Annotated in this window: 54 protein-coding genes and 1 pseudogene (1 of these 55 running past the window's edge); 33 read left to right on the top strand and 22 right to left on the bottom strand. The window is 69.1% G+C overall.

Translation table 11 applies throughout. The annotated features are described in order from the left end of the window. Positions 1-713, bottom strand: the 5' portion of a protein-coding gene (locus ON29_RS09920; RefSeq protein ID WP_040865901.1) for a methylenetetrahydrofolate reductase. Its footprint begins 289 nt before the window's first position; the window shows 713 of its 1,002 coding nt (coding positions 1-713); its start codon is at positions 711-713; its stop codon lies off the left edge, out of view. Positions 714-897: 184 nt separating this feature from the next. Between ON29_RS09920 and ON29_RS09915 the strand changes: the two genes are divergently transcribed. From ON29_RS09915 to ON29_RS09900, 4 genes are all read left to right on the top strand, one after another. Further along, positions 898-2,031 carry a polyprenyl synthetase family protein gene (locus ON29_RS09915; RefSeq protein WP_040865900.1) on the top strand — a complete coding sequence of 378 codons (1,134 nt, stop codon included), beginning with the start codon at positions 898-900 and terminating at the stop codon, positions 2,029-2,031. A 37-nt stretch (positions 2,032-2,068) separates the two neighbouring features. Then, positions 2,069-3,652 carry a phytoene desaturase family protein gene (crtI, locus tag ON29_RS09910; protein WP_040865899.1) on the top strand — a complete coding sequence of 528 codons (1,584 nt, stop codon included), beginning with the start codon at positions 2,069-2,071 and terminating at the stop codon, positions 3,650-3,652. Between the two features lie 63 nt (positions 3,653-3,715). Continuing rightward, on the top strand, positions 3,716-5,434 hold the full coding sequence (locus ON29_RS09905; RefSeq protein ID WP_040865898.1) for an alpha-(1->6)-mannopyranosyltransferase A: 1,719 nt from the start codon (positions 3,716-3,718) through the stop codon (positions 5,432-5,434). Next, entirely contained in the window at positions 5,431-6,441 is a 1,011-nt protein-coding gene (locus ON29_RS09900; protein WP_040865897.1) for a phytoene/squalene synthase family protein, read from the top strand. The genes ON29_RS09905 and ON29_RS09900 overlap by 4 nt, the downstream gene beginning before the upstream one ends. A 523-nt stretch (positions 6,442-6,964) precedes the next feature. Here ON29_RS09900 and ON29_RS09895 read toward each other — a convergent pair. Then, entirely contained in the window at positions 6,965-7,333 is a 369-nt protein-coding gene (locus tag ON29_RS09895; RefSeq protein ID WP_040865896.1) for an Rv2175c family DNA-binding protein, read from the bottom strand. Positions 7,334-7,463: 130 nt separating this feature from the next. Between ON29_RS09895 and pknB the strand changes: the two genes are divergently transcribed. Then, on the top strand, positions 7,464-9,422 hold the full coding sequence (gene pknB, locus ON29_RS09890) for a Stk1 family PASTA domain-containing Ser/Thr kinase (RefSeq protein WP_051175048.1): 1,959 nt from the start codon (positions 7,464-7,466) through the stop codon (positions 9,420-9,422). A 45-nt stretch (positions 9,423-9,467) separates the two neighbouring features. Here pknB and ON29_RS09885 read toward each other — a convergent pair whose 3' ends face one another. After that, on the bottom strand, positions 9,468-10,853 hold the full coding sequence (locus ON29_RS09885; RefSeq protein WP_040865895.1) for a class II 3-deoxy-7-phosphoheptulonate synthase: 1,386 nt from the start codon (positions 10,851-10,853) through the stop codon (positions 9,468-9,470). A 172-nt stretch (positions 10,854-11,025) separates the two neighbouring features. Continuing rightward, positions 11,026-11,217 (bottom strand): HNH endonuclease, encoded by a 192-nt coding sequence (locus tag ON29_RS37725; protein ID WP_083863337.1) that lies wholly within the window; start codon positions 11,215-11,217, stop codon positions 11,026-11,028. A gap of 378 nt (positions 11,218-11,595) precedes the next feature. On the opposite strand from ON29_RS37725, the gene ON29_RS09880 reads away from it, so the two are divergent. Then, complete coding sequence (locus ON29_RS09880; RefSeq protein ID WP_040865894.1) at positions 11,596-12,096, top strand: polyadenylate-specific 3'-exoribonuclease AS; 501 nt, start codon at positions 11,596-11,598, stop codon at positions 12,094-12,096. Positions 12,097-12,165: 69 nt separating this feature from the next. Here ON29_RS09880 and qcrB read toward each other — a convergent pair whose 3' ends face one another. The 4 genes from qcrB to ctaE all read right to left on the bottom strand — a co-directional run bounded on the left by qcrB (position 12,166) and on the right by ctaE (position 16,579). Then, positions 12,166-13,785 carry a cytochrome bc1 complex cytochrome b subunit gene (gene qcrB, locus ON29_RS09875; protein ID WP_040865893.1) on the bottom strand — a complete coding sequence of 540 codons (1,620 nt, stop codon included), beginning with the start codon at positions 13,783-13,785 and terminating at the stop codon, positions 12,166-12,168. Further along, positions 13,782-14,957 carry a cytochrome bc1 complex Rieske iron-sulfur subunit gene (qcrA, locus tag ON29_RS09870; protein ID WP_051175047.1) on the bottom strand — a complete coding sequence of 392 codons (1,176 nt, stop codon included), beginning with the start codon at positions 14,955-14,957 and terminating at the stop codon, positions 13,782-13,784. The genes qcrB and qcrA overlap by 4 nt, the downstream gene beginning before the upstream one ends. 61 nt (positions 14,958-15,018) lie before the next feature. Beyond that, the gene (gene qcrC, locus ON29_RS09865) at positions 15,019-15,882 is read right to left on the bottom strand and encodes a cytochrome bc1 complex diheme cytochrome c subunit (RefSeq protein WP_083863336.1); all 864 of its coding nucleotides are present in this window, start codon (positions 15,880-15,882) and stop codon (positions 15,019-15,021) included. Between the two features lie 85 nt (positions 15,883-15,967). Then, a complete protein-coding gene (ctaE, locus tag ON29_RS09860) occupies positions 15,968-16,579 on the bottom strand; it encodes an aa3-type cytochrome oxidase subunit III (protein ID WP_040865892.1) in 612 nt (203 codons plus the stop codon). Between the two features lie 201 nt (positions 16,580-16,780). Here ctaE and ON29_RS09855 point away from each other — a divergent pair, with 201 nt between their 5' ends. From ON29_RS09855 to ON29_RS09845, 3 genes are all read left to right on the top strand, one after another. Beyond that, positions 16,781-17,212, top strand: a complete 432-nt coding sequence (locus ON29_RS09855; RefSeq protein WP_040865891.1) for a hypothetical protein — start codon at positions 16,781-16,783, stop codon at positions 17,210-17,212. Between the two features lie 67 nt (positions 17,213-17,279). Beyond that, positions 17,280-18,341: an anthranilate phosphoribosyltransferase gene (trpD, locus tag ON29_RS09850; RefSeq protein WP_040865890.1), complete on the top strand. Its 1,062-nt coding sequence runs from the start codon at positions 17,280-17,282 to the stop codon at positions 18,339-18,341. 157 nt (positions 18,342-18,498) lie between these two features. Next, the gene (locus ON29_RS09845) at positions 18,499-18,789 is read left to right on the top strand and encodes a hypothetical protein (RefSeq protein ID WP_040865889.1); all 291 of its coding nucleotides are present in this window, start codon (positions 18,499-18,501) and stop codon (positions 18,787-18,789) included. A gap of 20 nt (positions 18,790-18,809) precedes the next feature. On the opposite strand, the gene ON29_RS09840 is transcribed toward ON29_RS09845, so the two are convergent. Next, the gene (locus tag ON29_RS09840) at positions 18,810-19,085 is read right to left on the bottom strand and encodes an Lrp/AsnC family transcriptional regulator (protein ID WP_040865888.1); all 276 of its coding nucleotides are present in this window, start codon (positions 19,083-19,085) and stop codon (positions 18,810-18,812) included. Between the two features lie 5 nt (positions 19,086-19,090). Continuing rightward, entirely contained in the window at positions 19,091-20,884 is a 1,794-nt protein-coding gene (locus tag ON29_RS09835; RefSeq protein WP_040865926.1) for a DEDD exonuclease domain-containing protein, read from the bottom strand. Between the two features lie 594 nt (positions 20,885-21,478). On the opposite strand from ON29_RS09835, the gene ON29_RS09830 reads away from it, so the two are divergent. The 10 genes and pseudogenes from ON29_RS09830 (at position 21,479) to ON29_RS09785 (ending at position 30,811) form a co-directional block, all read left to right on the top strand. Further along, positions 21,479-22,048: a C40 family peptidase gene (locus ON29_RS09830; RefSeq protein WP_040865887.1), complete on the top strand. Its 570-nt coding sequence runs from the start codon at positions 21,479-21,481 to the stop codon at positions 22,046-22,048. 217 nt (positions 22,049-22,265) lie between these two features. Next, a complete protein-coding gene (locus tag ON29_RS09825) occupies positions 22,266-23,330 on the top strand; it encodes an NlpC/P60 family protein (RefSeq protein WP_040865886.1) in 1,065 nt (354 codons plus the stop codon). Positions 23,331-23,474: 144 nt separating this feature from the next. Continuing rightward, positions 23,475-24,476, top strand: coding sequence for a hypothetical protein (locus tag ON29_RS09820; protein ID WP_040865885.1), 1,002 nt, complete (start codon positions 23,475-23,477; stop codon positions 24,474-24,476). Between the two features lie 690 nt (positions 24,477-25,166). Beyond that, positions 25,167-26,293 (top strand): annotated as a pseudogene (locus tag ON29_RS09815) (glycosyltransferase family 4 protein). Positions 26,294-26,322: 29 nt separating this feature from the next. Continuing rightward, entirely contained in the window at positions 26,323-26,706 is a 384-nt protein-coding gene (locus ON29_RS09810) for a hypothetical protein (RefSeq protein ID WP_040865884.1), read from the top strand. Between the two features lie 37 nt (positions 26,707-26,743). Then, positions 26,744-27,181 carry an SRPBCC family protein gene (locus ON29_RS09805; protein ID WP_040865883.1) on the top strand — a complete coding sequence of 146 codons (438 nt, stop codon included), beginning with the start codon at positions 26,744-26,746 and terminating at the stop codon, positions 27,179-27,181. Then, complete coding sequence (locus ON29_RS09800; RefSeq protein WP_306307213.1) at positions 27,178-28,488, top strand: ArsA family ATPase; 1,311 nt, start codon at positions 27,178-27,180, stop codon at positions 28,486-28,488. The genes ON29_RS09805 and ON29_RS09800 overlap by 4 nt, the downstream gene beginning before the upstream one ends. Beyond that, positions 28,478-28,894, top strand: coding sequence for a hypothetical protein (locus ON29_RS09795; RefSeq protein ID WP_051175043.1), 417 nt, complete (start codon positions 28,478-28,480; stop codon positions 28,892-28,894). Before ON29_RS09800 ends, ON29_RS09795 begins: the two co-directional genes overlap by 11 nt. Then, entirely contained in the window at positions 28,891-29,901 is a 1,011-nt protein-coding gene (locus ON29_RS09790) for an ROK family protein (protein ID WP_040865881.1), read from the top strand. Before ON29_RS09795 ends, ON29_RS09790 begins: the two co-directional genes overlap by 4 nt. A 178-nt stretch (positions 29,902-30,079) precedes the next feature. Continuing rightward, entirely contained in the window at positions 30,080-30,811 is a 732-nt protein-coding gene (locus tag ON29_RS09785; RefSeq protein ID WP_040865880.1) for a lysophospholipid acyltransferase family protein, read from the top strand. A gap of 70 nt (positions 30,812-30,881) precedes the next feature. Here ON29_RS09785 and ON29_RS09780 read toward each other — a convergent pair whose 3' ends face one another. Both ON29_RS09780 and ON29_RS09775 read right to left on the bottom strand, forming a co-directional pair. Further along, entirely contained in the window at positions 30,882-32,198 is a 1,317-nt protein-coding gene (locus ON29_RS09780) for a prenyltransferase/squalene oxidase repeat-containing protein (protein WP_157172726.1), read from the bottom strand. A gap of 50 nt (positions 32,199-32,248) precedes the next feature. Next, complete coding sequence (locus ON29_RS09775; protein ID WP_217999126.1) at positions 32,249-33,100, bottom strand: EamA family transporter; 852 nt, start codon at positions 33,098-33,100, stop codon at positions 32,249-32,251. 254 nt (positions 33,101-33,354) lie between these two features. On the opposite strand from ON29_RS09775, the gene ON29_RS09770 reads away from it, so the two are divergent. From ON29_RS09770 to ON29_RS09755, 5 genes are all read left to right on the top strand, one after another. Continuing rightward, the gene (locus ON29_RS09770; RefSeq protein WP_245548884.1) at positions 33,355-33,930 is read left to right on the top strand and encodes a sporulation protein; all 576 of its coding nucleotides are present in this window, start codon (positions 33,355-33,357) and stop codon (positions 33,928-33,930) included. Positions 33,931-33,941: 11 nt separating this feature from the next. Beyond that, positions 33,942-34,118 carry a sporulation protein gene (locus tag ON29_RS36950; RefSeq protein WP_245548883.1) on the top strand — a complete coding sequence of 59 codons (177 nt, stop codon included), beginning with the start codon at positions 33,942-33,944 and terminating at the stop codon, positions 34,116-34,118. Positions 34,119-34,192: 74 nt separating this feature from the next. Further along, positions 34,193-35,758: an alkaline phosphatase D family protein gene (locus ON29_RS09765; protein WP_040865924.1), complete on the top strand. Its 1,566-nt coding sequence runs from the start codon at positions 34,193-34,195 to the stop codon at positions 35,756-35,758. Positions 35,759-35,810: 52 nt separating this feature from the next. After that, positions 35,811-37,088 carry an FAD-binding oxidoreductase gene (locus tag ON29_RS09760; RefSeq protein WP_040865877.1) on the top strand — a complete coding sequence of 426 codons (1,278 nt, stop codon included), beginning with the start codon at positions 35,811-35,813 and terminating at the stop codon, positions 37,086-37,088. Positions 37,089-37,414: 326 nt separating this feature from the next. Further along, positions 37,415-38,512: a CSLREA domain-containing protein gene (locus ON29_RS09755; RefSeq protein WP_157172724.1), complete on the top strand. Its 1,098-nt coding sequence runs from the start codon at positions 37,415-37,417 to the stop codon at positions 38,510-38,512. On the opposite strand, the gene ON29_RS33755 is transcribed toward ON29_RS09755, so the two are convergent. The 3 genes from ON29_RS33755 to ctaC form a co-directional block, all read right to left on the bottom strand. Next, entirely contained in the window at positions 38,509-39,168 is a 660-nt protein-coding gene (locus ON29_RS33755; RefSeq protein ID WP_157172723.1) for a TetR/AcrR family transcriptional regulator, read from the bottom strand. The genes ON29_RS09755 and ON29_RS33755 overlap by 4 nt on opposite strands. Before the next feature lie 120 nt (positions 39,169-39,288). Then, complete coding sequence (locus tag ON29_RS09745) at positions 39,289-39,705, bottom strand: cytochrome c oxidase subunit 4 (protein WP_040865876.1); 417 nt, start codon at positions 39,703-39,705, stop codon at positions 39,289-39,291. 14 nt (positions 39,706-39,719) lie between these two features. After that, complete coding sequence (ctaC, locus tag ON29_RS09740; RefSeq protein WP_051175045.1) at positions 39,720-40,811, bottom strand: aa3-type cytochrome oxidase subunit II; 1,092 nt, start codon at positions 40,809-40,811, stop codon at positions 39,720-39,722. A gap of 364 nt (positions 40,812-41,175) precedes the next feature. On the opposite strand from ctaC, the gene asnB reads away from it, so the two are divergent. Next, positions 41,176-43,119, top strand: a complete 1,944-nt coding sequence (gene asnB / locus ON29_RS09735; RefSeq protein WP_040865875.1) for an asparagine synthase (glutamine-hydrolyzing) — start codon at positions 41,176-41,178, stop codon at positions 43,117-43,119. 57 nt (positions 43,120-43,176) lie between these two features. On the opposite strand, the gene ON29_RS09730 is transcribed toward asnB, so the two are convergent. Both ON29_RS09730 and ON29_RS09725 read right to left on the bottom strand, forming a co-directional pair. Continuing rightward, positions 43,177-44,145, bottom strand: coding sequence for a carbohydrate kinase family protein (locus ON29_RS09730; RefSeq protein WP_040865874.1), 969 nt, complete (start codon positions 44,143-44,145; stop codon positions 43,177-43,179). 191 nt (positions 44,146-44,336) lie between these two features. Further along, complete coding sequence (locus ON29_RS09725) at positions 44,337-44,687, bottom strand: HesB/IscA family protein (protein ID WP_040865873.1); 351 nt, start codon at positions 44,685-44,687, stop codon at positions 44,337-44,339. 196 nt (positions 44,688-44,883) lie between these two features. On the opposite strand from ON29_RS09725, the gene ON29_RS09720 reads away from it, so the two are divergent. Next, positions 44,884-45,555, top strand: coding sequence for a DUF3043 domain-containing protein (locus ON29_RS09720; RefSeq protein WP_040865872.1), 672 nt, complete (start codon positions 44,884-44,886; stop codon positions 45,553-45,555). A gap of 389 nt (positions 45,556-45,944) precedes the next feature. On the opposite strand, the gene ON29_RS35735 is transcribed toward ON29_RS09720, so the two are convergent. Further along, positions 45,945-46,106 carry a hypothetical protein gene (locus tag ON29_RS35735; RefSeq protein WP_157114239.1) on the bottom strand — a complete coding sequence of 54 codons (162 nt, stop codon included), beginning with the start codon at positions 46,104-46,106 and terminating at the stop codon, positions 45,945-45,947. Positions 46,107-46,191: 85 nt separating this feature from the next. On the opposite strand from ON29_RS35735, the gene ON29_RS09715 reads away from it, so the two are divergent. From ON29_RS09715 to ON29_RS09695, 5 genes are all read left to right on the top strand, one after another. Further along, positions 46,192-47,160 carry a helix-turn-helix domain-containing protein gene (locus ON29_RS09715; protein WP_040865871.1) on the top strand — a complete coding sequence of 323 codons (969 nt, stop codon included), beginning with the start codon at positions 46,192-46,194 and terminating at the stop codon, positions 47,158-47,160. Between the two features lie 208 nt (positions 47,161-47,368). Then, entirely contained in the window at positions 47,369-47,926 is a 558-nt protein-coding gene (cobU, locus tag ON29_RS09710; RefSeq protein ID WP_040865870.1) for a bifunctional adenosylcobinamide kinase/adenosylcobinamide-phosphate guanylyltransferase, read from the top strand. Positions 47,927-48,248: 322 nt separating this feature from the next. Then, on the top strand, positions 48,249-49,328 hold the full coding sequence (gene cobT, locus ON29_RS09705) for a nicotinate-nucleotide--dimethylbenzimidazole phosphoribosyltransferase (protein ID WP_040865869.1): 1,080 nt from the start codon (positions 48,249-48,251) through the stop codon (positions 49,326-49,328). A gap of 199 nt (positions 49,329-49,527) precedes the next feature. Next, positions 49,528-50,283 carry an adenosylcobinamide-GDP ribazoletransferase gene (locus ON29_RS09700; RefSeq protein ID WP_040865868.1) on the top strand — a complete coding sequence of 252 codons (756 nt, stop codon included), beginning with the start codon at positions 49,528-49,530 and terminating at the stop codon, positions 50,281-50,283. 134 nt (positions 50,284-50,417) lie between these two features. Next, positions 50,418-51,131, top strand: coding sequence for an MBL fold metallo-hydrolase (locus ON29_RS09695; protein ID WP_040865867.1), 714 nt, complete (start codon positions 50,418-50,420; stop codon positions 51,129-51,131). 1 nt (position 51,132) lies between these two features. Here the strand turns inward: ON29_RS09695 and ON29_RS09690 are convergent, their stop codons facing one another. The 3 genes from ON29_RS09690 to ON29_RS09680 all read right to left on the bottom strand — a co-directional run bounded on the left by ON29_RS09690 (position 51,133) and on the right by ON29_RS09680 (position 54,080). Beyond that, positions 51,133-52,230 (bottom strand): branched-chain amino acid aminotransferase, encoded by a 1,098-nt coding sequence (locus ON29_RS09690; protein WP_040865920.1) that lies wholly within the window; start codon positions 52,228-52,230, stop codon positions 51,133-51,135. Positions 52,231-52,332: 102 nt separating this feature from the next. Beyond that, complete coding sequence (gene gcvT, locus ON29_RS09685) at positions 52,333-53,433, bottom strand: glycine cleavage system aminomethyltransferase GcvT (protein WP_040865866.1); 1,101 nt, start codon at positions 53,431-53,433, stop codon at positions 52,333-52,335. 44 nt (positions 53,434-53,477) lie between these two features. Then, on the bottom strand, positions 53,478-54,080 hold the full coding sequence (locus ON29_RS09680) for a GNAT family N-acetyltransferase (RefSeq protein ID WP_040865865.1): 603 nt from the start codon (positions 54,078-54,080) through the stop codon (positions 53,478-53,480). A 227-nt stretch (positions 54,081-54,307) separates the two neighbouring features. Here ON29_RS09680 and ON29_RS09670 point away from each other — a divergent pair, with 227 nt between their 5' ends. Next, positions 54,308-55,819, top strand: coding sequence for a leucyl aminopeptidase (locus ON29_RS09670; RefSeq protein WP_040865863.1), 1,512 nt, complete (start codon positions 54,308-54,310; stop codon positions 55,817-55,819). A 112-nt stretch (positions 55,820-55,931) separates the two neighbouring features. On the opposite strand, the gene ON29_RS09665 is transcribed toward ON29_RS09670, so the two are convergent. After that, positions 55,932-56,294: a hypothetical protein gene (locus ON29_RS09665; RefSeq protein ID WP_040865862.1), complete on the bottom strand. Its 363-nt coding sequence runs from the start codon at positions 56,292-56,294 to the stop codon at positions 55,932-55,934. Between the two features lie 259 nt (positions 56,295-56,553). Between ON29_RS09665 and ON29_RS09660 the strand changes: the two genes are divergently transcribed. Further along, positions 56,554-56,963 (top strand): biotin/lipoyl-containing protein (locus tag ON29_RS09660; protein WP_040865861.1); only part of this gene is annotated, 410 nt, incomplete at its 3' end.

Genomic DNA, 56,963 nt, shown 5'->3' with positions numbered 1-56,963 from the left:
AGCTCCGGAATGATCGGCTTGGTGCCCTCGATCGGGTCCAGCGCCACCAGCCGATCGCGCAGGCGCAGGTAGTGCTCGACGTCGAAGAACATCTGGGTGATCGAATACTCCGCTCCCGCACGCAGTTTCGCGGCCAGGAACGCGGTGTCGGTCGCCAGGTCCGGCGAGCGGTGGTGGCCCTGCGGAAACGATGCCACGCCGACGTGGAAGTCACCGAGGTCGCGCACGATGCGCACCAACTCCTCGGCGTAGGAGACGCCCTGCGGATGCTTGTGCCACTCCCCCAGCGGGTCGCCCGGCGGGTCGCCGCGCAGCACCAGGATGTTGCGGATACCGGAGTCGGCGTACGCGCCGACCAGCGAGCGCAGCTCCGCGACGCTGTGCTCCACCGCGGTCAGGTGCGCGACCGGCAGCAGCGTCGTCTGCTGCGCCAGCTCCCCGGTCACCCGGACGGTGCGGTCGCGAGTGGAACCACCGGCGCCGTAGGTCATCGACACGAACGCGGGATGCATGCACTCGAACTGCCGCACGGCGCGCCACAGCCGCGCCTCGGCGGCGGCGTCGCGGGGCGGATTGAACTCCACGGAGAACGGCACAGCATGCCCGGCGTGAGCCCGCAGACTCTGTACGACCGAAGGTGTTCCAGAGACGTTCGGGTGCGTCCGGGACGGCCGGCCAGGGGTCGAGCTTCCCCGCACGTTGTCGAAAGTCACCGGTTCAGTGTAGAGGTGGCCGGTGGCGGCCCCGTCGGGTCGCTCGGGCGTCCCGCGTATTCTTCGCTTCGAGCGACATGTTCGCCACGCCGAGCGACACGCGCGACCGCCCCCGCTCGGCCCCGAATCACCCGTAGCGCCCGGGCACCCTCCGCGACCCCGTGCGTGAACCATCCGCACGACCTTGGAGGCTCCTCTGTCCGCCGCAACCGGTACTCAGACGCCGCGGCCCGCGGTGCCGCAGCCGGGCACCCCCGCCTTCGTCACCGCCGTGGAAGACGCCCTGACCAGTTTCTTCGCCACCCGCCGCCCGACGACCGAGCGCCTCGGCACGGTCTTCGTCGAGGCCACCGACGCGCTCGAACAGTTCGTGTTGCGCGGCGGGAAACGCACCAGGCCCGCGTTCGCGTGGACCGGGTGGCTCGGAGCGGGCGGCGATCCGCACGCCCCCGAGGCCACCGCGGTGCTCACCGCCTGCTCCGCGCTCGAACTCGTCCAGGCCTGCGCGCTGATCCACGACGACATCATCGATTCCTCCCGCACCCGCCGCCGCTTCCCCACCGTGCACGTCGACTTCGAGCAGCGCCACCGCGACCGCGGCTGGGCGGGCGACTCGGCGCACTTCGGTACCAGCGTGGCCATCCTGGTCGGCGACCTGGCGCTGTCCTGGGCCGACGACATGGTGCACGCGTCCGGACTGGCGCCCGCGGCCATCGCCCGGTTCGCCCCCGTGTGGGCCGATATGCGCACCGAGGTGCTCGGCGGTCAACTGCTCGACATCAACGGCGAGGCGGGCGGCGACGAATCGGTCGAGGCCGCGCTGCGGATCAACCGCTACAAGACCGCCGCCTACACCGTCGAACGCCCGCTGCACCTCGGCGCCGCCATCGCCGCCGCCGACCAGCAGCTGATCGAGGCCTACCGCGGGTTCGGCACCGCCATCGGGATCGCCTTCCAGCTGCGCGACGACCTGCTCGGCGTCTTCGGCGATCCGGCCGTCACCGGCAAGCCCTCCGGCGACGACCTGCGCGAAGGCAAGCGCACCGTGCTGCTGGCCGAGGCGCTGCGCCGCGCGGACGAGACCGATACCGCCGCGGCCGCGCTGCTGCGTTCGAGTATCGGCACCGACCTGAGCGCCGAGCAGGTGCAGCGGCTGCGCGCGCTGCTCGCCGAACTGGGCGCGGTCGACGAGGTGGAACGCCGGATCGCCGAACTCACCGACAGCGGTCTGGCCGCCATCGAAGCCAGTTCGGCGACGCCGGTGGCCAAGGAACGGCTGCGCGCGATGGCGCTGGCCGCGACCAAGCGCGCGGCGTGAGCCGGGTATCGGGCGCCACGGCAAGGAGACGAACCGGATGAGAACCGTTGCGGGACCGACCGATCGCGTCGTGGTGGTCGGCGCGGGCCTGGCCGGCCTGTCGGCCGCCCTCTACCTGACCGGCGCGGGCCACACGGTCACGCTGCTCGAGCGGGCCGACCACCCCGGCGGCCGGGTGGGCCGGTACCAGGGCGCCGATTACGAGATCGATTCCGGCGCCACCGTCCTCACCCTGCCCGAACTGATCACCGACGCGCTCGCCGCCGTCGGCCGCGCCCCGGAGACCTGCGAGCCCCCGCTGCGCATCCACCGGCTGGCGCCGGGCTATCACGCCCGGTTCGCCGACGGCGCGCAGATCAGGGTCTTCGCCGACCCGGACGCCATGGCCGCGGAGGTCGAGCGGACCTGCGGCCCGGCCGAGGCACGCGGATACCGGCGCCTGCGCGCATGGCTGGCGCGGGTCTACGCGGCGGAGTTCACCGAGTTCATGGACACCAACTTCGACTCGCCGCTGGATATGGTGCGCCTCCCCGAAAAGCGCCGCGCGCTGGTCGAATTGGCACGTCTCGGCGGGTTCGGCAGGCTCGGCCCGCAGGTGCGCCGGTTCCTGCGGGATCCACGCCTGGCGCGCCTGTTCACCTTCCAAGCCCTCTACGCGGGCATGCCGCCCGCGCAGGCGCTCGCCGTCTACGGCGCGATCCCGCATATGGACACCTCGCTGGGCGTCCACTTTCCCGAGGGCGGTATGCGCGCGATCGCCGCGGCGCTGGCGCAGGCGTTCGCCGAGGCAGGCGGCACGCTGGAACTGAACGCCGAGGTGGTCGGCATCGACTACGCGGGCAGGCGGGCCCGGCGCGCCCGCACCGCAGACGGGCGCTCGTTCGACTGCGACGCGCTCGTGCTCACCGCCGACCTCGGCTCGCTGGACCGTTTCGGTGTGCGACCGCGGCGCGGGCTGCGCGCCTCACCGTCGGCGCTCGTCGCGCACGGCACCGTCCCCGCCGCGGTCGCGGCGCGATGGCCGGTGCAGGCGCACCACACCATCGAGTTCGGGCAGGCCTGGGACCGCACGTTCACCGAGATCACCGCCCGCCGCGGCCGCGGCAAGCTGATGAGCGACCCCTCGCTGCTGCTGACCCGGCCCGCTCTGACCGATCCGCGCCTGTTCGTCGAACGCGGCGACGGGCGCCACGAGCCGTTCTCCTTGCTCGCGCCGTGCCCGAATCTCGCGGCGGCGCCGCTGGACTGGCCGCGCCTCGGCCCCGCCTACCTCCGCGAGTTGCTCACCGTGCTGGAAGCGCGCGGCTACCGGGGCATCGCCGAGCACTTCACCGTCGACCGGCTCGACACACCTCGGACGTGGCTCGACTACGGCATGCTCGCGGGCACGCCGTTCTCCGCCGCACACCTCTTCCGGCAGACCGGCCCCTTCAGGCCGCGCAATTTCCCGCGCTCCAGCGACAACGTGGTTATCGCCGGTTGCGGCACCACTCCGGGCGTGGGCGTGCCGACCGCCCTGTTATCCGGAAAACTGGCGGCAACCCGCATCGCGGGCGAGGTCGGGCACACTTCGCGTGCGACCCCGCGCACCAGCCGGATAGTGTTCGAGACGACGCCGTAAACTAAGCGCCGACCTATTCGCTCGCGGTTGCGACCGCCGACCACTCGGGGGGACCGACACCAGATGGCATCCCCCGAAACGCGCACCGCTGAAGCCGCCTCCGCCGGTGACACCCGTCCCTCGTCGCCCGCTTTCGCACCTCGCGAATCGGCCACCGACCGCGGTTTCCTGTGGTGGATGCGCACCTGCGCCGTCTTCGCCAGAAGCCCGGAGGGCCATGCCGCCCTGCTCGGTTTCTTCGGCGCGATCATGATCATGTTCGGCGGTTTCGGCGCGGGCAGCGTGCGCAAGCGCGACCCGCTGCTCGAGGCCATGCACCTGTCCTGGCTGCGGTTCGGGCACGGTTACGCGCTGTCGACCATCTGCATCTGGATCGGCGTGCTGCTCATGATCACCGCCTGGGTCCGCCTCGGGCGCGCCACGATCGGCACCGGCGACCGGACCGGCGCCGAGGTGACGCTCAACGAGCTGCGCGCCATCGTCGGCATCTGGATCGCGCCGCTGCTGTTCGCCGTGCCGATGTTCAGCCGCGACGCCTACTCCTACCTCGCCCAGGGCGCGCTGCTGCGCGACGGCTTCGACCCATACCAGGTCGGTCCGGTCGCGAATCCCGGAGTGCTGCTGGACAACGTCAGTCCGGTGTGGACCACCACCACCGCACCCTACGGCCCGGTCTTCCTGCTGCTCGGTCGCGCGATCACCGCCGTGACCGGCGACAACGTGGTGGCGGGCACCATCGCGATGCGGCTGGTCATGCTGCCCGGCCTGGTGCTGATGATGTGGGCGGTGCCGTATCTGACCAAGCACCTCGGCGGCAAACCGACCGTCGCGCTGTGGCTGGCCGTGCTCAACCCGCTGGTGCTGATCCACCTGATCGGCGGCGTGCACAACGAGATGCTGATGGTCGGACTGATGTGCGCGGGCATCGCGCTGGTGCTGGAGCGCCACCACGTGGCGGGCATCGTGGTCGTCGCGATCGGCGTGGCCATCAAGGCGACCGCGGGCGTCGCGCTGCCGTTCCTGGTCTGGATCTGGATGCTGCACGAACGCGAACGCCGCGCCGCCCAGCGGGTCGGCCGCGATCCGGCGCACCTGCCCGCCAGCGAGCAGCCCGGTGACGCCGCGGAGCCGACGGAGGACATGCCGCATCCCGCGCTGATGTTCGGCAAGATCGCCGGGCTCGGCCTGAGCGTGTTCGCGGTCGTGTTCGTCGCCGCCTCGGCCATCGCGGGCGTCGGCATCGGCTGGCTGACCGCGTTGTCCGGGTCGAAGAAGATCATCAACTGGCTCTCGCTGCCGACCGTGATGGCGCACGCGATCACCTGGATAACCCCGCTGCGGCTGGAATCGGTGCTCGAGGTGACCCGCGCGATGTGCGCGCTGGCCTTGGTCGCCGTGCTCGCCCTGACCTGGTGGCGCTTCCGGCACAGCGAGCGCGAGGCGGTGCTGGGCATCTTGATCGCGTTCGTCGCGATCGTCATCCTCTCGCCCGCCGCGCTGCCCTGGTACTACTCCTGGCCGCTGGCGCTGGCCGCCGGGTTCGCGCTGTCCACCACGACGCTGATGGCGCTGGTCGGCGTATGCACCTGGTTGATGCTGGTCTTCCAGCCGGACGGTTCGATCGGCCTGTACAACTTCTGGCACGTCGTCGCCGCCACCTTCGCCGCGAGCGTCGCGGCGCTGTCGCTGCGCACGGTGGACCCGCTGCGCCTGCGCACCACGCCGCCGAGCACGGTCCCGGCCACGCCCGGCGAGGCCACCGCTTCGCCCGTCGCCCGATGACCGAAGGCCGGCTACCCAGCTCCGCCCTGCTCCCGCTCGCCTACCGCGAGTGCAGGCAGATCGCCGCCACGCACGGCCGCACCTACTTCCTGGCCACCCGGCTGCTCTCGGCCGAGCGACGGCCCGCCGTGCACGCGCTGTACGCGTTCGCGCGCATGGTGGACGACGTCGTCGACCGCACGGGCCGTCCCACCGCCGCGCACGACGGCGACCCGGTCACCGAACTCGACCGAATCGAGCGGGACCTGCGGGCCGCGCTGGGATCGCACACCGGCGACGCGCTGCTGCCTTCCGGCCCGACCCCGGAGCGCGAACGAAGCCGGGAAGCGGGCCTACAGCCGCGCGCCCTCGTGCTCGCCGCCGTCACCCACACCATCCACCGCTACGGCATCGCGGCACAGCACTTCTGGACGTTCCTGGACTCCATGCGCATGGACGCGCCCGGCGCCCCGTCCTTCCGTAACCGCTACGCCACCATGGCCGAGTTGCGCGACTACATGCGCGGCTCCGCGGCCGCGATCGGATTGCAGCTGCTGCCCGTGCTCGGCACGGTCGTCCCGGTGCCGGAGGCCGAACCCGCTGCCGCCGCTCTGGGCGAGGCGTTCCAGCTCACCAACTTCCTGCGCGACGTCGCGGAGGATCTCGACCGCGACCGGGTCTACCTGCCCGCCGATGCCCTCACCGCGTTCGGCGTCGACGACGACCTGCTGTTCGAATGCCGGCGCACCGGCCGCACCGATCCGCGCGTACGCCGTGCCCTCGCCCATCTCATCGCGGTCAACCGGGATCTCTACCGCCGCGCCGAATCCGGCATCGACCTGCTCGAACCCCGGGTACGCCCCGCCATCCGCACCGCGGCCACCCTCTACTCCGACATCCTGCACCACATCGAACGCGGCGACTACGCCGTCTTCGACCACCGCGCCGCGGTGCCCCGCCACCACCGCCTGCGCGTAGCCGCCGCCGAATTCACCACCGCCACCCTGCGCAACCGCCTGGACCGCTGAGCACCCTCCCGGCATCGCACATCCACAGGGGATCTCGGCAGCCGACATCTCGGCAGCGCGAACCGCCGGATTTCCACCCGTCCGCGCACAGACGCCGAGCGGCACGGCGCACCGCATCCATGCGCCCGAACAGCCGCCACGTCACGATGAAGGTCATGAGTAGGCCGAAACCTCCGACCACCCCACAACGACGAACTTCAAGGCAGCACCCTCCCTGCTACCGCAACCACACCGGCCCAACCACCGGTTTCGAGCGAAGCGAGACCGACCATGCGCCGTTCGCGGCCCGGCTCGCGTCCGAGTGGCCGCCGCGTACGCGACGAAGGAGCAAGCGGCGGTCGCTCGGACGCGAGCCATCAAGGGGCCGCGAACACGCCGCGACGCAGTCGCGGCCAAACAAACACAGCCCGGCTCGCGTCCGAGTGGCCGCCGCGTACGCGACGAAGGAGCAAGCGGGGGTCGCTCGGGCGTGAGCCACAAAGGGGCCGCGAACACCCAGCGCCGCAGGCGCTGGAAAAACAACTCAGAACGGATCCGCGGCTGCCCGGCGCAGGACTTCGCGGGCCAGGGGGCCGTGCAGGGCGTCGATCGGTTTGCCGGGCAGGCTCTCATCTTCGGTGAAGATCCACTCCAGGATCTCCTCGTCGGTGTACTTGGCGTCGCGCATCACGGTGATCAGGCCGGGCAGCGGCTTCACGACCGCGCCGGTGTCGTCGAAGAACCGTTCGGGGACGCCCGCGACGCCGTTTCTGCGGAGGGCGAGCAACTGGTGATCGCGCAGCATCTGGTGCACCCGGGTTACCACCAGCCCGAGTCGGTCGGCCACCTCCGGCAGCGGCACGAGGGCCACCGACTGCGGAAGGACGTCGTCACAGCAGGGAAATGCACTCACCCGGATAACGGTAGACGGTGACCTGCCGCACGTCGTGAGACACCCGGAGTGGTGGGAGTCGATACCATCGTGGGGGCCGCACGGAGCGGCAAACTTTGTGAAAGCCGGAGGACTTCTCTTGATCGGCCAGATGCTGGAAGGGCGCTATCGGATCGATGCGCCGATCGCCCGCGGCGGAATGTCGATGGTCTTCCGCGGGGTCGACACCCGCCTGGACCGGCCGGTCGCCATCAAGGTGATGGACCCGAAGTTCGCGGGCGACCCGCAGTTCCTGTCCCGATTCGAGTTCGAGGCGCGCGCGGTCGCCAAGCTCAAGCATCCTTCGCTGGTCGCGGTGTACGACCAGGGCATCGACGGCGACCATCCCTTCTTGATCATGGAGCTGGTCGAGGGCGGCACGCTGCGCGAGCTGCTGCGCGAACGCGGCCCGATGCCACCGCACGCCGTGCGCGCCGTCGCCGAACCGGTACTGGCGGCGATCGGCGTCGCGCATTCCGCGGGGCTGGTGCACCGCGACATCAAGCCGGAGAACGTGCTGATCTCCGACGCGGGCGAGGTGAAGATCGCCGACTTCGGCTTGGTGCGCGCGGTGGCCGCGGCGAACACCACGTCGGCCAGCGTCATCCTCGGCACCGCCGCTTATCTGTCGCCCGAGCAGGTCACCAGCGGCTCCGCCGACTCCCGCAGCGACGTCTACTCCTTCGGCGTGCTGATCTTCGAAATGCTCACCGGCCGTGTCCCGTTCACCGGCGACACCTCCATCTCGGTGGCCTATCAGCGCATCGAGAACGATGTGCCGAGCCCGAGCGGATTCATCTCGGGGGTGCCGCCGGAGTTCGACGAGCTGGTGGCCAAGGCCACCGCGCGCGACCCCGCGCACCGGTTCGCCGACGCGAACGAGATGGCGGCGGCGCTGCGGCAGATCGGCACCACGCTGCGCCTGCCTCCCTACCGGGTGCCCGCGCCCCAGGAGTCCGCCGAGCATCTCAGTGCCGGCTACCGCGCCGTCGCGCCGGATCACGACCGGCCGGATTTCGCGGGCGCGTCGGCCCACGACCCTCATGCGCCGCAACCGGTGCAGCACACCAAAGTGGTCACCGCCCAGCGGCCCCGCGTCGACTACAGCCCCCCGGCGGACTACGACCGGCCGCAACCGGCGCGTCAAGCCCACCCCGCGCCGCCGTACGCGCCGCCCTACGCCGACGAGCTCAACCGCTCGCGGCGCACCGTGTGGATATGGGTGGCCGTCGTCGCGACGCTCACGCTGCTGGTCGGCATCGGGGGCTGGTGGCTGGGTGTCGGCCGGTATTCGGCGGTGCCGCCGATCGCCGGGCTGGACACCGACAAGGCGGTCGCCACGCTGCAGAACGCCGGGTTCGAGACCGAGATCCGGCAGAAGGCGTCGGACACGATCCCGGTCGGCGGCGTGGTCGGCAGCGACCCGTCGGCCGGTTCCAAGATCACCAAGGGTTCCACGGTCGCCGTCCTGGTCTCCAATGGCAAGCCCAAGGTGCCCGATGTCAAAGCGGGTGACCAGGTGTCGAAGGTCAATCAGTTGATCCGGGACTACGGGCTGCAACCGGTCGACGCGGGCGAAGAGTCCAACGCCGCCCCCAAGGGAACGGTCGCCCGGGTGGAACCGCGGCCCGGCACCGTGCTGCCCCTGGGCGCGCAGGTGAAGGTCTACCGCAGCAAGGGATCGCAGCCGGTCAAGGTTCCCGACGTCCGCGGCAAGCCGACCGACGAGGCCACCAAGATCCTCAGCGCCGCCGGAATCGCGATCCGCGAGACAAAACCCCAGTTCGACCGCAGCATCGAGGCGGACAAGGCCATCGGCACCCAGCCGGGCGCGGGAGCCACCATTCAATCCGGCGACGGCGTCGTCCTCCTGATCTCCAATGCCCTGAAGATGCCCGACGTACGCGGATGGACCGTGGCCAACGCCCGCGCCAAGCTGGAAAGCCTCGGCCTGCAGGTAGAGGTCAAACAACTGGCCCGCGCCGATAGCTCTCTGGTGGTCTCGCAGACTCCGGCCATCGGAGTCAACCTCGAGGCGGGCGACACCGTCACCATCGTGGCGCTTCCCTGACCGGAAGCGAGCGTGCGAAGTCCGGCCGCCGACGCGGCTTGGATCTCAGCGCAGCATCTCGGCGACGAGGAACGCCAGCTCCAGCGACTGCTGGGTGTTCAGCCGGGGGTCGCAGGCGGTCTCGTAGCGGCCGGACAGATCGAGGTCGGAGATATCCTGGGCGCCGCCGAGGCATTCGGTGACGTCCTCGCCGGTGAGTTCGATGTGCATGCCGCCGGGGTGCGTGCCGAGCGCGTGGTGCACTTCGAAGAAGCCCTGCACCTCGTCGACGATGCGGTCGAAGTGACGGGTCTTGAAGCCGGTGGACGCCTCGTGCGTGTTGCCGTGCATCGGGTCGCACTGCCAGATCACCTGGTGGCCGGTGGCCTGGACCTTTTCGATGATGGGCGGCAGCACGTCGCGGACCTTGCTGTGGCCCATGCGCGAGACGATCGTCAGGCGGCCCGGCTCGTTGTTCGGGTCCAGCCGCTCCACGTATTCCACGGCTTGCTCGGGCGTGGTGGACGGGCCGATCTTCAGGCCGATCGGGTTGGCGACCAGTTCCGCGAACGCGATGTGCGCGCCGTCGAGCTGGCGGGTGCGCTCACCGATCCACAGGAAGTGCGCCGACAGGTCGTAGAGCACCGGCTCGCCGATCGCGTTGTGACTCAGGCGCAGCATGGCGCGCTCGTAGTCCAGCACGAGCGCCTCGTGGCTGGCGTAGATGCGGGCCGCTTTCAGGCTGGGATCGTTGACCCGGCACGCGGTCATGAACGCCAGGCCGCGATCGATCTCCTCGGCCAGTGCCTCGTAGCGCGCACCGGCGGGCGACTTGGCCACGAAGTCGCGGTTCCAGTCGTGCACCTTGTGCAGGTCGGCCATGCCCGCGCCGGTGAGCGCGCGCACGAGGTTCATCGCCGCGCTGGCGTTGGCGTAGGCCCGGACCAGGCGGGAGGGGTCGTGCTCGCGCAGCGCCGCGTCGGCGGCCAGCGCGTTCACCATGTCGCCACGGTAGGACTTGAGGCCGAGCGCATCGGTGTCCGACGAGCGCGGTTTGGCGTATTGGCCCGCGATCCGCGCGACCTTCACCACCGGCAGGCTCGCACCGTAGGTGAGCACGACCGCCATCTGCAGCAGGGTGCGGATGTTGCCGCGAATATGCGGCTCGGTGTTGTCGGCGAACGTCTCCGCGCAGTCGCCGCCCTGCATGAGGAACGCCTCACCGCGGGCGACTTCGGCCAGCTGAGCGCGCAGCTCCTCCACCTCGGCGGGCACGCAGATCGGCGGCACGCTCTCGAGCACGGTGCGCATCTCGGCCGCCTGCTCCGGATCCCAGGACGGCTGCTGCAGCGCAGGTCGCGCCAGCGCGTCGTCCAGCCGCCTGCGCAGCTCGGCGGGCAGCGGCGGCAGTTCCGGCAGGCGATCGATGGGTACGTCGACGGTCCAGTTCACCAGTCCAGAATACGGACCACCGGCCCCTCGCAGGAACCCAGTCCCAGGGCTGGAATCGCCCCACCTGAGGTGAATGGCTTGCACCTCGGTGGGAACCGGCCAACGGGGAACCCCTTTAGACGCAGCGCGAATTCACTACCGATTCGGATGCCGCGTCTACGACCTCGTCGCATTATCGTCTTCGGCAGCACCGTGGAGTTCGAGTGTTTCTTTCGCCCAGGCGGCCGGATCTCGCACTCTCCGCCCTGTCGGCTGACGCCGGAGCCACAACTCCGAGGTGCTCCGGCCGGTTGGCCGACTTATCGCCGTTGATATGGTGAACATTCTCTCCCGGACGGAGCTTCCTGCCCGGTTCAGCCTCCATGACAAGCCGGCACTCTAATTCTCAGCCCCCTTCCGGAAGACGGATCATCAAATAACCATACGAAGAATCCACCGCCATCGTGCAAGCTTTTGCGACGCCGTCCGGGCAACCCACGCCCCGGGGCGGCATCGACGCTCCCCCATCGCCGAACCTTACGGATGTGCGCTCGACAGATTCCATGCTTCATAACTGCTGGCCTAGAACAGCTTTCGATGGCACAGCGCGGAAGCACCCGTACTGGTCCTGCGCATAATGTTTGCCACACACGCCTCGTGCTCGTACCCGATGCGTGCAACCTTCTACACTGCATACGAGAACACTGGCCATTCCCCCGTGTTGCCGAATTACTGCCAGCGAAGATATAGAGAGGCTTGGTGCTTGAAGTATTTTTATGACTGCGAATTCATCGAGGACGGTGTGACCATCGATTTGGTCTCCATCGGCGTCGTCTGCGAGGACGGCAGGGAGTACTACGCGGTGTCCACCGAATTCGATGCCGGACGTGCGGGTCCCTGGGTGCGCAAATTCGTCTTGCCCCAGCTGCCGTCGCCTTCCTCTCCGTTGTGGCGCAGTCGCGCCCGGATCCGGGACGAGCTGTACGCGTTCCTGGTGCCGCGGCCGACCGTGCAACCGGAGCTGTGGGCCTGGGTGTCCGCCTACGACCACGTCGCCCTGTGCCAGCTGTGGGGCTCCATGGTCGACCTGCCCAACACCCTGCCGCGCTACACCAACGAATTGCGCCAGCACTGGGAGGTGCACGGCCGTCCCGAACTTCCGCCGATCCCGCCGGACGCGCACGACGCACTGGCCGACGCCCGGCACAACCTCGCCAAGTTCGAAGCCATCGAGGCCGCACGCCGCGCGGCGCCACGCCTGTGACACCCGCGGTATGACGCGGAACGGCCCCCGAGTCGCATTCGACTCGGGGGCCGTTCGGTGGGGCGGGCGTCAGTGGCCGTGCTTGCCGTTCGCCGCCTCCTGAGCGCGCTGCAGCACCTTCAGCTGCCTGTGCTCTTCTTCGTGCTCGATCTCGAAGTTGCGAGCACTCTCCTCCTGCGGATCGGGCCGCAGGAAGCTGCCGGTGCCCGGCTTGCCCGCCGAACCCAGCTTGCTCATCTTCTTCGGGACGGGTGCGCCCTGGTACTCCAGCGGAATCGGGTGACCGTGTCCGTCGACCGGGCCGAGCGGCTGATGCACCTCGATGTACTCACCGTGCGGCAGACGCTTGATCACACCGGTCTCGATGCCGTGCTCGAGCACCGCGCGGTCGCTGCGCTGCAAGCCGAGGCAGAACCGGTACGCGATGTAGTACGCGGCAGGCGGGGCGACGAGCAGGCCGATGCGGCCGATCCACGTGGTCGCGTTCAGCGAGATGTCGAACTTCAGGGCGATGATGTCGTTGACGCACGACAGCGTCAGCACCACGTAGAACGCGATCGCCATCGCGCCGATCGCCGTCCGGACCGGAACGTCACGCGGACGCTGCAGCAGGTTGTGATGCGCACTGTTGTCGCCGGTGAGCCGCTTCTCGATCCACGGGTAGGCGATCAGCACGGTGAACACCAGGCCCATGATCAGCGCGACCCAGAACACCGCCGGCACGGTGTAGCGGCCCAGATACAGCTCCCACGGCGGCATCAACCGGGCCATGCCGTCGGTCCACATCATGTAGAAGTCCGGCTGCGAACCCGCCGACACCTGCGAGGGGTTGTAGGGACCGAGGTTCCAGATCGGGTTGATCTGGAACACCCCGCCCATGATGCCCACGATGCCGAGGGTGAAGGCGAAGAACGCACCCTGGTCGGCGGCGAACACCGGCACGATCCGAGCGCCTACCACGTTGTTCTCCGTACGGCCCGGACCGGGGAACTGGGTGTGCTTCTGGTACCACACCAGCGCCACGTGCGCGGCGATCAACGCCAGGATGATGCCCGGGAACAACAGCACGTGTGCGATGTAGAGCCGCGGGATGATGATCTCGCCGGGGAAGTCCCCACCGAAGATCAGCCAGTGCATCCAGGTGCCGACGATCGGGATGCTCATCGTGATGCCGCCGAACGCGGCCCGCAGGCCGGTGCCCGACAGCAGGTCGTCGGGCAGCGAGTAGCCGAAGAAGCCCTCGAACATCGCCAGGATCAGCAGCAGCGAACCGATCACCCAGTTCGCCTCACGCGGCTTGCGGAACGCGCCGGTGAAGAAGATCCGGAACAGGTGGATGATGATCGACGCCGCGAACAGCAGCGCCGCCCAGTGGTGGACCTGCCGCACGAACAGACCGCCGCGGACCTCGAAGGTGATGTTCAGGGCGGTCTCGTACGCCCGCGACATGGTGACACCGCGAAGTGGCTGATAAGCGCCGTTGTAGACGACCTCGCTCATCGACGGGTCGAAGAACAGGGTCAGGTACACGCCCGACAGCAGCAGGATGATGAAGCTGTAGAGCGCGATCTCGCCGAGCAGGAACGACCAATGGGTCGGGAAGACCTTGTTGATCGATCGCTTCATGAACGCGGCGGCGCGGTACCGCTCGTCCGCCTCGCTGGCTTGGGCTGCGACTGAAGGACTCATGAACGGCGCTCCCAGTAGGCCGGGCCGAGCGGCTCGATGAAGTCGCCGTTGGCGACCAGGAAGCCCTCAGCGTTGACGGTGATCGGCAGCTGCGGCAGCGCGCGAGCGGCGGGACCGAAGACCGGCTTGCCCCACTCGGTCGCGGAGAACTGCGACTGGTGGCAGGGGCACAGGATCCGGTTGGTCTGCTGCTCGAACAGCGAGGTGGGGCAGCCGAGGTGGGTGCAGATCTTCGAGTAGGCGAAGTAGTCGCCAAAGTTGAAGCTCTCCTGACCCTTGCGCTTGATCGCCTTCTGCGCGTCTTCGGTGCGCAGACGGATCAGCATGACGGCGTTGCGGATGCCGCGCAGCGACTGCAACGTCGCGTGCTCGTCACCGCGCCACTTCTCCTTCCACGGGAACACCGTCTCCATGGCGCCGGCGTCCAGGTCCTCCGGGCGCACCAGCACCACGTCCTCCGGGCGACCGGTGTCGCGGCGGATGTAGATGGTCTCGCCCGGGTAGTCCGGAGTCCAGCCGGAGACCCACAGCGGCGACTTGTCGCCCTTGGCCCACGGGTTCTTGATCATGCCGCCGACGAACACCAGCAGCGCGCCGATGCCGAGCACGCCGACACCCGCGCCCGCGGTGCGGGTGATCATCTTGCGGCGGCCAAGGGTGGAGGTGTCCAGCGCGTCCTGCAGCTCGGCGACCAGGGTGCGGCGCTCGACCTCCGGCGACGGACCGTCGTGCCGCTGCTGAATGGACAGTTCGGCGGGGATGAACAGCTTGCGGATCAGCACCACCGCGACGCCGATCACCAGCACCGAGATGCCGAAGGTCAGGCCGACCAGCGGGGTGAACAGCGAGTAGAGCCCGTGGCCCTCCTCCTCCTTGCCCTTGAACTCCCACGGCCAGAACAGGAACACGCCGACCAGCGCCGCGGCCGCGATGCCGGAAACGGCGAACCAGAAGGTGACCGCGCGCTCGGCGCGCTTCTCCGCCCGGGTGCCCGGGATCGGGAAGCGCTGGCGGCGGTAGGCGACGTCGACGCCGTCGCGCTCGGTACCGAGCTTGACCAGTTCGTCGCGCGACATCTTGTCGAGCTCCGCCTCGGTGGGCTCCGCCGGAGTGGCGTTCACCGCGTGCTCGTTCGACGGCTGCGCGTCGTGGCCCTCATCCGGGCGACCCATGTCGTCTCGCTCCTTACTGCTCATGACCTGTGTCCTTTCGGCATGGCCGGGCGCTGACCGGTCATGACCGGGATCCGATCCACATCGCGGCACCGACCACGAGCGTGATACCGACCACCCAGATGGCCAGGGCCTCGGTCGCGGGACCGAAGCCGCCGAGGTCCCAGCCGCCGGGGCTGTGCTCCTCGGTCGCGTTCTTGACGTAGGCGACGATGTCGCGCTTCTCCTCCGCGCTCAACTGGCGGTCGGAGAACTTCGGCATGTTCTGCGGGCCGGTGAGCATCGCGGCGTAGATCTGCTGCTCGCTGGCCGGTTCCAGCGGCGGCGCGAACTTACCGGAGGACAGCGCGCCGCCGCGTCCGGTGAAGTTGTGGCAGGACGCGCAGTTCATCCGGAACAGCTCCGAACCGCGGGCGATGTCGTCACCGCGCAACGACTCCTGGGCGATCTGGCCGTCGGCGTCGCGTATCACGGTCGGACCGCCGCCGTTGGCCGCCACGTACGCGCTCAGCGCGTCGGTCTGGTGGGCGTCGAACTTCGGGGGCTTGCGCTGCGCCTGGGCCTCGTTACGCGCCATCGGCATGCGCCCGGAGGACACCTGGAAGTAGACCGCCGCCTCGCCGACGCCGATCAGGCTGGGACCGCGATCGGCGACACCCTGCAGGTTCGCGCCGTGGCAAGTGATGCAGGACGTGTCGTAGAGCTGCTGACCCTCGCGGATGAGCGCGGACTGGTCCTCGTGCGCGGTCGCGCGCTGCGGGTCCGGCGTGAGGGCCGATGCCAGGAAGCCTGCTCCGACGAGGCCCACCAGCAGCGCAAGCCCGCCCGCGATGCGACGGCGAACGCGGCGCTGCCTGCGCGTCTTGCTGGCCTGGCCGTTCCCGGGGCTGGCGGGCTCTGGCGCTGACGGGGGAGATGAACTCATCTGTGTCCCTTTGGAGTAGACGGAACCGACTTCTGCGAAAGATCCTGGGTCGCACCGCGCGCGTTCGGCAGCGCGGCGGCCACGATCAGCGGACGAAGTAGATCGTGGCGAACAGCCCGATCCACACGATGTCGACGAAGTGCCAGTAGTAGGAGACGACGATCGCCGCGGTGGCCTGCGCCGGGGTGAACTTGCTGACCTTGGTGCGCATCAGCAGGAACACGAACGCGATCAGACCGCCGATCACGTGCAGACCGTGGAAGCCGGTGGTGATGTAGAACACCGAGCCGTAGGAGCTGCTGGAGATCGACGTGCCCTCGTGCACCAGGTTCGTGTACTCGTAGCCCTGGCCGCCGACGAAGAACGCGCCCATGATCAGCGTGATGACGTACCAGCGGCGCAGGCCGAACACGTCGCCCTTCTCCGCGGCGAACACGCCCATCTGGCAGGTGAACGACGACGCGACCAGCACGGCCGTGACCGGCACCGCGAGCTTCAGGTTCAGCTCGGTCGGCTCCGGCGGCCAGTTACCGTGCGCCTGGGCGCGCGCGACGAAGTACATCGCGAACAGGCCTGCGAAGAACATCAGCTCGCTCGACAGCCAGATGATGGTACCGACGCTGACCATGTTGGGCCGGTTCAGCGAATGCACACGCTGAGTAATGGCCGATCCTGGGGTCCCTACTGCGGTCGTCACGGGGGTAAGTATGACTCGTCGTAGTACGACAGCCGAACCCGGGTACGAAACTCGTTCCTCCGTGTCCGAAAACGCAGGAAGGGACGGGCTCTCGACCAGGCGGGGCTGGGGGCGAGCGGGGCCGGCGACCCCCGGAACGGGTCGCATAGCGCGGACGAAACGCCCGGCCAGCATGACAGGTGAGGGTAAGGAGAAGCTGAGATGAAGACGAATATGGCACCGCGGCTGTGGCGGCGGCTGTTCCGGCGGGACCGGCCCACCGCACTGGACCCGGCGCGAGCGGATCTGGTCGTGGTCGCGGCCTGCTTCGACGACACGGAGGCGTGCTCGGCCGTGCTGGCGCGCGCGACCGGTCTGACGCCGGACGCGCCCGCGGTGCTACGGCATCACCTGCGCATCCCGCCGCGGCACGTGCCCACCGTCTGCGCGATCGCCGCGCAGGACGGCTACTCCCCCGCGCCGCAGGTCGGCGGCCCGGGCAGCGACGAACTCGAGACGGTGATCCTCCAGCGGGTCCAACTGCTGGACGCCCTGCACTGCTCCCAGGAACGCTCGCGCATGGCCGGCCTCGCCCAGCGCCACGACGGCACCGCCGACGGCTGGGACGCCCTGCAACCGGGCCCTTCGGCATAACCGGTCGCGCACTAGGCTGCTTGCGGACAAACTGGTGCGTGGACCGGTGTGACGGGAGAAGTGTGGAATGAGCGTGCGCAGCTGGCCTCAGGTGCTCGGAGTCCTCGCCGACGGTGGCGACCTGGCCGCGGACGACACGTCGTGGGCGATGAACGAGATCATGTCCGACAACGCCACTCCCGCGCAGATCGCCGCATTCGGCGTCGCCATGAAGATCAAAGGCCCGACGCCCGCCGAACTGACCGGCTTGGCCGCGGGCATGCTCGACCACGCCCGGCTGGTGCGCATCGATGGCGACGCGGTGGACATCGTCGGCACCGGCGGTGACCGGTCCGGTTCGGTGAACATCTCCACCATGTCCTCGATCGTGGTGGCCGCGGCCGGTGTTCCCGTGGTCAAGCACGGTAACCGGGCCGCGTCCTCGAAGAGCGGCGGCGCGGATGTGCTGGAAGCGCTCGGCGTGAAGCTCGCGCTCGGTCCCGAGGCGGTGGCGCACTGTGTGCGCGAGGTCGGCATCGGCTTCTGCTTCGCGGCCGTGTTCCATCCCGCCCTGCGGTATGCGGGGGCGGCCCGCAGCCAGATCGGCATACCGACGGTGTTCAACGTGCTCGGACCGCTGACCAACCCCGCGCAGCCGCGCGCCGGGCTGGTCGGCTGCGCGTTCGCCGACCTGCTGCCCGTCATCGCGGGGGTGTTCGCCGAACGCGGTGCGAGCGCCCTGGTGGTGCGCGGCAACGACGGGCTCGACGAGATCACCACCTCGGACACCACCGAGGCGTGGATCGTCTCGGGCGGACGGACGCGCCGGAGCACCATCGACCCGACCCGCATCGGCATCTCCCGGGTCGAGTTGGACGCGCTGCGCGGCGGCGACGCCGAGGTGAACGCGGGGGTGGCCCGCGACGTGTTCGCCGGTCGCGGTGGAGCGGTCCGCGACGCGGTGCTGCTGAATTCGGCGGCGGCGATCGTGGCCTACGACTGGTCGCGCGGCGCGGGCGATCCGGACGCGGATCTGCACGCCGCGCTCGCCGCGGGCATCGACCGTGCCGCCGAGGCGATCGATGCGGGCAACGCGGCCGCGCTGCTGGAGCGCTGGGCGAAGCTGACGCAGACACTCGGCGACAACTGACGCGGGTCGGCCGATGCGTGCGGGTCGACACGCTGACCTGAACGAAGGCCCTGATCGGCGCTGTCGCGGCCGGTAACGTTCGAGGCGGCAATCCGGCGCATCGCCGAGTTCGTCGGGCACCGCGTCGGCCGGTTCGACCGACGAGGAGCACAGATATATGCGACCCACCGTTCCGGCGCTACTCGCTGTCCTCGCCACCGCGGGTATCGCCGCCGCCGCGCCAGGAGCGAACGCGGCCGAAGGCGCTTTGTTCGCCGCGGGCCTCAGCTACGAGAACCCGGCGGGCTGCCTCGATGTCGGCGACGGGTCCGATGTGGAGATCCGCAACCGCACCGACGGCGTCGTGCACCTGTACGACGTGCCGGGCTGCACGGGCGATGTCGTCGAAGTGCTCGCGCCGAACGACGCCGCCTATTTCGCGGTGCTCAGCGTCCGGGTCGAGGACTGAACGGGTTCATCTGAACGGGGTTAGTCGCCCAGCGAGAACGCGGCCTCCACTTCGGCCCGCGAGTACGACTTGAACGCGATGTGCGTCGTGGTGCGCAGGACACCGGGCGTCTTGTCGATCCGGGCGGTCACCACCTCGGCGATCTGCTCGTGGTCGCGCACCCGCACGATCGCGATCAGGTCCACGTCGCCCGCGCAGGAGTAGACCTCGGCGACGCCCTCGGTGTCCGCGACCGCCTGCGCGGTCTCGGGGATGCGGCCGTTATCGGCGTGAATCAAGACGATCGCGGTAATCATGACGCTCAGCCTAAGCGGTCGAGATAGCCCTGCTCGGTCGGTTGCGCGCGGACCGCCGCGTCGGCCAGTTCCGCCCAGCCCAGCCACCGCGCGGCGCCGAACAGCGGCTCTCGATAACCCTCCGTGGTGCGCACGATCCGCACTCCCGGCCGGGACAGCCAGCGGGCGACCAGCGCCACCTCTTCCGGCGAAGCGCCCCGCAACGGCGGCGCGTCTTCGGTGATCGGTGCTTCCCCCGCCAGCGGACGCTCGGCGAGAACCCCCGTCGGAATCACCGTTTCGGCGGCGGCGACGATCTGTTCCACGAGGGGCATCGGTGGCACACCGCGCGGTGCCGTGCCGGAACCGGCCAGTCGGCCGTACCGGATGACCGCGAACTCCCACCCGCCGTCGCCGTCGGGATGCGCGGCGATCAATTCGGCTATGCGTGCCAGCGCGGCCAGCCGTTGCGTACGGCGCAGCGCCCGCACCACCCGCGCCGCACGATCGCGCAGCCGCGCGGCCGCCTCGAAATGCTGGGCACGGGCGTGGGTTTCGATGCGATCGAGGATGGACCGGATCGGCGCGTCGCTGTGCCCGGCGAACAGTGAACGCACGAGCGCGGGCGCGGCAGCGTACTGCGCCATATCCAGCGGGTTGCCCGTGGACCCCGCCGGACACCCACCGACGAGGGCGGGCGGGCACTCGTGCACCGACCCGCGCGACAGCCGCGTCGTGCAGGTGCGCAGTCCGGTGAACTCGGCGATGATCACGCCCAGGTCAGCGGCGTCGTTGCGGGAGCGGAACGGCCCCAGCGCGTCCCGAGTGGGTTCGCGCACCACCGAGAACCGCGGGAACGGCTCGTCGGTGAGGGTGAGCCACCAGGCCCGCTTCGGGAATTTCGACCGGCGATTGTACGGCGGAGTGTGCGCCACCAGCAGCCGCAGTTCGCGCACCCCCGCCTCGAGCGCGTGCGCGCACACCACGTGGTCGACCCGAATCGCCAGGGACACCATCTCTTTCATCCGGCCCCGGGTCTCCGAACCGGTGAAGTAGTTACGGACACGACGGCGCAAGTTCACGGCCGTACCTATATATAGGACTTCGCCGGAAGGACCGCGGAACAGATACACACCGGGAGCAGCGGGGAGATCGGCCGCGAGGACGCGCTTGGAGCGCTGCCGGGGCGTGACGTCGGGCAGATAGTCCAGCAGCTCGGTGAGGCTGTGGACGCCCTGGTTCCCGACTCGCCCGATCAGCGCGTGCAACACGTCGACGGTCGCCCGGGCGTCGTCCAGTGCGCGGTGGGTCGGTTGGGTGGAGGCGCCGAGCAAGCGCGCCAGCGAGCCGAGCCGCACGGAGGGGGCCTCGTCGCGCCCGAGCACCCGCCGCGCCAGTTTCACGGTGCACAGCACCTGCGCGGCCGGCCACGGGGTGTCGCACTGCGCCGCGGCGGCGCGCAGGAACGCCATGTCGAACCGGGCGTTGTGCGCGACCAGCACCGCGCCCGCGGCGAACTCCAGGAAGCCGGGCAGCACCGCCTCGATCCCCGGCGCGGCGTACACCATCGCGGTGGTGATACCCGTGACGTGCACGATCGCCGGCGGAATCGCGCGTCCCGGGTTGACCAGCGTCGCGAATTCGCCGAGCACCTCCCCGCCGCGCACCTTCACCGCGCCGATCTCGGTGATGCCGTCGGCTCCGGGACTGGTCCCGGTGGTCTCCAGGTCCACGACCACGAAGGTGGTGTCGTACAAGGGGGTGTCGAGCTCGTCGAAAGCCAGCTGCTGGACGGCCGGGCGCGGCGCGGGGTCGGACACGGCGAGCAGCGTAGGGCCACGGTCCGACAGGAACCGGGCACGCGGATCCGCCACGAATGTCCGAATTACACCGTGGGGATTCTCGGGCGATACCCGGGAAATGATCTAGAAATGCGGAAAAGAGACCCAGATCACAAGAGGTACAAAACTGTATCAAACATTGCCGCGAGTCTTGCGAAATGCAGTCGATCACCAACAGGCGAGCCCACCACTCCCGGCTCTACGGTGTACGAACGGGCGACCATGCCGTGACCTACGGTGCTTTCCGGCCACCTACCTGCCAAAACACCACCAGGGGCAACCAGGGGCCGCCGACCGATCCGGTCCGCTTCAGCAGACCGCCGAAACCGGACTTTTCCTGGGATTTCAGCATCGTTATCTTTTCGTGATTCCGTGGGAGATATCTCACAGCGTTTGGACCGCGCAATTGTTGAGCGGACGCTTTTCGGATTGCCCGGCCTTTACAAATCACCGTGATGTGTTCGTAACCTTTTCGAGACCTCACGGAGTCCGCCGCGCCAACCGGTGCGGCCCAGACGAAGTCCGCGGCACCACCGGGTGCGGCGTCGTGAGGCAGATTGGGAGTTCCGCATCATGACGACCAACGCCGTCAAGCGTCACGCACAGCGCGCTGTTGCCGCCGGGGCCGTCGGCGCTGCCACTCTCGGCGCGTTCCTGCTGCCCGCAGCCCCCGCGTCGGCCCAGCCGGTGACCCTCCCCGGCGTGGGAACCTTCGACGTTCCCAACGAGATCCCGGTCCCGCCGGCCCTGCCGGGCCTCGAGCTGCCCGGCCCCGCCCCCCTTCCTTTCGCCGCCCCCAAGAGCTCCGGCGAGATCGCCTTGGACGCGGCCATGAGCAAGGTCGGCTCCCCGTACGTCTACGGCGCCGCGGGCCCCAACTCGTTCGACTGCTCCGGCCTGGTCCAGTGGTCCTACCGCCAGGCGGGCGTCGAACTGCCCCGTACCAGCGGCGCGCAGCTGTCCGCGGGCAGCCCGGTCTCGCTGAACGATCTGCAGCCGGGCGACCTCGTCTCGTTCTACGGCGGCAGCCACTCCGGCCTCTACGCCGGTGACGGCAATGTCGTACACGCGTCCACCTCGGGTCAGCCCGTGAAGGTCGCGCCGATCTCCTCCATGCCGGTCGCGGGTGCCCGCCGCTTCTGACGAGCAGCTGGTCGGGCCGCTGTATCGCGGCCCGACCGCACCAACGGCCCGTGATCGTTCCGTGCTCTACTGGACAGCGATGCGGGCCGTTCCGTAACCTAACCGAGACCTTCCACCGATTACCCGCGGTTCGCCGACGCAAACCTCGGTTTCGGCGAAGGACTCTGCGTCGGTTTCACGAGAGATCGCTTCACGAGAGAACGGGGCACCGCGGGCTGTGGCTGAACATCACCGGAGACAGCAGACCAAACGTCTGGTGGGCGGGACGCTGGCAGCCGGAATCCTGGCCGCGGGCCTCTACGGCGGCGGTCCGGCCGGAGCCGATCCGGTAGCACTTCCCTCGACGGCCACCGAAGCCGTGCAGCGGATGATCGATCTGTCTCATCAGTCCGAGCAGCTCAACCAGCAGGCACTGGGAGCGGAGGCCGAGCTGGAGGCGAAACTCGCCGTGCAGCGCGACGCCGACGCCCGGCTGGCCGCCAGTACCGACGTGGTCAACCGTGCCCGCGACGAGGTCCGCCGGTACCAGCCGGTCATCGACCGCACCGCGATCGCCGCCTACCAGGGCGCCCGCACCAACCGCCTGTTCGCCGTGCTGGTCAGCGACTCACCGCAGCAACTGCTCGACCAGATGTCCACGCTGGACGTGGTATCCGCGCAGACCTCCGAGCAGCTCGACCACTACGAGAAGGCCACCGACGCCGCCACCGCGGCCGAATCGGCGGCCCGCACCGCCTCCGACGCGGCCCGCTCCGCCGCGCAGAAGGCCGAGGCGGTGCGCATCGATCTGGAACACAAGCGCAGTGATCTCGGTGGCGCCATCGCCCAGGTGGTGCAGGCCTGGGGCACGCTGTCGGCGAAGGACAAGTCGGCCCTCGCCGGATCGCCGTTCCCGCCCGGATTCGACCGCGACACCCTCTTGCAGGGTCTCGTTCCCGGCAGCGGCACCAGCGCACTGGCGGCGGGACTCACGCGAATCGGCGACCCCTACGTCTGGGGTGCCACCGGCCCGGACCAGTTCGATTGCTCCGGTTTGGTCCAGTGGGCCTTCAAGCAGGTCGGCAAGAACGTGCCGCGAACCAGTTCGCAGCAGGCCAGCTACGGCACCCCGGTCTCCAAGGACGAGCTGCAGCCCGGCGACGTCGTCTTCTTCTACTCCGACATCTCGCACGTCGGCATCTACGCGGGAAACGGACTCATGTTGCACGCCTCGACCTTCGGCGTGCCCGTCGCGGTCGCGCCCATGGGCTCGACACCGTTCCATTCGGCTCGGCGATACTAGACCGTGTGAGCGAGCCAAGCAGCGGCACCGCACTACCCCAGGCACGACCGACCGGCTACGGGCCGTGAGCGACCGGCGCGGTCGACACGGCGCCTCCGCCACCGCACGACACCGCGGCGCCATGTCGCCGGACGGCGTGCGCCGATGACCGGCATGCGGAAATCGCGCGACTGGTGGTCGGCGCGGCGGCGATTCGAGTTCTGCCTCACCGTCGCGATGGTGGTGGCGCTCACCGGCGTGTGCGTCGCGCTGATCATGTTGCCGAACACGGTGCTACCGAAACTGCGAGCCGCCGAACCGGGAACGACCGAGGCGGTGGGTCAGGCGGCGGCCGCCGATCCCAGGCTCGCCGAGGTGCGGCGCATCGTCGAACCGTTCGGCTCCATCGTCGCCCGCGAGGTGCCGACCGGCGACGGACGGCAATCCCTGGTCGTCGGCCATTCCGACCAGCGGATCGAAATCGACGTGCTGGAGCGCGAACTCGCCGATGCCACCGCCGCGGTAACCGACGTCTGGGGTCCCGGCTGGGCGCAGTCCGCGCTCGTCGTGGTCGCCTCGTCGCCTTCGGAGTTCGCGGCTCTGCTGCGTTCGCCCGACCTCCTGCCCGCCGAAGTCGCCGCCGCCTCGGTCGCCGACCCGTTCACCGAGGGCAGCCGCCCTACCGGCCAGCGTGTCGTCTTCGGTCCCGACACCGGGCGCCGCCTCGATCCCGAAGGCATGGCCACCCTGCTGCGGCACGAACTCACCCACATCGCCGCGCGCGCGGCCACCGTCGACGGCGCCCCGCTGTGGATGCTGGAAGGCTTCGCCGACTACACCGCGCACCACGGCGAAGGCCAGCGGTTCGCCGACATCGCCCCCACCCTCACCGCGCATGCCCACGCCGGGCGGATCCCCGCCGATCTGCCCGCCGACGCCGAGTTCTCCGGCCCCGACGCCGCCTTCACCTACGAAAAGGCCTGGTCGATCTGCGCATTCGTCGCCGAGAAATACGACCGTCCGCACCTCGTCCAGCTCTACCACCGCATCGCGGCGGGCAAACAGGACCCGACCACCGAAGACGGCATCCTCCGCGAAGTCCTCGGCACCACCCGCACCGAGTTCGTCGACGACTGGCGCGAGTGGGTACGAGCCAGGACCGCCTGACCCCACCTCCGCAACCCGCGAATCGCGCACTGCTTCTACGCCGCGCCCCCACCGTTAGGCAGGGTCGGCGGACGGCACAGGCAACGGAAGAGCCGTGTCGAGCTGGGACTGACCGGCCCAGCCCCGCCCGAACCAACCCGCCCCCGCACAAGCGTTGACCAACGAATACCGCCAACTGGAAAGCCAGCCGGTCCAACCCGCGTGCACTATGCCGACGCACCCAGCTCCCGGTTTCAAGCGAAGCGAGACCAAGCATCCGCCGTTCGCGGCCCAGCTCGCGTCCCACGGCTATCGCGTCCGTGACTGATCACCGGTCACCAGGACCACCACCACGAGCCGCGTCCACGATGCCCAAAACTCACGCCCCCCACGCGCCCAGCGCACCCCAACTCCCGGTTCCGAGCGAAGCGAGACCAAGCATGCGCCGTTCGCGGCCCGGCTCGCGTCCGAGTGGCCGCCGCGTAGGCGACGAAGGAGCAAGCGGCGGCCGCTCGGACGCGAGCCACAAAGGGGCCGCGAACACCCAGCGCCGCAGGCGCTGGAAAAACCAACACAGCCCGGCTCGCGTCCGAGTGGCCGCCGCGTACGCGACGAAGGAGCAAGCGGCGCTCGCTCGGACGCGAGCCACAAAGGGGCCGCGAACACGCCGCGACGCAGTCGCGGCAAATCCAACCCAGTATTTTGTTGCGCATGGCCCGAACTTTGCTGGTTACCAATGATTTCCCGCCGCGGCCGGGCGGTATCCAGTCGTATCTGCAGGCGTTGGCCGGTGAGCTGCCGCCGGATGACCTGGTCGTCTACGCTCCGCGCTGGCGCGGCGACAGTCATCTGAAGTTCGACGCCAAGCAGAAGTTCCAGGTGATTCGCCATCCCACCACGCTGATGCTGCCGACTCCGCTCGTGCTGCGCCGCGCCGCGCGACTGCTGCGGAGCGAGCAGTGCGACACGGTCTGGTTCGGGGCGGCGGCACCGCTGGCGCTGATGTCGCCCGCGCTGCGTCGCGCGGGCGCCGAACGCATCGTGGCCAGTACGCACGGCCACGAGGTCGGCTGGTCGATGCTGCCCGGAGCCAGGCAGGCGCTTCGGGTGATCGGCGAGCAGACCGACGTCGTCACCTACGTCAGCCGCTATACCCGCCGCCGGTTCGCGTCCGCGTTCGGGGCGAACGCGGCGCTGGAGTATCTGCCGCCCGGGGTGGACACCGAGGTGTTCCGCCCGGATCCGGCGGCGCGTGCCGAGCTGCGCGAGCGTTACGGCTTGGGCGACCGTCCGACCATCCTGTGCCTGTCGCGGCTGGTGCCGCGCAAGGGGCAGGACGCACTGATCCTGGCCATGCGCGCTATCCGCGAGCGAGTGCCCGGAGCGGTCCTGGTGATCGCGGGTGGCGGCCCCTTCGAGGACAAGCTGCGTACCCTCGCGGTCGCCGCGGGCGTCACCGAGGACGTGGTGTTCACCGGCCGCGTCCCGTCCGGCGAGCTGGCCGCGCATCACACGCTGGCGGACGTCTTCGCGATGCCCTGCCGGACCAGGGGGCCGGTCTGGACGTGGAGGGGCTGGGCATCGTCTACCTGGAGGCCTCGGCGTCCGGCGTCCCGGTGGTGGCTGGCAATTCCGGCGGCGCGCCGGAGACCGTGATCGAGGGCAGGACCGGGCGGGTGGTGGACGGCCGCTCCGTGCAGCAGATCGCCGACGCCCTGGTGGAGATCCTGTCCGATCGGGACGCGGCCGCGCGGATGGGCGTGGCGGGCCGGGCGTTCGTCGAGCAGCAGTGGCGCTGGGACACCCTGGGCGCGCGCCTGCGACAGCTGCTGCGGTGATCCGCGTCGCATCTACTACGCTCAGCGGAGTGAGCAGTATCCAGGTCGCAGATCAGACCTTCGTCGCCGCATCGGGGGCCGCCGTGGCCGACCTGCTGGCCGGCCCGAACCAGTGGCGCCGCTGGTGGCCGGACCTGGACTTGGAGGTCCGGGAGAACCGGGGTGAGAAGGGTATCCGCTGGTCGGTGTCCGGGGGACTGACCGGAACCATGGAGGTGTGGCTGGAGCCCTCGCTCGACGGGGTGATCCTGCATTACTTCCTGCACGCCGAACCGCAGCCCCCGCTGCCGGTGGGCAAGCTCGCCGCCGCCAACCGGGCGCGCCGGGTCGCGGGCAAGAACATGTCGTTCGAAGTGAAGTCCCGGCTGGAGTCGGGTCGCCCGGCCGGCGTCGCTCCCGCGGCCCTGTCTTGATCTACCAGCACCGACGCTGAAAGGAATCGCTGTCCGCATGGCCGACAGGACCCAGAGATCAATCGTCATCGAGGCCCCGTCGCAGCAGGTGATGTCCGTCATCGCCGATCTGGAGTCCTACCCGGAGTGGGTATCGGCGGCGAAGTCGGTGGAGGTGCTGGAGACGGGACCGGACGGCTTGGCCGAGACCGCCCGGTTCGTGCTGGACGCCGGGGTGGTCAAGGACACCTACGTCCTGTCCTACGACTGGCGCGCCGACCGTAAGGCGGTCAGCTGGCGGCTGCTCAGCGGCGAGTTGCAGAAGGCCCAGAACGGCACCTACGAGTTGCTCGATCGGCCGGACGGCGGCACCGAGGTGGTCTACACGCTGACCGTCGATCTGAACATCCCGATGATCGGCATGTTCAAGCGCAAGGCCGAGAAAGTGATCACCGACACCGCGCTGAAGGAACTGAAGAAACGGGTCGAAGGCTGACCGCGCACAAGACCCGGGTCGAACTGTTCATCGGCAAGGGTGGGGTGGGCAAGACCACGCTCGCGTGTGCCACCGCCATGGCCGAGACCGGATCGGGCCGTCGCGTGCTGATCGCCTCGCTCGATCAGGCGCATTCGCTGGGCGACGCGCTCGGCTTCCGTTTCCCGCACGATCCCGGCACCGTCACCGGCGTCGCCACCGTGCTGCCGGGCCTGGACGTGATCGAGATCGATTCGCTCGCGCTGCTCGAGGACCGGTTCCGCGATGTGGTGCGGTTGATCTCCACCGGCCGCGGGCACGAGCACGGTTTCGACCTCGCCGCGCTGGATCCGGCGGAGCTGACCGGATTGCCCGGCGTGCAGGAACTGCTGATGCTGGTGGAGATCACCCAGTTCGCCGCCGAGGACGACTGGGATCTGATCGTCGTCGACTGCCCGCCGTCTGCGGACATGCTGCGCCTGGTCACCGCGCCCGCCACCCTGCTCGGTTACCTGGAGCGGATGTGGCCGCCGCACGCGCGGACGATGAGCGCCATCGGTACCGACCTGCGCCGCGCCGTGCTCGCGGCCACGGTCGAACGGATCGTCAAGGCGGTCACCGAGGTTCGCGATCTGCTCACCGACCACCGGCGCACCGGGGCGCGGCTGATCACCGTCGCCGAGCGGGTGGCGGTGGCCGAATCGGAGCGGGTGCGTTCCGCCGCGGCGCTGCTGGGCCTGCGACTGGATGCCGTGGTGGTGAACAAGGTGCTGCCCGATCTCGCGCCGCCCGCCGAACCGAGTTCGGCCGAACATCCGGCGGTGCACTGGTATTCGAACCGGCGCGGTGAGCAATCGGATGTCATCGCCGATTTGCGGCGCAAGATGCCGGGTATCCCGGTGGTGGTCGCGCAGCACACCGGCGCCGAGCCGATCGGGCTGAACTCGCTGGCCGCGCTGTCGTACGCGATGGACTCGGCGGGCGACACCGGTGACGCTGCGCTTATGCTGAGCGACAATCAGACGGAGGTCGACGCGAGTTCCGGCGAACCGCTGGTTCTGCGGGAATCCGGCACCGGGGTGCAGTCGGTGTACGCGCTGCGCATGCACCTGCCGGTGGTCGACGCCGCCACGTTGCGCCTTGGCCGAGTGGAGGACGATTTGATCGTGGGAGCGGACGGTGTCCGGCGGCGGGTGCGCCTGGCGCCGGTATTGCGGCGGTGCACGGTCGACGGCGCCGAGCTCGATGACGGGTATCTGGTGGTCCGCTTCCGGCCCGATCCGCGGGTGTGGGCGCAGGCGTCCGAAAGTCACGACCATGACCGGTGATCCGCACCCGCCCGAGGGCCACGAGGCAGGCCGCCACAGCGCGCCGGACGGCATCAGCGAACTCGCCGAGGAGTTGAAGCTGCTGGCCGAGGCGGTGCTCGAACGGGTCGAGCCGGTGCTGCGGCGCGCCGCCGACGGCCAGGCCGAGTGGACCGGCTGCAGCTGGTGCCCGGTGTGCGCGGCCGCGGCGCTCGTGCGCGGGGAGCACCACGACGTGCTGGCCGCCGTCGCCGATCACGGCACCGCGATCGTCACCGTGCTGCGCGAAGCGCTGGCGGGGGTGCCGGTCGAGCCGGTCATGCCCACCGACGCCGACCCGGAAACCGGTGCGCCGCACCGGCACGGTCCAGGCGAGGACGGCGATGGCCCCAGTTACGTCGACATTCCCGTGACGATCAAGGTATGACGCACCAGATGGCCGGTACACGACCGCTGACCGTCGGAATAGATGTCGGCGGCACCAACATTCGGGCGTCGGTGATCGATGACAGCGGCGAGGTGCTCGACACGGTCCAGGCGCCGACGCCGCATTCCGCCCGCGCGCTGGAGGACGCGCTGGACCGGGCCGTGCGCGACCTGTCCGGCCGGCATTCCATCGGCGCGGTCGGGTTGGCGGTCGCCGGGTTCATCAACGGTGATCGCTCCACCGTGCGGTTCGCCCCGCACCTGCCCTGGCAGGACGCGCCGGTCGCCCAGCGACTCACCGAACGGCTGGACCTGCCGGTGATCCTGGAACACGACGCCAACGCGGCGATGTGGGCCGAATACCGGTTCGGCGCCGCGGCGGGCGGCCACAACGTGGTGCTGATCGCGATCGGCACCGGCATCGGCGCCGCCTTGTTGATCGACGGCCAGTTGTACCGGGGCACGCACGGTGTCGCGCCGGAACTCGGTCATCTGCAAGTCGTTCCGCAGGGGCGGCCCTGTCCGTGCGGCAAGCACGGCTGCTGGGAGCGCTACTGCAGCGGAACCGCGCTGGCCGAGACCGCGATCGAGATGCTGGCCAGCGACACGGTGCACTCCGTGCTCGCCAGGGACGTGGCGCGCGATCCCGGCTCGCTGACCGGACGGCGGGTCGCGGGCGCCGCGCAGGACGGCGATCCGCTCGCGGCGCGGGTGATGGCCGACTTCGCGCGCTGGCTCGGCCTCGGGCTGGCGTTCGTCAGCGACATCTTCGATCCCGACCTGGTGGTCATCGCGGGCGGGGTCAGCAGTTCGGCGCCGCTGTTCCTGGACGAGGCGCGTGAGGAGTACGCGCGCACGATCACCGGTGCGGGGCACCGGCCGCTGGCCCGCATCCGGACCACTCAGCTCGGCGAGGCGGCGGGCATGATCGGCGCCGCCGATCTCGCCAGGGCCGCCCTGCCCTCCGGCGCGGGCAAATCCGCCCGCATCGCGCGGACCGGCCGTTGACAGCGCAGGCCACGAGGATCGTGGTCCGGCGCGACACGCCGATGCTCGCCATCGGTCGGCGTCGGCGCCGAAGTGTGGTGAGATTCGCCGCTGCGGTTGGATGTGATCTTGTACCAGCGGTAAAGTCGGCATTTGAAGCAGGTGCCCGCAACTATCCCGGTCCCGGGGGAAGGACGTCATGTTCTACTGGCTGCTGAAGTACGTGCTGCTGGGACCGTTCATTCATCTCTACAACCGGCCTACGGTCGAGGGTGTGGAGAACATTCCGGCGGACGGGCCGGCCATCATGGCGGGTAACCATCTCTCCTTCGCCGACTGGCTGTTCGCTCCGTTGCTGAGTCCGCGGCGGATCAACTATCTCGCCAAGGCCGAGTACTTCACCACCCCGGGCATCAAGGGCCGGTTCCAGAAGTTCTTCTTCAGCGCCTCGGGTCAGTACCCGATCGACCGCAGCGGAGCCGACGCCGCCGAGGACGCGCTGAACGCCGCCCGCAAGCTGCTCGACGAGGGCCGTCTGGTCGGCCTCTACCCGGAGGGCACCCGCTCCCCCGACGGCCGGCTGTACAAGGGCAAGACCGGCTTGGCCCGCTTGGCGCTGGAGACCGGCGTCCCCGTCATCCCGGTCGCCGTCATCGGCACCGACGAGGTCAGCCCGCCCGGCCCGTTCCGCTGGCGCCGCAGGAAGGTGACGGTCAAGTTCGGCAAGCCCATCGACTTCTCCCGCTACGAAGGCATGGGCGGCAACCGATTCGTCGAGCGCGCCGTCACCGACGAGGTCATGTACGAGCTCATGCAGCTCACCGGGCAGGAATACGTCGACGTCTACGCCCACAGCCTGAAGAAGGGCGTCCCCCACGGCAGCCGCCCCGAGGCCGTGCCCGTCCGCATCCCGGACACCGCCGCCGGCTGAACCAGGCACGACGTCTGCCCCGAGACTGCTCGTCTCGGGGCTTTTTCGTTGCGGGCGTCGGGCGGACAGGCTACGCGAGCAGAAAAGCGACGACAGGGAACACGATTGCCGTGAACGCGGCAAATACCACGGCTGCGACTCTGCCTTTGGGAATCGAGTTCAACCTGGTGGCCGCAAAACCATAGATTCCGAGGAAGACGAAGATCAAGCCCCAGGAAACCAGAGCTCGACTGGCGATCTCTCCCGATCGTCCGGCGAATATCAAGGCGAGAGTAACGATGGTGGAACCCGACGCGGCGCCCATCGCCAAGAACGCCGCTCCTGCGGGGCTGTTCATCACCATCGGTGCACGACCGACCGGGACGACCTCCTGCGGGTCCGTGTGATGAACACCTTCGTGTCGGCACAACATGTCGAAAACTCTCGCGGGGTTGACCCACTCGCCGACCTGGGACCGTACCTGAGCGAGGGCATGCACGGCCTGCGCGGTCGCATACGAGGTGATGAACCCTTCACGCGACGTGCGGAATCCACCGCGATCTCGGTGGATCGGTGACAACTGCTGATAGTCGAGCAGTTCGATGAACGCCCTGCGGAAGGTCGGGTGGAAGATACATCGCTCACCCGAAGTCGCCAGCGCCGCTACCGACAGCTGCAACGTAGCGTGATGCCAGGTCTGTGCCACGCTGCCGCGGCGTATCTGTTCTTCCTCGAGTCTGCCGAGGCCCGTGTCCAACGCGCTGAGCACTCTTTCGGTCGCCAACTCATGGGCTCGGCGCACCCGGGTACCACCGAGCCCCGCGATCTCAGGTACCGCCAGCAGACTCGCGATCTGCGCCGCCGCGTAATTCGGGTCGACCCGTGGGTCTTCGGCGAGCATTGCGGACACCAGGAAGGTGGTGCCGCGCAGCGCGGCTCGCGCAGCCTCGTCGTCTGACGCGGACAACTCCACCAGCGCCCGGATCGCTGCGGTCGTGGCCGTCACCGAAACCGCGGAGACACCGTCGGCCAGCGACCAACCACCTGTGTCGGCATCTTGTGCGGCAAGCAACGAGTTGCGGCAGGCAATCAGATCGGCGTCTGTGCCGGCCACACCGAAGCATCGCAGGGCACGCAGCCGCCACGCCGCGTCTACCGGCGCATGGAACTCCCACTCGCCGCGAGTGCTGTGGCGGACCACGTCGCGCCGCACCAGTGCTAGTACCGCTGTTGCTTCCGGCATAGGCCGGTTCACACGGGATAACGCGCACACGACCTCGGCGGTGTCCTGCGGATTGGGTGGCACGTCAGGCGACCATCCCCAGCCCGCATACCCCTCGTCGTGCTGGACCAGATTCCTGCCGAACCAGTCGGCAGCAAGACCGATACGGTCGTCGACGTATGACATAGTGCCCCCTTGAGAACGGTGAAACTCATTGCCCTAGTGGGTCTTACAGCTCACCCGTCCGGACGTCGACCGTCAATATATCCGCTCTCGGCATCCAGCAGTACCGCTGCGACGACGAGAATGCCACCCAGCACCGTCGGCAGCGAGAGCTGCGATCTGTCCAGTGCCACGACAACGATCGAGGCCACGACCGCCTCGTTCACACCGAGCGCACCGGCGATCGGCGCGCTGAGACGCCGCATCGCTCGCCAGTACAGCGCGAATCCCGGACCGAGCAGGGTTGCGCCGAGCCCCAACTCGGCCAGCATTCGTTCCCACTCCCAAGTGGTCATCGTCAGAAAAGGCGCGGTGAGCACGCCCGCGACGGCCAGTTGCAGCCCGGCCGACACGATGGGGTCGCGGTCCTGAGACTCCCGGGCCACCAGCGCGATCAACGCGGTCACCGCGGCCGAGCTACCGAGTGCCAAAGCACAACCGATCAGTGCATTGCCACTACCGATCTGCGCCCGAGGCCGCGCGGCGACCAAAACGATGGCGGAAGCCAGCAGGAGCAGCTCGACCACGATCCGGAGATTCATCGTCCGCTTCCCGGTGACGATGGCCAGGACCAGTAACATGATCGGAGAGACCAGGTGCAGCGCGACGACTACGGGTGCAGGGCCGATGGTCAAGGCAGCGACATACAGGGAAATGTTCAGCGCCTCGAGCAAACCCAGTTGGATATAGATTCGCGGGTACGAGCCCAGTGCGAGGCCTGGTCGCCGACCAGTGACCGCGGCTGTTACCAGCAGAGGAATCGCGGCGCCCATCGCCACCGTCGGCCCCGCTCCGCTCGACCCCAGCAAGGCGAGCCCGGCACTGAACAACCCCCACAGACTTGTTCCTGCCACGAGTAGCGCCACCGACGATGCCCATCCTCCAGCCGACTGTCGCATACCCACCCCCTTCTGGAGTCAGGAGGCTCGGGCACCTCGTGACTCCGATATCGCAGCAACGTCGAGTACCGGAATGTGCTGCGTCATCGAGTATTCCAAGTTCGATCACGTTACGGTGGCCGCACCTATGAGGGGCCACACACGAGGTCGTGCGGTGAGGTTGCCCACAACACAAGAAAACGCCAAGGTTTCCTTCGGCAGTGGCGAGGAGACTGCGGACCATGTTCAAGAAGTTGCTGGCGGCGGCCGGGGTCGGTGGGGCCGAGGTGGAGACCGAGTTGTTCACGCCGGGTGTGCAGCCCGGGGGCACCGTCGAGGGTGTGATCCGGTTGCGGGGTGGGGCGGTCGCGCAGGAAATCGCTCAGGTGGCGGTCGAGTTCGTGACCAGGGCCGAGCAGGAGTACGACGATCACGAAGGCCTGCGCGATATCGCGTTCGGCCGTACCGGGGTGCACGGGCCGTTGCATCTGCCCGTGGGTGCGGTGCCGGAGTTCCGCTTCGCGGCCCGCGCGCCGATGGAAACGCCGATCACGTTCTACAACGGCAGGCACCTGCCCGGCACGGTGGTGTCGCTGCGCACCGTCGTGGAGATCCACGGCGCGGTGGACGCCGCCGACACCGACCCGATCGGCGTCGGCGCGCTGCCCGCCCAGCACGTGCTGCTGGAAGCGGTGGAGCGCTTGGGATTCCACTTGCGCAGCGCGGACGTGGAATCGGGACGGGTGCACAACACACCTCAGACGCTGCCGTTCTACCAGGAGATCGAGTTCGCCGGTTCGCCGCGCTACCCCGCCTGAACCAGCTCGAGGTGACTTTCGTCCCGACCGAGACCGGTATGAGCGTGGTCCTGGAGGCGGACAAGCGCGGCGGATGGATCTCCGAGGGCCGCGATGTCTTCGACGCGCTCTGGGTGGATTACCAGCATCTGGGCGGCGTCGACTGGGCGGGCGAGCTGCACCACCGGCTGGAGCGACTCGCGCACTGAGGTCCCGTTGCTTGTTGGCCGCACGGACTCGACGAGTTCATGTGACGTTGACGTAATTGCGCCAGAGTTTCCTCATGAGCGGCTCGGCCTCAGGACCATCCCGGCGCACCGTCTTGCGCGCCTGCGCACTCGGCCTCGTGGCGGCCCCCGCGCTGGCGGCCTGCTCGCCGGGCAACGGCCCGGCGCTGGTCCGGCAGCGGCCGGTGCTCACCCACGGCGTGGCGGTGGGTGACCCACGCACCGACGGCGCGCTGATCTGGGCCCGCGCCGATCGCCCCGCCACGTTGCTCGTGGAAACCGCCGCGACGGAATCGTTCACCGATCCCATGCGCTTCACCGGGCCACTGCTCACCCCGGATTCCGACGGCACCGGCCGGGTGCGGGTCAACGGCCTGCCCGCGGGACAGCAGGTGCACTACCGGGTGACGCTGCGCGGCGAGGACGGCGCCACCTCCGAACCGGTCACCGGAGTCTTCCGCACCGCGCCCACCGCCGCGGCGGACATCCGGCTGCAATGGTCCGGCGACGTCGCGGGTCAGGGCTACGGCATCAACCCGGAACTCGGCGGCATGAGGATCTTCGCCGCGATGGCCGCCCGCGACCCGCACCTGTTCCTGCACTCCGGCGACTCCATCTACGCCGACGGAGCGTTGAAGGAATCGGTCACGCTGCCCGACGGCCGGGTGTGGCGCAATCTGGTGAGCGAGGCGAAAAGCGCTGTCGCGCAGACCTTGGATCAGTTCCGCGGCAACTACGCCTACAACCTGACCGACGAGAACTACCGCCGGTTCAACAGTTCGGTCGCCCAGGTGGTGCAGTGGGACGACCACGAGACGGTGAACAACTGGTACCCCGGCGGACTCGTCGCCGAGTCCAAGGGCTACACCGAACGCGGCATGGACACCCTCGCCACGCGCTCCTGGCAGGCCTTCCGCGAGTGGATGCCGCTGGAACCGAGAGAAGCGGTGGACGGCCGCCTGTATCGCAAGATCGCCTACGGTCCGCTGCTGGACGTCTTCGTGCTCGACATGCGCGCGAACAAGGACGCCAACGACGTCAACAACGGGCCGAACGGCCGCATTCTCGGGCCGGCGCAGACGAAATGGCTGATCGACGGTCTGCGCGAATCCACAGCCACCTGGAAGATCATCGCCAACGACCTGCCGCTCGGCGTGATCGTCCCCGACGGTGAACAGAAGAACACCACCGCCTACGAAGGTCCCGCCAACGGCGATCCCGGTGCGCCGTCGGGCCGGGAACGCGAGATCGCCCAGGTGCTGTCGTCGATCCGGGCCAACAAGGTGGCGAACGTCGTCTGGCTCACCGCCGACGTGCACTACACGGCCGCCCACCGCTATTCGCCCGAGCGCGCGGTCTTCACCGACTTCGACGAGTTCTGGGAGTTCGTCTCCGGTCCGCTCAATGCGGGCGCGTTCGGCCCGAATCAGCTGGACGGCACGTTCGGCCCCGAGGCGGTCTACGTCCACGCGCCGCCGGTGCAGAACAGCTCGCCGCTGGACGCCTTCCAGCATTTCGGCGAGGTCCGCATCGACGGAAGGTCGAGGGAATTGACCGTCGACCTGTGCGATGCCGCCGGATCCGTCCTGTTCAGCAAGAGCCTTGCGCCCGCGTCGCGGTGACTCCCGGATTCGGGGAAGCGGGGCGGCCCGCGCTGTGGTTAGCTTTTGGGCCATGAGCACGCCGCAAACTGTCTCCAACGCCGAGGAATACCTCCCGCGCGATACCGCCGATGTCGTTCGCACGGTGCGGGATTCGCGCGGGCGAACGGACCGGTTGATGGTACGCGGCGGCGAGCTGCTGGACGAGGGGCTCACGCTGCCCGCCCAGCCGACCGTGGTGTCGCTGCGCCGGATGAACCAGGTGCTGGACATCAACCTGGGCAGGCGCACCGTCCGGGTGCAGGCGGGCGCCAAATTGTCCGACATCGACCGCAGGCTCGGCGCCCACGGCCTCGGCCTGCCGATCGTCGGCGATCACCGCGACATCACCGCGGGGGGCTTCGCCTCGGTCGGCGGCGTCAGCGCGGCCTCGCACAAGCACGGTCTGTTCATCGACCAGATCGTCGATCTGGAGTACGTGGACACCGACGGGCGTATCGGTACCTGCGGGCGCACCCACCACACCGAGCGATTCCAGCGCATCCTCGGCGCGGGCGGTCGCGCGGGCATCATCACCGCGCTCACTCTGGATGCCATCGAGATCGACAAGGAGCACACCTGGCTGACCACCGACGCCGACCGGTTCCTCGACTTCGATTCCTTCGTCGAGCACGCCTACGCCGAGATCACCCGGCCCGGCAACGCCGAACTGCAGGTCGGCCGCTGGGTCGACACCGCGCCGCTGAAGGTGGCGCGTCCGGTCGGCACCGGCCACGTGCAGTTGGGCACCGTGCGCTTCGGGCAGTGGTCGAGCCTGTACCCCACCGCGCCCACCCGGGGACTGCGTGCCCGGCGCGAGGTCGGGTCGCGGGCACGGAAATCGCTGGGCGCCATCGCCTCGGCCGCGCCCGGCAAGGCGGGCATGCCGGTGCGCAACGCGGCCGCGGGCGCGGTGCTGTTCGCGCCGAAGGTACAGACCCTGCGCGATGCCGAGTACCTGGCCGATACGGCCCTCAGTTCGTCCGAGCGTGGTCCCGCCTACCGGGTGGGTGTTTTCGCGCCCCTGTCGAGCTATGCGTCGGTGTTCTACCGCCTGCACGACCTGTTCTCGGGCCATCGGGAACGCACCGGCTGCTTCACCGTCATCTCGGCGATGACCTACGGCGTGCGCTCGCGCTACCTGCGCGCGGAATCCGCCGCCCGCGGCCTGCCCCCCGAAGACCACGGCCTGATCACCTTCACCTGCCGCCTGCGCCCCGCCGCACTGCCCTCGGAACTGCTGCGCGACATCGTCTCCGGCATCGAGGAGATCTGCCGCTCGGAGAACGCGCTGCGATACGAAGCGGAGTAGATTCGCGTGCGCCCGGCCACAGCGCCCGCGGCACGCGAGCTTGTGCAATCACGTCGCTGCTGACCGCACCCGGGGCGAAGACACTGCTGAACGGCTGAAAAGCCTGGAAGAGCAGTGAAGCGCATCGACGCTCTCGAAGCGGCTCGAGAGTGCCTCCCACGGCGCCCGGCATGACCCGGCGTGCGGAGGCGGATCGGCGTCCGGCGAGCGGATTCCCGGAAACACCCCCGAAGGGCGCCACTCTGCGACATAGTTGTAGACGCTTGCGTACCCCACTCATACGCGGCGTACCTTATTTCGTGTTGCTGAATTGGATTCGAAACTTCATGAGGACGAGCGCATTTCCCGCGACGGCCCGCGGCCTCGCCATCGCATCCCTGATCGCGGCAACTGCAGGCGGATTCCCTGGCGCGGCCTCCGCCGACACCGTGCCCGATGCGAATTCTCCAGCGGTGATCACCGTGAACACCACAGCCGACGGCGTCGCGGCCGATCCGTACAGCGGGCTTTGCCGTACCGTCGCCGGCGCCTGCACACTGCGCGCGGCAGTGCAGACCGCCAACGCCCGGCCCGGGAGCACAATCGTGGTGCCCGAAGGACGGTACATCTTGATGATCCGTCCCGATCCACAGAAGGTGCAAGGCCGCAATCCGGATGCGAACACCGGAGACCTGAACCTCACCGCGGCGACGACCCTGCGTGGCGCGGGCCGCGATCAGACGGTGCTGGATGCCGCGGGGATCGACCGGGTCCTCAGTGTCTCCGCGCCGGTGACGTTGACGGGATTGACCGTGACCGGCGGAGTCACCGCTCAACACGAGATCCCGTACTACGACACCGGCGGCGGCGGAATCTCCAATTCGTCGAACCTCGTACTCGAGGATGTTGTGGTCCGGGGTAACAGCGCCGGGTACGGCGGCGGGATCTTCAATGTGCCAGGCTCGGACCTGCAAACGAGAAATACGATCATCACCGGCAACGTGTCCGGCGAGGCGGGCGGCGTGCGATGCGATAACACCTGCACCTTCACCGACTCCAGGATCTCCGACAACCGCGTAGTCGATCCCGGAGTGTGGTACCGCCCGGGTGGCTTCGCCGGACGCGGCGGCGGTGTAGATGTCCGAGGCCGAGGGGTGGTGACCTTCGATCGGACGACGGTCACCGGAAACAGTGCCTCGGACGCCGGTGGCGGCATCAACGTGGCGCCCGCCTATCTCGATACCCTCCCACGTCAGGTGACGGATGCGCTCGATGTTCCGGTGGGCATCGTGAAAGTGCGGAATTCCATCATCACGGGAAATACCTCCGGCATCGCTTCGTCCAACTGCGCGAAGGCGTTCGCGAGGATTGTCTCCGAAGGCGGCAACACCAGCGACGACGCTTCCTGCGACCTCACCGGTCCTGGCGACACAGTCGTGCCCTAGTCGGCCGACGTCGCGAGACCGAGCAGCGCGCGGTGGATGTACAGCACGGTGTCCTCGAGTGCGAGCAAGTCACCTCCCGCCCGCAGGGTTCGGCGGATGGCCTCGTTGACCGCGTCGGTCACCGCCAGATACGCGTCATCCGGCACCGGTGGATCGACGGGGCCCGCCGCCTCACGCCATGATCGGATGAATCCGGCGAACCAGCGTTGACATCGTTCGAACGACTCGATCGCGCGCGACCCGGCCACGGCGGTTTCCAGATAGAACGCGCGGGCGAACGACGGTTCGTCACGCAAGAGAGTGAGATACTCGCGGATTCCGAGCCGTAAAGCCTCGAGCGGCTCGACCGGTCCCGCGAACACCTGCCTCATCACGCGCTCGAGGTGCTCGATCATCAGATCCCGGCCGGTCTCGGCCGCGGCGAGGAAACACGCTTCCTTGTCCGAGAAGTGCTGGTAAAACGTGCGGCGCGAAACCTTCGCCGCTGCGGCGATATCCGCGATTGTCGCGGTGGGATAGCCGCGATCCGCGACGACAACCGTCACCCCGTACAAAAGCCGCTGCCGCTGGGACCCGGTCACCAGATCACGAGCCAGACCGTGCGGCCCGTGCGGCAACTCCGTCAGGGTCGGCTCCAGCAACTTCTTACGTCCCACCCGGACTTTCATATCAGGCGCGGTCTCGTCGGGGATGAGCCGGTTCGACCGAACAGGCACAGGCAGACGCGAAGCGGCCCCACCGGTTTTCCGATGGGGCCGCTTCGGCGGGTTCTCAGGTCAGTGCTTCTCCGGGCCGAGGTAGTACTCGAACACCAGCCCGGCGGCGGCGGCAAGCACGCAGACGACGCCGATGCCGATCAGCCAGAACTGGAAGAACGCCAGGCCGAGGGCGGTCACCGAACCGGCGGCGGCCAGGGTGATCGGCCAGAAGCTGCCGGGCGAGAAGAAGCCCAGGTCGCCGGCACCGTCCACGATCTCGGCGTCCTCGTAGTCCTCTGGGCGCAGGTCGAGACGACGGGCGACGAACCGGAAGTAGGTGCCGATGATCAGCGACAGGCCCGCGGTCAGCACGGTGGCCGTGGTACCCGCCCACTCGACGCCGGTGCGCGACTGGCCGGTGAAGAAGCCGTAGACCACCGCCACGATGATGAAGAACACCGTGAGCAGTTCGAAAATCCGCGCTTCGATCTTCATGTCAGATCAAATCCTCACTTGCTCTCGGCCGAGGCCGCGCTCTTGGTGTCGCGCCTGGTGTTGAACGGCGTGGTGGACGTGGCGACGGGGGACTCGCCGATGGCCTCCAGCGCCTCGGCGTTGGTCTTGCCCGCCTGGCGTGCGTCCAGGTACTTGGTGAACTTCTCCGGCGTGACCGCGCGGACCTCGAAGTTCATCATCGAGTGGAAGGTGCCGCACATCTCGGCGCAGCGGCCGACGAACGCGCCCTCCTTCTCGATCTTGGTGATCTGGAAGACGTTGTCGGAGTTGTTTTCCTTCGGGTTGGGCATCACGTCGCGCTTGAACAGGAACTCCGGCACCCAGAAGGCGTGGATCACGTCGGCGGCGGCGAGCTGGAACTCGATGACCTTGCCGGTCGGCAGCACCAGCACCGGGATCTCGTTGCTCGAGCCGATCGTCTCGACCTTGTCGTAGTGCAGGTAGGACAGGATGTCGTTCTCCGGCTTGCCGTGCACCGGGCCCGGCTGCGGGTGGCCGTCCTTGGTCCGCTCCTCGTACTGCTCGAGCTGCTCCTGGTTCACCGTCTCACGCGCGGTGTCGATGCCGTCGAACTTGTAGCCGTCCTTGAAGTCGACCTCGCGGTAACCGAACTTCCAGTTCCACTGGAAGGCGGTCACGTCGACCGTGACATCGGGGTCGGCCACCTTCTCGTGCACGTAGTTCTGCACGACCACGGTGAAGTAGAACAGCACGGCGATGATGACGAACGGGATCGCCGTGTAGGTCAGCTCCAGCGGCACGTTGTAGCCGGTCTGGCGCGGGAACTCCGGGGAGTCCGCCTTCTTGCGGTGGAACGCGACGGTCCAGAAGGTCAGGCCCCAGACCAGCACGCCCATCGCCAGCGCGGCGATGACCGACCAGGTCCACAGTTCCCGCATCCGGGTGGCCTGCGGCGTGATTCCCGACGGCCAGCCGAACCGCAGCCAAACATTGTCGATCGAGCAGCCCGAGACGAGCAGCGCGGTGATCCCCAAGGACACCACCAGCCCGGCCCGCCGAAGGATGCGGCCCTGCCGACCCCGGGCGGGTCGTGCCCCGATCTCTTCGCTCGCCTTGTGCGCCACGCTCACGCCTTCCTGGTCGCCACACATTCCGACAGTGCATCGTTCGGGGCTGCGATAGGCCCCGACGATACGTCCTAAGCTCGTTCAGGACGCCCTCCGGGCCAGCGCGTTGCGCGCCGGTCGCCTGAGAGAGACCTGAGTACTACGCAGCGTAGACCAAACGCACCCCCGGTTCGTCGTCGGGTCGGCTTCGGCACCTCACCGAGCGCGCGCCGATCACCGTCACCAGCGATTCCGTCCCGGACGTGGTGCGCACGACGCGCGAATCCCGTGGGTGCGGCATACTCGGACACTAGATTTCGCCCCTTTGCGCCCCATCCGGTGCGCGCGTATCCCGACTGTGAGAAATGAGGTTGCCGACGCCGTGTGTGGACTGCTCGGATTCCTGGCATCTGACGAGGCGGCACCTGGCACGGTGGAGCAGGTCTACGAAGCCTTGCACTGTGTGCGTCACCGCGGCCCGGACGAGCGCGGCACCTGGCACGACGACCAGGTGATCTTCGGCTTCAACCGCCTGTCGATCATCGACATCGAGCACTCGCACCAGCCGCTGCGCTGGGGCCCGCCCGAGCAGCCCGACCGCTACGCGCTCACCTTCAACGGCGAGATCTACAACTACCTGGAGCTGCGCGCCGAACTCGCCGAGGCGCACGCCGCCGAGTTCCCGGACGGGAAGATGTTCCACACGGAGGGCGACAGCGAGGCCATCGTCGCGGCGTTCCACTACTGGGGCCCCGAGGCGGTGCGGCGGCTGCGCGGCATGTTCGCCTTCGCGATCTGGGACACCGAGACCAAGGACCTGTTTCTCGCGCGCGACCCGTTCGGCATCAAGCCGCTGTTCCTGGCCACCGGGCCGGGCGGCACCGCGTTCGGCAGCGAGAAGAAGAGCCTGCTGGAACTGCTGCCCGCGCTCGAGCTGAGCGACGCGCTGGACCCGCGGGCGCTCGAGCACTACACCGTGCTCCAGTACGTGCCGGAACCGGAGACGCTGCACAAGGACGTGCGCAGGCTGGAATCCGGCAGCTACGCCACCGTGCGGCCCGGTGCAGCGCCGGTCGCCACCCGGTATTTCACCCCGAAGTTCCCGGTGCGCCCGTTCACCCCCGGTTCGGCCACGGCGCGCTACCGGGAGATCGCCGCGGCGCTCGAGGACTCCGTCGCCAAGCACATGCGCGCCGACGTGACGGTCGGCTCGTTCCTGTCCGGGGGCATCGACTCCACCGCGGTCGCCGCGCTGGCCATGCGGCACAACCCGAAGCTGATCACGTTCACCACCGGGTTCGAGCGGGAGGGCTACTCGGAGGTGGACGTCGCCGCCGAGAGCGCCGAGGCGATCGGCGCGCGCCACGTGGTGAAGGTGGTCTCCCCTGCCGAGTTCGCCCAGGCGATCCCCGAGATCGTCTGGTACCTCGACGACCCGGTGGCCGATCCGGCGCTGGTCCCGCTGTATTTCGTCGCCAAGGAGGCGCGCAAGCACGTCAAGGTGGTGCTCTCCGGTGAGGGCGCCGACGAGCTGTTCGGCGGATACACCATCTACCGCGAGCCGCTGTCGTTGCGGCCATTCGAGAAGCTGCCCCGCGGCCTGCGCAGGCTGGCGGGCAAGTTGTCGGAGCGGATCCCGGAAGGCACCAGGGGCAAGAGCCTGCTGCACCGCGGCTCGCTCACCCTGGAGGAGCGCTACTACGGCAACGCGCGCAGCTTCAGCGACGCCCAGCTGCGCGCCGTGCTGCGCGAGTTCCGGCCGGAGTGGACCCATCAGGACGTCACCGCGCCGCTGTACGCCCAGTCGCGCGGCTGGGACCCGGTGGCCCGGATGCAGCACCTCGACCTGTTCACCTGGCTGCGCGGCGACATCCTGGTCAAGGCCGACAAGATGACCATGGCGAACTCGCTGGAACTGCGCGTGCCGTTCCTGGACACCGAGGTGCTGAAGGCGGCCGAGGGGCTGCCGTTCGATCAGAAGATCACCAAGGAGACCACGAAGTACGCGCTGCGCCAGGCGCTGGAGGGCATCGTCCCCCCGCACGTGCTGCATCGCGCCAAGCTGGGCTTCCCGGTCCCGCTGCGGCACTGGCTGCGCGGCACCGAGCTCTACGACTGGGCACAGCAGCAGATCGCCGAGTCGCAGACCGGCCACCTGCTGAACAAGGCCGCGATCAGCGAGATGCTGGTCGCGCACCGGGCCGGAACCGCCGATCACAGCCGCAGGCTGTGGACCCTGCTGGTGTTCATGGTGTGGCACGGCATCTTCGTCGAGGACCGGATCAAGCCGGAGATCCAGGAACCCGCGTACCCCGTTTCGCTGTAGCGCGCGAACATGCGAAAGGCGCGCACCCGGCCGGGTGCGCGCCTTTCGTCGTGACGATCAGAGCAGGGTCTTGATGTCCGCGGCGGACTCCGGGCCGTAGGCCTGCGTGAGGCGCTCCAGCGCGGACTCCTTGCTCAGCGTCCACTCCTGGGTGCCCATGGTCTCCAGGACGAGCACGGCGATCAGCGAGCCGAGCTGCGCGGAACGCTCCAGGCTCAGCCCGGCGGTGTGCGCGGTGAGGAAGCCGGCGCGGAAGGCATCGCCGACACCGGTCGGCTCGACCTTCTCGACCTCGGGTACGACACCGACGGTCACCTCGGTGCCGTCGCGGTCGACGATCCGCACGCCTTCCGCGCCCAGGGTGGTGACGCGGACGCCGACCTTCTGGGCGACCTCTTCCTCGCTCAGACCGGTCTTCTGCAGCAGCAGCGCCCACTCGTACTTGTTCGTGAAAAGGTACGCGGCGCCATCGATGAGCTGCACGGACTGGTCGCCGTCCAGCCTGGCCAGCTGTTGGGAGGGATCGGCGGCGAACGGGATGCCGAGTTCACGGCACTCGGCGGTGTGCCGCAGCATCGCCTCGGGGTCGTTGGCGCCGACCAGGACGAGATCCAGGTCCCTGGTCTCGGCGAGTTGGGCGATGGAGATGTCGCGGGCCTCGCTCATCGCGCCGGGGTAGAACGACGCGATCTGCGCCATGTCGTCGTCGGTGGTGCAGACGAAACGCGCGGTGTGGGCGCGCTCGGAGACCAGCACCGTGGAGCAGTCGACGCCGTGCTTCTCCAGCCAGGCGCGATACTCGCCGAAGTCGGCGCCGACGGCACCGACGAGCAAGGGGGTGCGATTGAGCAGGCCCATGGCGTAGGCGATGTTGCCACCGACGCCACCGCGACGGATCTGCAGATCATCGACGAGGAAGCTCAGCGACACGTGGTCGAGCTGATCGGCCAGCAGTACGTCGGCGAACCGTCCGGGGAAGCGCATGAGGTGGTCGGTCGCAATGGACGCGGAAACGGCTATGGACACGTGGCTGGGCCCTTCAACTGTAGGCGGCAGGCGGTCAAGACCGGGACGACAAAGGTCCCGGTCTCACCGTAGCGGATCCGCCGCCCCGATCCGGGCGCAGCCGCGCACCTACATGTCCGGACGGGACAACCGATTTCGCGAGCCCACGGCACCCGACTCGTACGGCCCGAATGCCGCAGCGGCGGGCAGCCTCAGTTGAAGGAGTCGCCGCAGGCGCAGGAGCCGGTGGCGTTCGGGTTGTCGATGGTGAAGCCCTGCTTCTCGATGGTGTCGACGAAGTCGATCGAGGCGCCCTGCACGTACGGCGCGCTCATCCGGTCGACGGCCAGCGTGACGCCCGCGAAGTCGACGGTCAGGTCGCCGTCGAGCGAGCGGTCGTCGAAGAACAGCTGGTAGCGCAGGCCGGCACAACCACCCGGCTGCACCGCGATCCGCAGCGCCAGGTCGTCGCGTCCCTCCTGGTCCAGCAGTGCCTTCGCCTTCGCGGCGGCGGCGTCGGTCAGACTCACACCGTGGGTGGCGGTCTCGTTCTGCACAGTCATGAACTCTCCTCGAGGAACCTGTGGTCTACCCGAACAGCGCACGGGGTCGTGTCGGTCAACACCACTCGGCCGGCTGCTATTCCTCCATCTTGCCACCACCCGATCCGCGGTGACACCCAACCTGCGTGACACCGCGCACTCCGGGCGAATCGGACCGCATTTCTCGCCGCGCTACCCATCGAATAGCCTGGTCTGTGTGAAGTTGTTCCGTCGCGGCGAGTCCAGCAGCACCGACGCGACCGCCGAATCGACGGTGGTCACGGACGGTGGCTCGGCCGCGGGCACCACCCGCGCGGCGGCCACGGCCACCGCGGGCAAGGGCCGCCCCACCCCGAAACGCCGTGACGCACAAGGCAAGCGCCGTGGCCCGATAGCGCCCGCTCCGCTCACCGCGAAGGAGGCCCGCGCCCGCCGCAAAGCCGCGCGGGGCACCAGGGCGGAACGCAAGGCCGCCTCCGCCAGACGGCGCGAGGCCGCCGCGGATCGACGGGAACGCATGCTCGCGGGCGAGGACAAGTACCTGCCGCCCCGCGACCAGGGCCCGGTCCGGGCGTTCGTGCGCGACATCGTCGACGCCCGGCGCAACCTGGTCGGCTTGTTCATGCCGATGGCGCTGGTGCTGATCCTGTCGATGTTCGTCGCGCCCGCGCTGCAGACCATCGTCACCCTGGCCATGCTGGTGATGATGCTGTTCATGGGCGTCGAGGGCGTGCTGCTCGGCCGGGTGGTGAACAACCGGGTCAGGGAGCGTTTCCCGGAGACCACCGACGGCGGGTACCGGCTGGGCTGGTACGCATTCGTCCGCGCCTCACAGATCCGCAAGATGCGCGCCCCCAAGCCGCGCGTCAGCCCCGGCGACGCTGTGTGATTTGCCAGCGCCTTCGGCGCTGGGTGTTCGCGGCCCCTTTGTGGCTCGCGTTCGGGCGCATGCTCGGTCTCGCTTCGCTCGGAACCGGCAGTTGCGGTGCGCTGGGCACGTCGGTGTCGAAGCTCGCTCCCGGGTGCATACGGTCGATAGACGCAGGCTGACGACTCGAGTCGGCAGCCGCGTGTGTCCCTACCGCCTATGCGGCGGCCGGTTGCATCCCTGTCACCCACGCGGCGGCCGCTCCAGCGCGAGTCGGGCCGCGAACGGCGCATGCTCGGTCTCGCTTCGCTCGGCAGCTGTGGTTGAGCCCGGGCGGTTCACGGTCGCCCTTCATCCGACTTGCCCCGGCTGTGCCGCTGCGCGATGCCGGAGGGAAGCGCGGCGTTGCATCAGCGGTGGTGGGTGTTGCGGCCGAGCATGGCCGTCAGCTCGGAGTCCAGTCGTTCCGCGTCGCGGTCGACCACGTTCGAGGAACCCGCGCGAGCCGTTCCGCGGGCGACGAGTGTGGCGAAAGCCACGATGACTGCCAGGGAGACGAGGAAAGTAACCATGGCAGTAATTTTTCGCTCAGCCATTTACGGCCGAAAGTGGCGGTGCTGACATTGTTCGTAAAAATACGGCCACTAGACTGACGGCATGCTGTCGAAGGTCGCCGTGGTGCTGTCCGAACGCATGGCCATGTTCGAATTCGGGGTGATCTGCGAGGTTTTCGGCCTGGACCGCACGGCCGACGGGCTGCCGGGCTTCGATTTCCGGGTGTGCGGGGCCGAGCCGGGCGTTCCGCTGCACTCGACCAGCCCCGGGATCACGGTCACACCGGAATACGGGCTCGCGGAGCTGGCGGCGGCCGATCTGGTGGCCATCCCCGCCGCCGCGACCGACCAGGGATTCGATCCACGGGTCGTCACGGCCGTCCGCGAGGCGGCGGCAGCCGGGGCGACGGTGCTCACCGTGTGTTCCGGTGCCTTCCTGGCGGGCGCGGCCGGGCTGCTCGACGGCCGCAAGTGCACCACGCACTGGCGTCATGTGGAGCAACTCGCCGCGGCGTACCCGGCGGCGACCGTCGATCCGGACGTGCTGTTCGTCGACGAAGGCGATCTGATCACCAGCGCGGGCACCGCCGCGGGCATCGACGCCTGCCTGCACCTGGTGCGGCGGGAACTCGGCAGCGGCGTGGCGAACGCGATCGCGCGGCGCATGGTGGTCCCGCCGCAGCGCGACGGCGGGCAGCGACAGTTCATCGAACGCCCCGTCGCCGCCTGCACCTCCGACAGCCTCATCCCCACTCTGGAATGGATGAACGAGCACCTCGACCTGCCACACACGGTGGAGGACCTCGCCACGCGGGCCAACATGTCCACCCGCACCTTCGCGCGCCGATTCGTCGCCGAGACCGGAACCACGCCCGTGAAATGGCTCACCAACCAGCGCGTGCTACTGGCCAAGCATTTGCTGGAGGACACCGACCTCGGGCTGGAGCACATCGCCGCCCGCTCCGGCTTCGGCTCCGGCGCTCTCCTGCGCCACCACTTCCAACGCCTCGTCGGCATCGCCCCCACCGAATACCGTCGCCGCTTCGGCCGCAGCCCGGAAGCCTCGATCTGAACACGGAAACGAGACAGCTCTGACGCCCGGCCTCGCCCACGGCCACCCCAACGCCGATCGGCGAGCCCGCATCGGATGCCGACCGGCCTACCGCGCCACACAGAGGTCTCCCGGCCCGCGCGTCGCAGTTCGGTGCGGACGAGTCTTGTTGGGCGGCCCCTGAGCGCGGATCCGCAGACACGCGTGGCGGGGTTGATACCGTGCACCCGTGTCACAAACTTCCTCGTCGGCAGCGCCACGCAGCACCCTTGTTCTCGGTGGCGCGCGGTCGGGGAAGTCGGCGTTCGCCGAGGACATCGCGGTCCGGGCGGGCGGGCCGGTGCGTTATCTCGCCACCGCGGTGCCCGACCCCGCCGACCATGACTTCGCCGAACGCATCGCCACGCACCGCGGCCGACGCCCGGCAGGCTGGTCGACCGTCGAAAGCGCCGATCCGGCAACAATTCTCGCCGACCCCGCGCAGCCGCCCGCCCTCACCCTGATCGACGACATCGGCACCTGGCTGACCGCCCGCATCGACGCACGCGACGCGTGGGACGCCCCGCGCGGCACCGTCTGCCCCGACACCGACGCCCTGGTGGCAGCCGTCGCCGCCTACACCGGCGATCTGGTGATCGTCAGCCCGGAGGTCGGCATGGGCGTCATCCCGGCCACGCGCTCCGGCCGCCTCTTCCGCGACGAGATCGGCATCCTCAACCAGCGCCTCGCCCAGGTCTGTGACGAAGCCTTCCTCGTCGTCGCGGGACTCCCGCTGCGCCTCAAGTAGCGCCGCACTGCCGCCACCGCGCGGGTGCGCGAGGCCCGCTCGACGAAATGCGGCCCACTGTGCAGGTGGGTCGTAGACACCTGCTGCCGCCTGCGCGACGGGGTGGCACAGCTGACGGTTTGCTCGCAGGCGCCGCGTAAGCAGCCGCTCATCCTGAGGACGGTGTCTGCCGTGAAGCGGGATGCGCTCGGAGACCCGAAGAGAAAGGCGAGCACGAACGGGCCACTGCCGCGAGACAGGTCACGGGCGGACGACGCGAAGGGGGCAATGGCAAGATTGGGCGGCGTAGTCGGCGTAACCGCCATGACCGAAAGGCTCGATAGTGACGCACGGATTCGGACCGGTAGCGCCTCCGGACACACAGTTTCGTGCGGCCGCCGAGCAGCGGCAGGCGCAGCTGACCAAACCCGCCGGGGCGCTGGGCCGATTGGAGGAACTCGGCAACTGGGTGGCGGCTTGCCAGGCCGCCTGCCCGCCGAAGCAGTTCGAGCGCGCCAGAGTCGTGGTCTTCGCCGGGGATCACGGCATCGCACGGCACGGGGTATCGGCGTACCCGAGCGAGGTCACCGCGCAGATGGTCGCGAACTTCCTCGGTGGCGGCGCCGCGGTGAACGCGCTCGCGGCCGTTGCGGGCGCGACGGTCCGGGTGGCGGACATCTCCGTGGACGCCGACACCGACCCGCAGGTGTCCAAGCACAAGGTGCGTCGTTCCAGCGGGGCGATCGATCGCGAGGACGCACTCACCGCGGAAGAGGTCCGCGCGGCGCTCGAGGCGGGCCGCGCCATCGCCGACGAGGAGATCGATGCGGGCGCGGATCTGCTGATCGCGGGCGATATGGGCATCGGCAATACCACCCCGGCCACCGTGCTCGTCGCGAGTCTCACCAACACCGAACCGGTCGCCGCCGTCGGCCGCGGCACCGGCGTGGACGACGCCGGATGGATCCGCAAGGTCGCCGCGATCCGCGACGCGATGCGCCGTGCCCGTCCTGTGGTGAAGGATCCGGTCGAACTCCTTCGCGTCGCGGGGGGCGCCGACTTCGCCGCGATGGCCGCTTTCCTCGCCCAATCCGCCACCCGGCGCACGCCCGTCGTCCTCGACGGCGTCGTCGTCACGGCGGCGGCGATGGTCGCCGAGGATCTCGCCGCGGGCGCGAGCGCCTGGTGGCTGGCCGGTCACCGCTCCACCGAACCGGCCCACGATCTCGCGCTGCGTCACCTGCGCCTGGACCCCCTGCTCGATCTGACCATGCGCCTCGGCGAAGGCTCAGGAGCCCTGACCGCCCTCCCCATCCTCCGCTCGGCGGTGGCCACCCTCGCGGAGATGTCCACTTTCGGCGAAGCGGGCGTCAGCACCGCCGACCCGCAACCGGCGAGCCCCGCACCGAACCTGCGCAAGTGACGCCGTCCCGCACGACAGGCCGACGGCGGATCGCCCGCGCTCCCGAGCAGGCGCGGGCGGATCTCCGTCACCACGGCCATTCACCTGCGGGCTGTATTCCTCAGCCGTCGACGGTGCGCAGGCGGAACTCGACGCGGCAGCCGGTCATCTCCCACATCGTCAAGCCGCGCGAAGCGCCGGTCGCCGCTCGAGGTCCGGCATGAACGGTGTCCGGTTGGCGATTTCCTGGCTCACCGTGCTGCCGGTCAGCGGGCCGGATGCCGTGGATCGACCGGCGGCGGCGCGCGCGATCTTGTGGGCGCCACTGGTCGGGGCTCTGCTCGGCGCCGGGGCGGCAGCCCTGCTCGGGGCACTGTCCCGGGCCGGAGCAAGCACCGCGCTTGCCGGGCTACTGGTGGTGGGCGCGCTGGCGTTGATCACCAGAGGCATGCACCTCGACGGCCTGGCCGACACCTTGGACGGGCTCGGCAGCTACGGGCCGCCGGAGCGGGCCAGGGAGATCATGAAGAGCGGCGGGGCCGGTCCGTTCGGTGTGGCGGGACTCGTCTTCACCATCGGGGTCCAAGCGTTCTCGTTCGCGGCCCTCGCCGATTCGGGCAGATGGCTCGCGGTCGCCCTCGCCGTGGCGACCGGCCGTGTCGCGGTAATCCTCGCCTGCCGAGGTATCCCGGCCGCGCCCGGCACCGGTTTCGGCATTCTGGTGGCCGACACGCAGTCGGCCCTCGCCGGGGCCGCCTGGTCCGCGATCGCGATCGGCCTCGCTGTACTCGCCGTCCCGGGCTGTGCGTGGCTCGGCCCCCTCGCGGTGGTGCTCGGTCTGGCCGCCTCGGCGATTCTGGTCCGGCACTGCGCCCGTCGCTTCGGTGGACTCTCCGGTGACGTCCTCGGCGCCGCGGTCGAGACCACCGTCGCGCTCACGGCGGCCGTGCTGTCGCTCGCCGTCCACCCCGGCTGACCCACCCCCGGCGGCAGGCCCCCCATGCCGATTTGAACATTTGTCCAGTTCGAACGCGGGCGAGAGTCTGGGTCACTGGAATTTTTCCGGCCGTGCCGCGCGGATCGTCTGGGTCGGGCAATAAGGTGGGCGGTATGTCTTCTGAGCGCCTGTATTTTCGCCAGCTGTTGTCGGGACGCGACTACGCCGTGGGCGATCCGATCGCGACGCAGATGCGCAACTTCGCGTATTTGATCGGCGATCGGGAAACGGGCGAGTGCGTGGTGATCGATCCGGCCTACGCGGCGGGTGATCTGGTAGACATCGCCGAGGGAGACGGCCTGCGCCTGAGTGGCGTGCTCGCCACCCACCATCACCCCGATCACGTGGGCGGCACGATGCTCGGCTTCACCCTGCGCGGAGTACGTGAGCTCCTCGAAAAGACAAGCGTCCCAGTGCATGTCAACGCCAAAGAGCTGCCGTGGGTGGCCAACGTCACCGGGATCGCCGAGAGCGAGCTGACCGGCCACGAGCACGGCGACAAGGTCGGCGTCGGGGCCTTCGAGATCGAGTTACTACACACACCCGGCCACACACCGGGCAGCCAATGCTTCTTGTTCGACAACCGCCTGATCGCCGGCGACACGTTGTTCGTCGACGGCTGCGGCCGAACTGATTTCCCGGGCGGCGATTCGGACGAAATGTTCCGCAGCCTGCGCTACCTGGCCGGACTCGCCGGCGACCCGGTCGTCTACCCGGGGCACTGGTATTCGCAGGAACCCAACGCCGCACTGTCCACTGTCCGGGACAAAAATTACGTCATGCGTCCGCAGACGCTGGAGCAGTGGCACATGCTGATGCCGGGCTGAGTCACATCGGCCGCATCCACCCGTGCTTGTCGGCGAAGGTGCCGCGCTGGATGCCGGTGAGGGTGTCGCGCAGGGCCATGGTGACCACGCCGGGCTCTCCGCCGCCGATGGTGAATTCGCCGTCACCGGAACGGACCCAGCCGACCGGGGTGATCACCGCGGCGGTGCCGCACGCGAAAACCTCGGTGATCTCACCGGATTCGGCGCCCTTGCGCCATTCCTCGACCGAGATCTTGCGCTCCTCGACCGGGAAGCCGGAATCGGCGGCGAGGGTGAGCAGCGAGTCACGGGTGATGCCCGGCAACAAGGAGCCGGACAGTTCCGGCGTGACCAGCCGCGCCTCGGAGCCGGAACCGAAGACGAAGAACAGGTTGTTGGTGCCCATCTCCTCGACATAGCGGCGCTCACACGCGTCCAGCCACACCACCTGGTCGCATCCCTTGGCCGACGCCTCGGCCTGCGCGAGCAGCGACGCCGCGTAGTTGCCCGCGACCTTCGCCTCGCCGGTGCCGCCCGGCGCGGCGCGCACGTATTCGGTGGACAGCCAGACCCGCACCGGCTTCACGCCACGGGGGAAGTACGCCCCCGCCGGGGAGCCGAGCAGCAGGTACTTGTACGCCGCGGCGGGCTTCACACCGAGCCCCGCCTCGGTGGCGAACATGAACGGCCGCAGGTACAGCGATTCCTCGCCGCCCGCCGCGGGCACCCAGTCCCGGTCCACCTCCAGCAGTTGCCGGACCGACTCGATGAACAGCTCGTCCGGCAGTTCGGCCATCGCCATCCGGCGAGCCGACCGGCGGAAACGCGCGGCGTTGGCATCGATGCGGAAACAGGAGACGCCGCCGTCACTCTGCCGGTAGGCCTTGAGTCCCTCGAAGATGGCCTGGCCGTAGTGGAACACCATGGTCGCGGGATCCAGCGCCAACGGTCCGTACGGCTCCACCCGCGCGTTCGTCCACGTGCCGCCCGCGTAATCGATCGAGACCATGTGATCGGTGAAGTGACGCCCGAACCCCGGCTGCGCCAGTACCTCTTGTCGCCGCTGCGCTGCGAGTGGCGCGGGATGCGGAACACGGGTGAACTGTGCGGCAGCGGTCATGCCGACGATCCTATCCGGCCCGATCCGCGCCATTTCGCCACGGTCCGCGCCCTCCCGCGCCGCACCGATCTCAGCCGAGGCCTGCGTCCGCGCGCAGGGCGGTCACTTGGTGTTGGTCCGGACGAACGGCGGGCGGACGGTCTCGCAGCGCAGGCGGCGGCCGCGCACGTCGACCTCGACCTCGGTGCCGGGTTCGACGCCGGCCGAGGTGTCCAGCAGGGCCAGCGCGATGCCGACCTTGAGGGTGGGTGAGAAGGTGCCGGACGTGGTTTCGCCGACCGGTTCGCCGTCGCGCAGCACGGTTTGCCCTTGCCGGAGCACACCACGGTCGAGCGCCCGCAGGCCGAGCAGGATTCGGCGCGGACCGTCCGACTTCTCCTGTTCCAGAGCGGCCTTCCCCCAGAACTCCGGTTTCGTCCAGCCGACCGCCCAGCCACAGCGCGCTTGCACCGGCGAGATGTCCGGCGAGAGTTCGTGTCCGTGCAAGGGGTAGCCCATCTCGGTGCGCAGGGTGTCGCGGGCGCCGAGCCCGGCCACCTGGCCCTCGGCCGCGCGCACCCGCTCGGCCAAGGCGCGGAACAGCGGCTCGGCGTCGTCCCAGCGCGGCAGCAACTCGTAGCCGTGCTCGCCGGTGTAGCCGGTGCGGCAGACGCGGACGGGGCGGCCGTCCCAGTCGGCGTCGGCGTAGGCCATGTACTCGAGGTCGGTGGGCAGACCGAGCGCGCTCAGCACCTCGGTGGAGCGCGGCCCTTGCACGGCGAACACGGCGAAGTCGCGGTGCTCGTCGGTGACCGTGACGCCCTCCGGCGCCGCCTTGCGCAGTTCGGCGACCACCGCCGCGGTGTTGGCGGCGTTCGGCACCAGGAAGATCTCGTCGTCGGCGACGTAGTAGGCGATCAGGTCGTCGATCACTCCCCCGTCCGGGGCGCAGCACAGCGTGTACTGCGCCTTGCCCGCCCGGATCCGGCCGAGATCGTTGGTCAGCGCCGAGTTCACGAACGCCGCGGCGCCCGGACCGCGCACCGTCGCCTTGCCGAGATGACTGACGTCGAACAGCCCCACCGTCGTGCGAACCGCCTGGTGCTCGGTCACCGTGCCCGCGTACGACACCGGCATCTCCCAGCCCCCGAACGGCGCGAAGGTGGCGCCCAGCTCGACGTGCACGGCGTGGATGGGTCCTTGCAGGAGGCTCGTCTCGGTCACCCGCCGAGCTTATCCGGGACCGATGCCCAGATCCTCGCCCCCGCTCACGCCCCGAGACCGAACCACATCGGGATCAGGGTCGGACCGTTCTCCGGCAGCGTGTGCGTCGTTCCCGTCGGGGCGAACCCGCACCGGCCGTAGAGCCGAGCGGAGCGTTCGGTGCTCGCTTCGAGAAACACCGGCACGACCGATTCCGTCAGCCGGTCGGCGAGAATCGCCGCACCGGCTCCTTTGCCGCGATGCTCGGGCCTGGTCACGATCACTTGCAGGTACCGGTGCGGGAACTCGCGGGGATGTTCGCGGGCGAGCAGGTCGGTGACGATCGCGGCGCGTCGCAGCGCCCGCACACCGGGCGCCTGTTCGACCATGGCCCGCGCCTCGGCGGCTTCCGCGGCGAATCGCTCGATCGAGGTGACCTGCTGCCAGATCGAGATCGACCAGATCTCCCCGCCCGCGCCCGCGACCCAGATCTCGTCGTCCCGCAAGGCGCGATCGATCAACCCCGGCACGAACGCGGTGCGGAACCCGGTGTCGGTTTGATCTTCGAGGATCCACGCCGTCACCACCTCGTCCGCACTGGCCGCGACGAACGCCTCGATCAGCGGGTCACGGTCCCGCCCGGTCGCCCGGCGAGCAGTGATCTCCATTGCGCTCCCTTCGATGTGAACACCGTATTCGTACGCGAATCTATGCGGCCGCGCCCCGAGTTCGCCGAGTTGCTCGACCCGCGGACCCGTCACGTCTGCCAACACTTCCTCGCCGACCCGGACTCCGGCTTCGAGATGGACTTCGACGAGCGGCCGCACGGCGCGGGGAACTCCAGCTCGACGGCGTCGCGATGCGGTATCTGGAACGGACCGAATAGCCTGTGCCCATGACCGCTGTTGCAGATCGCTCGCTCGGACCGGAACTGGCACGCACCGAGACCATCGGCGCGGACACCGATGTGCTCGTCCTCGGGTTGACCTCCTCGGAGGACGGCCCCGCCATCGTGCCCGAGGACCTGTTCGGCGACGTGCTCACCGCCGACGTGCGCGCGGAACTGCTCGATCAGCTGGGCGCGGTCGGCGCGAAGGGCAAGGCCGAGGAACTGACCCGGATACCGGCACCGCCCGGACTGGACGGGGTGACCAGCGTGCTCGCCGTCGGCCTCGGCTCCGCCGACAAACTCGACGCCGAGCAGATCCGCCGCTCGGCCGGTGTGGCCGCCCGCTCGCTGTCCGGCACCGAACTGGTGGCGACCACGCTGTCGGGACTGGACATCGGTGCCGCCGCGGAAGGCTTCTACCTGGGCGCCTACTCGTTCACGCCGTTCCGTTCGGACAAGTCCGCGCCCAAGCCGGACGAGCACCCCGTGGCCCGCGTCGAGTTGCTGGTGCCCGAGGCCGGATTCGGCGAAGAGGCCCTGTTCCGTGCGCAACTCACCGCCGAGGCCGTCGCCACCGCACGGGATTTCGTGAACACCCCGCCCAGCCACCTGTTCCCGGCCGAGTTCGCCGCGCGGGCGGAGGAACTCGCCGAGGCCGCGGGCCTCACCGTGGAGGTGCTCGACGAGAAGGCGCTGGAAGCGGGTGGTTACGGCGGCGTCCTCGGGGTGGGCAAGGGTTCCTCGCGCCCGCCGCGCCTGATCCGGATCACCTACGCGGGCGGCCCGAAGAAGGTGGCGCTGGTCGGTAAGGGCATCACGTTCGACACCGGCGGCATCTCCATCAAGCCCGCGCAGAACATGGAGAACATGACCTCCGACATGGCGGGCGCCGCCGCCGTGATCGCCGCGACGCTGCTGGCCGCGCGGTTGAGCCTGCCGATCACGGTCACCGCCACGGTGCCGATGGCGGAGAACATGCCCTCGGCCACCGCGCAGCGCCCCGGCGACGTGCTCACCCAGTACGGCGGCACCACCGTCGAAGTGCTCAACACCGATGCCGAGGGCCGGTTGATCCTGGCCGACGCGATCGTGCGCGCGAGCGAGGACGAGCCGGAGTACCTGATCGACGTGGCCACCCTGACCGGCGCGCAGATGGTCGCGCTCGGCACCCGCACGCCCGGCGTGATGGGCACCGACGAGTTCCGCGACCGGGTGGCCCGCATCTCCCGCGAGGTCGGGGAGAACGGCTGGGCGATGCCGCTTCCCGCCGAATTGCGCGGTGACCTGAACTCCAAGATCGCCGACCTGGCCAACGTCGCGCCGCACCGCTGGGGCGGCATGCTCTCGGCGGGACTGTTCCTCAAGGAGTTCGTCCCGGAGAACGTGCAGTGGGCCCACCTCGACGTGGCCGGTCCGGCCTACAACACCGGTGGCCCGTTCGGCTACATAGGTAAGGGCGGCACCGGCGTCCCGGTCCGGACGCTGATCGCCGTGTTGCAGGACATCGCCGCGGAGTGAGTGCCGAGCGCGTCGGCCGGGCTGAACTCCCGGCCGACGCACTCCATGCGGCCTGGCCGGAGAGCCCGCGCACACGCCATGGAAAACCGGACGGATCAGACAATCCGACGGCTCACAGGTCGTACAGATCCCGCTCCAGCTCGCGTTGCCGCTCCACCCGCTTGCGGGCGTCGTAGTCGCGCATCCGCTGCGGATATCCGGTCTTGCGGACGTCGTAGACGGGGATGTGCAAATCCTTGGCAAGCCGCTGCGCCCCGCGCTCGCCGACGATCCGCCGCGTCCATTCACCATCCGCGGCAATAAGGACAACTGTGACATCTGTCACCGTGGTCTTCGGTTCGATGTAGCCTTCGACGCCCACGTGCGTGCGCACCCAGTCGGCCAGGTAGCGAGCATCCCGCCCGTCCACCGAACGCCCACGTAGAGTGCCGCCACCCCGGGTCGCGCCGCCGCGGAAACGATCCAGCAAACCCAACGACGCCGACCTCCTTTCCTGCACCGGAGAATGTTCACCGCCGGTCTTCCCATACTGCCAGCTCCGCGCAGTACGCCGCCCTGTGCTACATGGCTTGCGCGCGAGTGCAAGGATGGACCGCGGTACAAGAACCACACGGATCTCCGGCGCCACCACAATGATCGGTGGCTTACGGACTCCCGGCGCGACCCGCGGCGGGCGTCCGCAGCGAGATCAACTGTTGTAGAACCCCGTCGAGCAGTCAGAGGAGTCAACGGACATGGCCTTCTCCGTCCAGATGCCCGCTCTTGGTGAGAGCGTCACCGAGGGAACGGTGACCAGGTGGCTGAAGCAGGAAGGAGACACGGTCGAGGTCGACGAGCCGCTGCTCGAAGTCTCCACCGACAAGGTCGACACCGAAATCCCGTCCCCCGCGGCGGGTGTGCTGTCGAAGATCGTCGCGAACGAAGACGACGTGGTCGAGGTCGGCGGCGAACTCGGCGTCATCAGCGAGGCCGGTGAGGCGGAATCGTCTGCTCCCGCGCCCGCTCCGGAAGCCGCCGCGCCCGCGCAGGAGACTCCCGTCCCCGCCGAGGAGGCGCCCGCGGCCGAGCCCGAGGCCGCTCCGGCCGAGCAGTCCGCGCCCGCCGCCCAGGCCGCGCCCGCGTCGTCCGGTGACGGCACGCCGGT

The sequence above is a fragment of the Nocardia exalbida NBRC 100660 genome, assembly GCF_000308575.1.
Classification (GTDB): Bacteria; Actinomycetota; Actinomycetes; order Mycobacteriales; family Mycobacteriaceae; genus Nocardia; species Nocardia exalbida.
This window is presented reverse-complemented; position numbering and strand designations above follow the sequence as displayed.

Coding starts and splice junctions, on each gene's coding strand:
- qcrA (WP_051175047.1), bottom strand. CDS start 14,957: ATGGGTCGCCCGGATGAGGGCCACGACGCGCAGCCGTCGAACGAGCAC.
- ON29_RS09680 (WP_040865865.1), bottom strand. CDS start 54,080: ATGGAGATCACTGCTCGCCGGGCGACCGGGCGGGACCGTGACCCGCTG.
- ON29_RS09820 (WP_040865885.1), top strand. CDS start 23,475: ATGACCGGCATGCGGAAATCGCGCGACTGGTGGTCGGCGCGGCGGCGA.
- ON29_RS09670 (WP_040865863.1), top strand. CDS start 54,308: ATGACCGCTGTTGCAGATCGCTCGCTCGGACCGGAACTGGCACGCACC.
- trpD (WP_040865890.1), top strand. CDS start 17,280: ATGAGCGTGCGCAGCTGGCCTCAGGTGCTCGGAGTCCTCGCCGACGGT.
- ON29_RS09770 (WP_245548884.1), top strand. CDS start 33,355: ATGTTCAAGAAGTTGCTGGCGGCGGCCGGGGTCGGTGGGGCCGAGGTG.
- ON29_RS09760 (WP_040865877.1), top strand. CDS start 35,811: ATGAGCACGCCGCAAACTGTCTCCAACGCCGAGGAATACCTCCCGCGC.
- pknB (WP_051175048.1), top strand. CDS start 7,464: ATGCTGGAAGGGCGCTATCGGATCGATGCGCCGATCGCCCGCGGCGGA.
- ON29_RS09745 (WP_040865876.1), bottom strand. CDS start 39,705: ATGAAGATCGAAGCGCGGATTTTCGAACTGCTCACGGTGTTCTTCATC.
- ON29_RS09845 (WP_040865889.1), top strand. CDS start 18,499: ATGCGACCCACCGTTCCGGCGCTACTCGCTGTCCTCGCCACCGCGGGT.
- ON29_RS09700 (WP_040865868.1), top strand. CDS start 49,528: ATGAACGGTGTCCGGTTGGCGATTTCCTGGCTCACCGTGCTGCCGGTC.
- ON29_RS09780 (WP_157172726.1), bottom strand. CDS start 32,198: ATGTCATACGTCGACGACCGTATCGGTCTTGCTGCCGACTGGTTCGGC.
- crtI (WP_040865899.1), top strand. CDS start 2,069: ATGAGAACCGTTGCGGGACCGACCGATCGCGTCGTGGTGGTCGGCGCG.
- ON29_RS09830 (WP_040865887.1), top strand. CDS start 21,479: ATGACGACCAACGCCGTCAAGCGTCACGCACAGCGCGCTGTTGCCGCC.
- ON29_RS09765 (WP_040865924.1), top strand. CDS start 34,193: ATGAGCGGCTCGGCCTCAGGACCATCCCGGCGCACCGTCTTGCGCGCC.
- ON29_RS09855 (WP_040865891.1), top strand. CDS start 16,781: ATGAAGACGAATATGGCACCGCGGCTGTGGCGGCGGCTGTTCCGGCGG.
- ON29_RS37725 (WP_083863337.1), bottom strand. CDS start 11,217: ATGGAGGCTGAACCGGGCAGGAAGCTCCGTCCGGGAGAGAATGTTCAC.
- ON29_RS09695 (WP_040865867.1), top strand. CDS start 50,418: ATGTCTTCTGAGCGCCTGTATTTTCGCCAGCTGTTGTCGGGACGCGAC.
- ON29_RS09840 (WP_040865888.1), bottom strand. CDS start 19,085: ATGATTACCGCGATCGTCTTGATTCACGCCGATAACGGCCGCATCCCC.
- ON29_RS09900 (WP_040865897.1), top strand. CDS start 5,431: ATGACCGAAGGCCGGCTACCCAGCTCCGCCCTGCTCCCGCTCGCCTAC.
- ON29_RS09805 (WP_040865883.1), top strand. CDS start 26,744: ATGGCCGACAGGACCCAGAGATCAATCGTCATCGAGGCCCCGTCGCAG.
- qcrC (WP_083863336.1), bottom strand. CDS start 15,882: ATGAGTTCATCTCCCCCGTCAGCGCCAGAGCCCGCCAGCCCCGGGAAC.
- ON29_RS09755 (WP_157172724.1), top strand. CDS start 37,415: ATGAGGACGAGCGCATTTCCCGCGACGGCCCGCGGCCTCGCCATCGCA.
- ON29_RS09790 (WP_040865881.1), top strand. CDS start 28,891: ATGACGCACCAGATGGCCGGTACACGACCGCTGACCGTCGGAATAGAT.
- ON29_RS09795 (WP_051175043.1), top strand. CDS start 28,478: ATGACCGGTGATCCGCACCCGCCCGAGGGCCACGAGGCAGGCCGCCAC.
- qcrB (WP_040865893.1), bottom strand. CDS start 13,785: ATGAGTCCTTCAGTCGCAGCCCAAGCCAGCGAGGCGGACGAGCGGTAC.
- ON29_RS09785 (WP_040865880.1), top strand. CDS start 30,080: ATGTTCTACTGGCTGCTGAAGTACGTGCTGCTGGGACCGTTCATTCAT.
- ON29_RS09725 (WP_040865873.1), bottom strand. CDS start 44,687: ATGACTGTGCAGAACGAGACCGCCACCCACGGTGTGAGTCTGACCGAC.
- ON29_RS09690 (WP_040865920.1), bottom strand. CDS start 52,230: ATGACCGCTGCCGCACAGTTCACCCGTGTTCCGCATCCCGCGCCACTC.
- ON29_RS35735 (WP_157114239.1), bottom strand. CDS start 46,106: ATGGTTACTTTCCTCGTCTCCCTGGCAGTCATCGTGGCTTTCGCCACA.
- ON29_RS09715 (WP_040865871.1), top strand. CDS start 46,192: ATGCTGTCGAAGGTCGCCGTGGTGCTGTCCGAACGCATGGCCATGTTC.
- ON29_RS09905 (WP_040865898.1), top strand. CDS start 3,716: ATGGCATCCCCCGAAACGCGCACCGCTGAAGCCGCCTCCGCCGGTGAC.